The sequence below is a fragment of the Polynucleobacter sp. 78F-HAINBA genome, from assembly GCF_018882325.1.
In the GTDB taxonomy this organism is placed as follows: domain Bacteria; phylum Pseudomonadota; class Gammaproteobacteria; order Burkholderiales; family Burkholderiaceae; genus Polynucleobacter.
In genome coordinates, this window is sequence record NZ_JACVOQ010000009.1 from 1 (window position 1) to 55,347 (window position 55,347).

A 55,347-nucleotide genomic window follows, 5' to 3' on the forward strand; every position below is an offset into this window, starting at 1 on the left:
ACCCGTTTTTGACCGCCTGACTTTAAAAACTCCTTAACTACCTTTAGTTTGAACTGCTTGTTGTACTTGCTCATAAAACAAAACCCCCTTGGTTGGACATAGCGTCCAACTTTTGGGGGTCAGTTCACATGTGCGGGATTTTTTATTGCCAGGAATTTGAATACATTACACAATCTTTGTCCAAGCAGTCTTGCCGGCATACTTTTTAATCGCCGCCTCATCAAACTCAAAACCTAGTCCTGGAGTTTTGTGCAGAATCAAGTCGCCATTCTTAAAAGTAAGTTGCTTGTTAATTAATCTGCGGAAATTCAAGACCTGATCATCCAAGAAAAATTCTACGAAGCGAGCATTTGGCGTTGCTGCCACCAAGGGCGCATGCAAATCATGCATCCAGTGTGGGCAAACAATCACGCCCTTTAAATCGGCGTAAGCAGAAATACGACGCCACTCAGTGATACCACCACACACAGCTGCATCAGACTGCAAAATCGCTGCCCCACCAGCATCGATGAGCTCCCGGAAACGCCAGCGCCCCGCTTCCATCTCTCCGGTAGCCACATTAATCTTGGTTTGACGTGCCAGCGCCGCATGCAGATCAATGGCATCAGGCGAAAATGGCTCTTCAATCCAATAAGGGTTGTAAGCCTCAAAACGACGAATGTACTCCAGGGCGGTCGGCAGATCACGCCAAGCGTTATTAGCATCCAAGGTCAGTAAAACATCGTCACCAACGGCCTTACGGGCAGCCTTAACGCGTGCCTCCTCCTCTCTTGGGGAAAGGCGACCTACTTTCATTTTGACGGCCTTAAAGCCCTGTTTAACGTAGGACTCCATCTCCTTGCCCAACTTGGCAGGAGTTTTACCATCTAGATAGTAGCCACCACTGGCATAAGCCGGGACGCGGTCGTCTACGACTGATCCTAAATAATGGTGAAGGGGCAATTTTGCGGCACGGGCATTTAAATCCCAGAGCGCCGTGTCCAAAATCGAGATACCGCGCATCACTGCACCGGCGCGCCCTTGCAAAATGGACTCGTTATACATATCCATCCACAGACCTTCACTGCGATGGCTATTTTGACCAATCAGTTTTGGGGCCAGTAGTTGCTCTACTGCAATCTTGGCAATATCACCGCCTGCACTGCCGACATAGCAAAAGCCAATGCCCTCATTACCATCCTTACCGCGCACCTTGACTAGACAATAGTGGCGCTCTGAAACCGTTCGAGTGGAAAAGGAGGTGACCTTATCTAGAGGCACCGCTACAGCAGCAACTGATACTGACTCAATGATGGGCATGGGAGCTCCTATATTCAAAAAATTATTGTAGCCACAATTAAGAATGTATGACGACTTCCAAATAGGGAATAATGGGTCGCTTAGGAAGTAGCTTCATCTACGATTATTTGGAGGCATTATGAGCAAAGTTGTTGTCATGGGTACTGGGACTATGGGAGTAGGCATCGCAGCTAGCTTTCTGGCCTATGGCGCCGAAACAATTTTGCTAGGCAGGGACTGCAATAAGGCAGAGCTCAACCTTTCTAAGGTAGAGCTCTGCGCTGACACCATCAATCCCTCATGGCGAGATACTGGCGCCCAACTCATTGCAGGCAGAATCGCAGATTGGTCTGATTGGCAAAATACCGATCTCCTTATTGAAACCATTTCTGAGCGTCTTGATCTCAAAAAGGCTCTTTTTAGAGAGCTTGATCAGCGCGTGCCACCCAGCATTCCAATTGGCAGCAACAGCTCGGGCTTTCCTATTAGCGATATTACGCAAGGCCTAGCAACAAGCCATCGCATGTTTAATACCCATTACTTTATGCCCGCCCATATCGTTCCTTTGGTAGAGGTAGTGTTGGGTGAAAAATCTGATCCACAGATGGCTGAAGAGATTTGTAATCTCTATCGTAGCCATGGCAAAAAACCAGTCTTGGTCAAGCGAGATATTCCAGGGTTTTTAGCCAACCGAATTCAGCATGCCCTAATGCGTGAAGCGCTTTCTTTGGTGCAAGAAGGAATCGCTTCACCAGATGATGTTGATACTGCAGTGCGCTATAGCTTTGGCTTTCGTTATGCTGCAGTTGGCCCCATGACTCAAAAAGAAATCTCTGGCTGGGAAGGTATGGCACTAGCTGCGGAGGTCATCTACCCCTCCCTCTCGAATATCCAAGCACCCCCCGCTTGCGTTATGAATCTGGTCAAGTCTGGAAAAACAGGTATGGCTAAAGGCGCAGGTTTTAGAGAGTGGTCTCCAGAGGAGGGAGCTCAAATGAAGCAGATATATGAAGAACGACTCAAGGCGGCCTTCGAAGTACTAAAAATAGCACCTGAAGTAAATTAAATCGATATTGTTGCAACACAGCACAGCCCAAATTACCCGGATCTTTCGTAACAATATTGGATAATTGCCGGGTGAAGAAAAATGTCTGTGCGCGCCCCCTCTTGTTAAAAGGGGCAATTAACGTAATTGGATTCGCCCTAGCTGGCCTCATTCCACTACCAGGGATAGAGCTCGTCTCCAGCGCATTAGCGCAAACTACAAACCAAACTAGCAAGGTCAGCAAGGCTCCGCAAGTTAAACAAAAGATCGTCGTACAAAGCAACAAGCAAGCTGGACTTAAAGTCAAATCAGGCTCGCTAGATCAATCCTCTAAAAGCATGAGCTTAAATCCAGAATTATTTAAACGGATTGAGGGCCAGTACAGCAATGATGTTGGCTCGAATTTAGATTACCGCGTCCAACGTGGCTGCCTACGTCGCAGCTTTAATGAGGACAATCTCCCGGCCAACTTAGGTCTCAGCGATAACAACTTCAATGATTTCTTCCGATCCCAAACCAAAGGCTTTTTTGACCGAATGCGTGGTAATTGCATCCCTTATGCATTAGCTCTTGGAAGTCGAAACCGTTTTGACTCACTCAGCATCATGAACGGCCCCATACAAGACGCCAAGACGGAAATTTGGACCTTTACCCCTTCAGCAGCAGGCAGCTTCTTAATTCAACAGGACTACCTAAAAGACGAGTCGAAGCGTTTTACTGAAATTCAACTACCATTACGTGACGTTTTATACGACCCCAAAAAAGTAGGCGATAAATTGCCAGTGGAGCTCATTTGGGATTTGAACTCTGTCATTAAACAGATCTATCCCGAAGATAGCAGCGCATTAGAAAATACCAACAGCATTGTTCGCTTGATTGTGGACTTTGGTGATAAAGAGCGTTGGGCGCAAATATGGGCAGCTGAAATTATTGATCCAGTTTCAGGCGAAGTATTTTCTAGCGCATTTTGGGTGGAAAGAAGTGATATTCCAGGCGCCTTTTATGCTGCTAGTGGCGAGTCCATCGAGCGCACCTTCTGGACCAATCCCTTAAGTTATCGACGCATCTCGAGGGGCGTTGGAAGCGTGAGAGCATCTAGTAAAAAAGTTGCCCCATCTAAGAATGCCAATGCGACAGCGGCAGCACCAAAGCAACGATATCGAACCCACATGGGGATTGATTACTCAGCACCGATTGGGACGCCAATCTTTAGCGTAGCAACCGGCAAGGTAGTGCATTTGGGCTATAGCGGCGCCTTTGGCAATCTCATTATCCTTGAGCACCCCGGAAACTATCGCACCTACTATGCTCATTTAAGCAACTACAACACCGAGCTAGAAGTTGGGAATGAAGTGCGACGTGGTTTGGAGATCGGCTATGTTGGGTCAACCGGACGCTCTACCGGCCCTCACCTTCACTTTGAATTAAGGAAAGATGGTATCTACGTTGATCCATATGGCGCTAAAACAGAGTTAGATTTATGGAATATGCGCGATAGCGATAGCGGCTTACTCACCAGAGAAATTCTCTTACTGGGCACGCCCCCCAAGAATTAAGAAGCGCTTAATCACTGCAGCAATATTAAAGGGGCCTAATTGAGCTGACCCACAAAAGTTGGGCAGTTCAATTAGGCCCCTTTAATGTTTACGGCGTCGTGTATCAACCAAGAACTAATACTGGCAACTTAGCATGCACAATCACTTCATGCGTTTCGCTGCCCAATAAAACACTCTTAATGCCAGTGCGCTTATGTGAAGCCATCACGATCACATCCGCCTTGGCTTTCTTGGCGCCTTCCAAAATACCCTCAGATAAATTGCTATCTGCGATATGCAAGGCATTGACCTTAATGCCAGTACCTAATGCAACAGTTGCTTTTTTAAAGATATCCATAGCGAATGCCTCGCATACCTTCTTATGATCTTTTTGAGAAATGCCATAGCCCATCGTGCTATCGGAATAGACCATCGGCGGCATTGGATCGGAAACATAAACCAATGTCACAGCGGCTTTATCAGCTTTAGCAAGCGCGGCAACCTTTTTTAAGGACTTTTTACTTACATCTGAACCATCAACCGGTACTAATAAGTGCTTGAACATATCGACTCCTGTTAAATTAAACCCTAATGACTTTCATTCCATCATAATCCTTATTATTCATCTGTAAAAGCATGAAAGGGGCACTGAATTGCTCAAGTATTTAGCGGTCTATTTTTCATTTTTACTGTCATTAGTCGTCATTGATTTGATTTGGCTGCTCGGCATCGCCAAGAATCTCTACCGCGACGACATGGGCTCGCTCATGGCCAGCGAACCCAAATTGCTGGCTGGCCTCGGTTTTTATCTTCTATATGCGCTTGGTGCATCCATTTTTGTCATACTCCCAGCCATCTCTAGGCAGTCCTGGATATATGCAGTGCAATATGGCGCCCTATTTGGCTTCTTTTGTTACATGACTTACGACCTCACTAACTTAGCAGTAATTCGTGACTTTCCCATTCGATTGGCATTTATCGATATCGCTTGGGGATCTGCAGTAACAGCACTTTCCACAACTATTGCCTACTGGGTTGGTAGTCGCATAGCCTGAAGCCTTTTTACTAATGAATCTCTTTCACCCGAAACTACTCGATTCTTTTAAAGGCTATAACGGAGCCCTGCTCAGCAAAGATATTTTGGCGGGTATTACGGTTGGCGTAGTTGCACTGCCATTGGCAATGGCATTTGCGATTGCCAGCGGACTTAAGCCTGAAGCGGGCCTCTTTACAGCCATCATTGCTGGTGGTCTGATTTCAATACTAGGCGGTAGTCGCGTTCAAATTGGCGGGCCAGCTGGCGCCTTCATTGTGATTGTGTACGGCATTGTTGAGCACTATGGCGTTGCCAATTTACTCTTAGCGACCGCGATGTCTGGAGTATTTTTATTTCTGATGGGGCTCTTTCGGCTGGGCACTTTAATTCGCTTTATTCCAGTTGCCGTCATTATTGGATTTACCAATGGAATCGCCGTATTAATTGGCCTATCGCAAGTGAAAGAATTTTTTGGCTTGCAAATTACGAAGATGCCTGCTGAATTTTTTCAGGCAATTCAGACTTTATATGCAGCAGCCGATACAGTGAATCCAATTGCCCTCATGCTATCGATGGGTAGTCTGGCGCTGTTAATTTCTTGGCGGGCATTTCAAAAGCATCTCGGCTACCTAAGCCATATTCCAGGAACAGTCATTGCAATGGCTGTAGCTACCATAGTTACCGGCATATTTAATCTTCCCGTGGATACGATAGGTAGTCGCTTTGGAGGCATTCCCTCCGGACTACCCAGCTTTGAATGGATTCCCATTAGCTGGAGCACTGCACAGTTTGTGATTGCACCAGCAATTACTCTCGCCCTGCTTGGTGCGATTGAATCGCTACTATGCGCACGGATTGCCGATGGACTCATCCACGATCGCCATGAGTCGAATCAAGAGCTCATGGCTCAAGGTATCGCCAATGTAGTTAGTCCATTTTTTGGCGGCATGCCAGCAACAGGAACCATTGCAAGAACAGTCACCAATATACAAAGTGGTGCAAGCACTCCGATTGCTGGGATCGTTCACTCAATCACATTACTCGTGATTATTTTGTTTGGTGCTCCACTCGCTAAAGATATCCCTTTGGCCAGCTTAGCTGCCATCCTAATGTTTGTTGCTTGGAATATGGGTGAGTGGAGAAAATTTGCTGACCTAAAACAATTTCGTCTACCGTATCGCTTGACCATGTTGAGCGTCTTTTTTCTGACGATCATTTTGGATCTCACCGTTGCAATCCAAGTAGGCCTGCTGCTAGCATTTATTACCTTCATCTATCGCATCTCTAGCTTATCTCGATATGAATCGGCAAGTGCAGTTGATTTTCCAGAACTGCAGCAGTTCCAAGGAAGTATTTCCGTCTTCAGAATCTATGGCGCCATCTTTTTTGGTGCTGTAAAAATTCTGGAGAACATTGAAAATGAATTGCCTTCAAAAGTATTGGTACTTGATTTGAAGAACGTCATCTACATCGATGTTTCTGGAATGGATGCCCTGCTTGAGCTTGAAGAGGTTTGCAAAAATCGGGGTGTCAGACTCCTAATTTGCGGGCTGGTACATCAGCCATATGAAATGGCAGTGCGCGGAGGTCTCTTTGAGCGACTGTCTGATGACGGCATCTACCCAGACTTACAACATGGCATTGCCGCGGCAATTAGTCAGTCACATTAACTGATACAGAAACCACCTTTTAGCAAAGCTTCCGGCAAATACCAAGCCCGATAAAGGCCAAATATTCCTGCAGATATCAAAAGGCCAGCAGCGATATACCTCACCCAAATATATTGACCGAACTGCGTCAAGGCTGCTGAAAATTTAGAGATCAGCAAGAGGTTAGGTAAAGTGCCCAAGCCAAATGCCAGCATCATCGCTGCTCCGGTGAATACATCCCCCGATAAAAATGCGAGGGGTAAAACGCTATAAACCAAACCACAGGGAACCAAGCCCCACACCATTCCACTGAACCAACGGGATGAACGACCCGTAAAGCTTCCTAAGTATTTGGCCCAATAACTCGCCATCCGCGCACCCAGCCACTTTCCGACCAATAAGGGATTATTGGACCTCTGGCGCAAAAGACGTACTCCCATCAGCAATAAAACTAAAGACGTAAAAGCAAATAGGGGGCGCTGAATCGGCACTACGTTTTGCTGCCAAAGAATAGCTCCAGCCCAAGCAGCGAGAGCACCTAGGAGAACATAGGTCGTCAAGCGTCCTAAGTGCATAATTAGTTGAAGATAAAACAACTCAGACTTAGTCTGCAAGGGGGCGTAAGAAGCCGACGGGGCACTGCCCTGACGTTCAATTGCCGCCGCAATACCGCCACACATTAGGGCGCAGTGCCACCCACTAACTAGAGCGCCCAAGAATACGGCTAACAAAAGACTGGTAGTCAGCATTTAAGCATCCAGCCCTGCGGGGAAATATTAAAATTGCGCATTATCCGAGTAGAATAAACTCATCTGACATCTTGATCCAATATGAATTACACCAGCTCTGATGCCCCAAGTAGCAAATGCTCAGTATGCGTACTGGGTCAATTCTGCTTGCCAGTAGGGATCAGCTCAAGTGATATTGCCAAGATTGATACCCTCGTAAAAGAGCGGGTCCACTTACAAAAAGGTGAAAGCCTCTACCGTCATGGCGACCCACTTTCTGCGGTGTACAGCGTACGCTTTGGCACCCTAAAGACCGAGTACGGCCTCGAGGACGGACGTCAACAAGTGATTGGCTTTCATCTTCCAGGGGAAATCTTAGGTCTTGATGGCATCGGTGAAGGCAGCTACCAATCCGAGGCAATTGCCCTTGAAGAGAGTGAAGTCTGCATTATTCGCTACGAAGCATTTGAGGATTTGGCGCGCCAAATTCCAGTTCTACAAAAGCAGTTCCACCGCATTCTGAGCAGAGAACTCACACAAGACCAACGTCACCTGCTCTCATTGGGTAGCTTGCGCGCAGAAGAGCGTTTAGCGGCCTTCCTGCTGAATCTATCCCAACGCCTAGCTGCGCGTGGTTATCAAAACAATGAATTTGATTTACGCATGAGTCGCGTGGAAATTGGTAGTTACTTAGGCATTCAGATTGAAACTGTGAGCCGCATGCTGTCCCGCTTTGCTGAATCAGGACTAATTCAGATTAAACAGCGTCATATCAAGCTAATTGACATGGACGGACTTTATGAATTAGCCAGCATCCCTAACCCAGACCGCGCCGTTCAAATCAAACCAATCAACGCTTAAGCAAGACTGCTTTAAATCAAGCCGCGATCAGGGGCTTTGTCACCGTCCGCATCAATACCCGGCAGAATGTAGGCAGTCAAAGCACTCGAGAACGAGCAAAAAATCCAAATGACAAAAAATCCAATGGTGTAGATGCCTTCATCGGAAATATTTGGATGATAGCCAAAAAACAATAGCTCAGCAGGATGCACGATGCTAAAGAGCAAGCCTTCAGCCAGAATAGACACCAAAAACGATGGCCACATAATCCAAATGAATAAGCGGTACTTCATTTGCGATCCTGCTCTACCTTGAGCTGCTCAACTTTAAGTCCACGCTTCACGACGCCATCGCGAACCGGCTTATCCGAATATAGATTAACGGCCAAATAAATAGTAATTACACAACCAATGGCAGCAACTGCTGGGCCACTAATTAATAGCCATGGCCAAAGCTGCTTAAACCAGGGCTTATTTGTTTCGTGTTGTGACATATTCATCCTCTCCATCTTTCGCTACACAGCTTAGCGGGGAACAATAAAGCTTGATTTTTCATCGCGGGTTCTGGTGATCAATTCATTACCAGATATCTCATGGCCAATCACATCAAAATGAATCGGGTAATTACCAGGTTCATGCGCGCCTACGGTAGTGCTTACTTTAACCGGAATCAATAGATTACTGGCTGGACCTACTTCAATCTCTGTAACAACCTGTCCTTGTGAATTTAGGATTTTTAGGTCGTCTAAGCCCGTTGCTTTTACTTGAACATTCATATTATTTTCAGAAGCATTCATGATCTGAATACGATAGATGTTCTCGATACGCACACCATCTACCTCACGAGCCAATGCGCCACGATCTCGCATCACATCGACCCGCAATGGATTTCTGGTTACCAAAGAAATCAGGAAGGCACTTGTGAGAACCGTAATGAAAGCCATGTAAATCAAAACACGAGGTCGCAAGATATGGCGAATCGCGCTTTGATTGGTTTCTTTATCCTCAATGGCTCGCTCAGTCGTATACCGAATCAATCCTTTTGGATAATCCACCTTCTCCATAACCTGATCACAAGCGTCAATACACGCTCCGCAACCAATACACATGTATTGGAGGCCATCACGAATATCAATACCAGTTGGGCAAACTTGCACGCAAATACTGCAATCCACGCAATCGCCTAAACCTAACGTGGCATGATCAGCCGACTTGCTACGGCTACCACGTGGCTCGCCACGGACCTTATCGTAGGTAACCAGGAAAGTATCTTTATCGACCATCACGCTCTGGAAGCGAGCGTATGGACACATGTATTTGCAAACCTGCTCACGCATAAATCCTGCATTACCCCAGGTTGCGAAGCTATAGAAACACAACCAGAAGGTTTGCCATGGGCCGAGTGATAAATGCAGAATAGCTGCACTTAGAGTTTCAATTGGCGTGAAATAACCAATGAAAGTAAAGCCAGTCCAGAAGGCAATTAAGAGCCAAAGGAAATGCTTGGTGATTTTGAGGCGCCACTTACGAACACTCCAAGGCCACTCTTCCCCGTCCAAACGAATACGCGCGAATCGGTCACCCTCGACCTTACGCTCAATCCACATAAAGATTTCGGTGTAGACAGTTTGAGGACAGGCATAACCACAAAATAATCGGCCAGCAATAGCCGTAAAGAGGAACAACGCAAGTGCGGAAAGGATTAACAGGAGCGTGAGATAAATCACATCCTGTGGCCATAACACTACGCCAAAGATATAAAACTTACGCTGTATTAAGTCAAAGAGAACCGCTTGTCGGCCATTCCAACTAACCCATGGCAGGCCGTAAAATAATAATTGAGTGGCGATAACCAAAATGATGCGCCAGCGAGCAAAAATGCCGCTTACTGAACGCGGGTAAATCTTACGACGAATCTCATAGAGAGATTCGTCGATTACCTCTATCGGAATAACCTTACCTACAGAAGATTTATCTGACACTATTACTTAGCCTGCGCTGGTTTATTGTTTGATAAACCCCAAACATAAGCCGTCAAGAGATGAATCTTCTCAGGACTCAATACCTTATCTTGAGATGGCATCATCGCCATGCGGCCTTTAGTGACAGTTTCAATAATAGTTGCCTCTGAACCACCATACAACCAAGTCTTATCTGTCAAGTTAGGTGCGCCTAGAGCAATATTACCTTTGCCATCCGCGCCATGACATGCTGCGCAATTGGATTTAAATACTTCTGCGCCGCGCGCTGCCTTCAAATCATCCGCCGGTAAGCCAGAGAGGCTGCGTACATAGTTAGCAACATCAATAATTTGCTTGCTATCAAGCTGTGGGAACGGAGGCATCACACCAGCACGCCCATTAATCAATGTTGTCTTGATGTTTTCTGGAGAACCACCATAGAGCCAGTCACCATCAGTTAAATTTGGAAAGCCTTTAGAGCCGCCCGCATCTGAACCATGGCACTGAGCGCAAGAGTTCAAGAACAAACGTTGACCCATTTCACGCGCTTTTGGATCTGCAGCAACCTGCTCAATATCCATCTTTACGTACTTAGCGTACACAGGCTTTAACTCATCATTCGCTTCAGTCATGGAGCTCATCAATGCACCATCAGTGGTGTAACCCATCACACCAGGAAATGATCCTAAACCCGGGAACAAAACTAAATACACCAATGCAAATACACAAAATATCAGGTACATCCAAGCCCACCAACGTGGCAATGGATTATTTAGCTCTCGTAAGTTTCCATCCCATACGTGACCCGTATCAGCAACCGCACCATCAGGCGTATGAATTACTTTAGCTTTGCGCTGAGAAGCCAGCAACCAGACGCACCAAAAGATTCCGACCAATGCCACTAAAGCGACATAAATACTCCAACCACCATTAAAAAAGTCACTCATGATTTGTCCTTACTAAATTCATCCGGTAGATCAAATGGTAGTTCAGCAGATTCTTCATTTGCTTCCCTCCTACCTGGAGACCACGCCCACCAAACAATCCCAACAAAAACGACAAGTCCGATTACTGTTGAAAAGGCGGAGAGATAGGCTGTGATCTGTTCCATTTGATTTATGTAGTCTTTTAAATTAATAACCCTGGTGCTTATTTCGCTACAACTTCATCAACAATGATGTAGCGACGATTGACACCCAAACCTTGAAGATAGGCAATTAGCGCATCCTCTTCGGTCTTACCTTCCAACTCTTTAGGCGCCTCTGCAATCATTTCGTCGGTATAAGGGATACCTAAACGACGCATCGCAACCATATGAGACTGAATCGAGGAAGCATCGGCAGCATTCTTTTGCAACCAAGGATATCCAGGCATATTGGACTCAGGAACCACATCACGCGGATTGCGGAGGTGGATGCGATGCCAATCATCAGAATAGCGAGCACCAACACGAGCTAAATCAGGGCCAGTGCGTTTACTACCCCACAAAAATGGATGATCATATACAGACTCGCCAGCCAAAGAGTAGGGGCCATAACGCTCTACTTCTGAGCGTAATGTGCGAATCTGTTGTGAGTGGCAACCAACGCAACCTTCACGTTGATATACGTCGCGCCCAACCAATCGCAACGCTGTATAAGGCGCCACACCAGGACTAGGCTCTGTTGTTGTGTGCTGAAAGAACAGCGGAACAATTTGCACCAAACCAGCAATGGAGACCACCACGATGGTGGCAATAATTAACCAACCAACGTTCTTCTCAAGTGTTCCATGGGAAAAGAATTTATTTTCATTTGACATTTTTCTTCTCCTCTTAGTGTTCAGCCACGGCCAATGGAATTGGCGCGTTAACGAAAGTTTTACCTTGAACAGTCTTGAAGACGTTGTACGCCATCAAGAACATGCCACTGAGGTAGCAGAGGCCACCCAATAAACGGATTACATAGAACGGGAATGTTGCCTTTACAGATTCAACGAAGCTGTAAGTGAGGGTTCCATCCGGCTCAAATGCCCTCCACATTAAACCTTGCATTACTCCAGCAATCCACATTGCAGCGATATAAAGAACAACGCCAATTGTTGCAATCCAAAAATGCAACTCAATCCAACGGACGCTATACATTTCTTTCTGACCCACTAAACGTGGGATCAGGTAATAGAGTGAACCAATCGTAATCATGGCAACCCAACCAAGAGCGCCTGAGTGAACGTGACCAATAGTCCAGTCTGTATAGTGTGACAAGCTATTTACAGTCTTAATAGACATCATTGAGCCTTCAAACGTAGACATACCGTAGAAAGACAATGCCACCACTAAGAATTTGAGAATTGGATCTTGGCGTAATTTGTACCAAGCGCCAGATAAAGTCATGATACCGTTGATCATGCCACCCCATGATGGAGCCAACAAAATCAATGAGAAAACAGTGCCTAGTGACTGAGTCCAGTCAGGCAATGAAGTATGTTGCAAGTGGTGAGGACCTGCCCACATATAGGTAAAGTTCAAGGCCCAGAAGTGAACAATCGACAGACGATATGAATAAATCGGGCGATCAGCCTGCTTTGGAATGAAGTAGTACATCATGCCCAAGAAGCTGGTAGTCAAGAAGAAGCCAACCGCATTGTGACCATACCACCACTGAACCATCGCATCTTGTACGCCTGCATAAGCAGAATAAGACTTCCACATCGTTGCCGGCATCTCTAAATTATTAAAGATATGCAGAATGGCAATGGTAAGAATGTACGCGCCAAAGAACCAGTTAGAAACATAAATATGCTTCGTTTTGCGTTTCATGATGGTGCCAAAAAATACTACTGCATAGGCAACCCAAACCAAAGTAATGAGGATATCAATTGGCCACTCAAGTTCTGCGTACTCTTTTGAAGTTGAAAAGCCGAGAGGCAAAGTAACAGCAGCTAATACGATTACTAATTGCCAACCCCAAAAGGTAAATGCAGCTAGCTTGTCACAAAAGAGTCGAGCCTGACTCGTGCGCTGTACAACATAATAAGAAGTCGCAAACAATGCCGATCCACCGAAGGCAAAAATCACTGCATTGGTATGCAAGGGACGTAAGCGACCGTAACTCAACCATGGAATATTAAAAGTGATATCAGGCCAAATGAGCTGCGCAGCGAGGATAACCCCCACGAGCATGCCCACAATTCCCCAAAGTACCGTAACGATGGCAAATTGGCTGACAACCTTGTAATTGAAGGTATCTTGATTGTTCCCCACGGTAAGTCCCATGGTTTCTCCTTTTTTTGTGACCAAACAGCGACATAATCCAAATAGACTGGGACTATTATCAAAGTAAGCCTAAGAAGGTGTTTTGATCTATGTCAAAAAGGATGCGTGCATTTATGCTTATTACAACTCTGCTTTTTTGAGTGTATTAGCTAACTATTTAAAAAATATAGCTATTTTTGATAGTGTTCACTAACATCTTTAGACTGAGGTGTATCATCATCCATCAAAATGGCCTCACCAGGACCCTCTAAATCGTCAAACTGCCCCGCCTTCACTGACCAATAGAAAATCCAGGCCAAAAGTCCAATTAATAGCAAAGAAATGGGGATTAAGAGAAAAAGGCTTTCCATACCTCTAGTCTAGGCCTTTCTGAGACGCCAGGCATTCAATGTAACCGCCAAGGAGGAAAGTGACATGCCGATACCTGCAACCCAGGGGTTGACCCAGCCCATCATGGCGGCTGGAATCGCCAGCAAGTTGTAAACCAAGGCCCAGATCAAGTTTTCTTTAATAATCAGCTGGGTTTTATCAGCCAGCAACAAAGATTTGGCCAAGGGGGCCAAAGAGCTTGCCGTCAAAATCGCATCTGCGCCTGCTGTAGCAAGTGGCGCACCCGCACCAACAGCAATAGAGACATCAGCCCTAGCCAACAAAGGAGCATCGTTAATGCCGTCACCAATTGCCCAAACAAAACGGCCTTCATTTTGCAGGCCCTCAATGTAATGATATTTTTCCTCTGGAGAACAAGCCCCTTTGAAATTATCAATGCCAACTTGATGTGCCCACCACGCCACTGTAGCTGGGTCATCCCCAGAAACTAAATGCACAGTAATCTTGCGAGATTTTGCAGCAGCTAATAGTTTTTCAAGACCCGGCCTTGGCGTATCGAGAAATAGAAAGCTCGCAATTAATCCTGTGTCATCCGCCAAGTGGACTTGACCATACTGCCCTTCTTGCGCAATCTGTTGAGCGCCCACCCAAGCGGCGCTTCCCAATCGATAGACCCCCGAGCTAAGCCCTTTACCCAACTGATTGATGATTGGTTCGGGCAAGCTGAACAAGGGGCAATTTTCAGCATCTGCAGCGCGCAATAAAGAAAGTGCAAGAGGATGTTTTTGACCTCCCTCCATTGACGCAGCTAAGCTGAGAACATCTGTTCTCGAAAACTCTGGACGAGCAATCAGAATTTCTTTTAATTCTGGTTGACCCATAGTGAGCGTGCCAGTTTTATCGAGCACCAAGTCAGTAGATTTGACCAAACCTTCGAGTACGTGACCACGCACAATTAACAAGCCCAGTTTTGTGACAGCGCCTTGGGCTGCAGCCATCGCCGTTGGTACTGCAAGAGATAAAGCACAGGGACAACTAGCCACTAGTACAGAAACTAATACTGTCCAAGCTCTGCTAGGGTCGACGTACCACCAAATCGCCGAAGACAGAAAAGCAGCGATCAATAAAAAGCCGACAAAATATCCAGCCCACTTTTCTGCGAGACTTACCATCAAAGGCTTGGCCTGCAATGCCTGATCCAATAGCGAGGCAATACCTGCAATGCGGGTGGATTGCCCTACTGCATCGATTCTCATGAGCAGGGGATTCAAAATATTATGAGTGCCCGCATAAACGCGATCACCAATCCTCTTATCAATCGGCTTGGATTCACCTGTCAGCAGCGACTCATCTAGAGCGCTCTCATACTCGATCAAAATGCCATCAGCCGGAACAACATCTCCTGGTGAAATACGTAGAACCTCGCCAGGGTTGCAATTAATTACAGGAACAATTTCCACCTGCTGAGATGCGGGATAGTTTGGCACCCTCTCACAAGTGGCTGGCAACTGTTTTGCCAAAGCCTCTGCTCCACCCTGCGCATCTTGACGCGCCAATAACTCTACATAGCGAGCAGCCAAAATAAAGGCAACAAACATTGTGATTGAATCAAAGTATCCCTGCCCTGAACCAGTCGCGAGATTCACCGTACCAGCAGAGAATGCTAGAGCTAAAGCCAAGGCAATCGGAACGTCCATGCCCAACATATGCGTCTGACGAAATGATGCAATGCTGCGCCAGGCGGCCTGAAAAATAGGAGCAGCCGAATAGACCATCACCGGAACAGTGAGGGCCCAACTGGTCCAGCCTAATAAAAGATCATATTCGGCAGTGATGTCACTATCGCCGACGTAAGTTGGCCATGCATACATCATGACTTGCATCATGCCTAGCAGTGCAACTCCAAGCCGCGTGAGCAATTGACGGCGTTCTTTTTTGGACTTTTCAATTGAAAGGGAAGGCTCAAAAGGCCAAGCCTCATAACCAATGCGCTCCACCTCAAATAGCAAACGGGCTAAGCTAGTTTGCTCAGGTGAAAATTCTGCCTTTACTTTTTGGCTCACATAATTAATCTGCACATCCTTCACGCCCGGGATGCGTCGCAAATGCTGCTCACACAACCAGACACAAGCAGCACATCGAATCTTCTCGAGTCTTAAGGTTGTCTCTAGATTCCCCTCCTCACCACTGGATCGGGTGTAGCGACCAAGCAAAGAGGGGTCATCATAGGGAGCAAGGCTATCGGGAATTTCATTTGAGGCAAGGTAAGCTGCAGGCTTATCACTTGACTGGGCACGGCGTGCATAAAAGACCTCAAGCCCTTCGCCGTGAATGGTTTGTGCAATAGCCATACAACCAGCACAACAGAATTTTCTATTAATACCACTCAGCTCAAGCTCATATGAGTCACCCGGAAGAATGAAACTCCCACAGTGATAACAGCTATTGCTTGGCAAACTAGAGTTCATGAATAAATCATTAATTACGGGTTAGAGACTTGCTGACCCAACCATTACGTCGCTCGTAAAGAACAAACAGTACGCCCCAGACTACAACAGCGGCATAAGCACAAACCCAAGATATTTGCGAGGCGCGTGACCCAGTTAAATCGAGAACAAAACCAAAAATAGCTGGGCCCAGTAAGCCGCCTCCAAAACCCATTAAGGAGTGAAGACCCATTGCAGCACCTTTAATGTTTTCTTGGGCGCTCACCACCAAACCAGCTGTCAGAGTAGCAGAATCAGCCATGATAAAAATAGTGTGCCCTACTGCCAAAGCAACAATCAACCACCAAGATTGTCCGGTTGAAGAAGCCAGCGCCACTCCACATGCTGCGCTAGATAGCATGACAAAGAAAATCCATTTTTGACGCCCTATTCTTAAAGCAATCTCATTTCCAATGATGGATGCCGGAACGCCAAAAAAATTAATCACGCCAGCAAGGGTGGTGGCAGTCAACAGAAAAGGGTCGCCCGTCACGATTGCACAGAAACCAAAAAAAGCTACTATCCAACTACGAGAAGCAAACAACTCTATTGAGTGCACGGTGTAACCAAAAATAAAACCTGAAGCTGTTTTATCTTGCAAGACTAAGCGCCACTTATCAACTGGAAAAATATCGTGCAATCGAATCCGAATTGGGCCATGCCATTTTTCATGAGTGAGCGCGGGAATAAATAGAAGCACAATCATCAAAGCAGTGAATGGTCCTAAGGCAATGATTCCGAAAACATAGCGCCAACCTAAACCATCCAAGATCCAACCTGAGCAGAGGTAAGAGAAGCCGGTACCAATACCAAAAAAAGCCGTATAGAAGGCAATGTGGCGACTCAATTCACCTGTCTTAATGCGATCCGATAGAATTTTTAAGCCGGGCATATAAGTGCCAGCCAAACCAGCGCCATTTAGAGCCATAAAGATCAAGGCGGTCCAGAAGTTATAGGCAAAAAGACCCATACCTAGTAAGCCACAAGTCGCGGAAAGGCCACCTATAAGATAAACTTTTTTTGCATCAACGCGATCTGTGAGTGCCGTTGCTAATGGGACCATCAGCATATAACCAAAGAAGAAGGCGCTGGCAATTAAGCCTGATTGCAAGTTACTGAGATGCCACTCTTCCTGCAGGGTTGTCAGAACTACAGCGTAACAAGCAAAACCTAGCAGCGCACAAGTTTGCGCCATGAGCATAAAAGGTGTGTAGCCGGTAGGTTTAAAACGCATAAGGATTTACTGCTGACTACGATTAGGTGAATCCTGAAATCCATTTGAGCGGAAAGTCAGCACCAGAGTATCCCTAAAACCGTGAGGCCCTAAAGGCTGAATGGGGGTGGATTCATGAATCATTCTTTCATCATTCATGAGCAATAAAGACCAAGGCTCAGTGAGCGTAAACCGCAAACCAGCCGACCCACCCGCATCAAAAATACGAGTTTCCCCACCTTTGATGCCGACTCGATTAAGTAAAAATACAGCTACAAAATCTACGCCATCGCGATGCGCTCCCTCAGGAGTTGGTCGCCCAATTCCATCGGTTGTATCAATCCTAAATTGGTGCGCCTCAACAAACCAGGTATTGACTTGCTTGACACCATTGAGAACGTGGGCCAACCCCAGTAAAAGCGATTGCCAGGCAGGACTGGCGGTGAGTTGAGCCTGGGAAGGCTCAAACCAGCGCTCTATGCCACCATGTAATGCGTTGTAGTTCACAGACTGCCAATGGGCACGATGAGGCACCATGGTCAAAGACTCACCTTTGATCTCAAAACTAGAATGGCGGCGAAAACGGTAACGCCCACCATCCCTGAGATAAGGGTCACGCGGCAACTCTTCCCAAAACTGGGTGAGATCTTGTAATTTATCGAGATCGACATGCGCTATTTGCGCAACATCCCTCGCAGAGACGATCGCAAAACCATCGCCCCGAAGAGAATTTGCTAATTCCTTTAGGGGTGTAAGCGGCGGCGACAGGCTTGAGAGGGTCATGAGCTTATTTTAGGCGTTTACCAAAAATCAGGGGTGCAAATTCAAGCGGCCGCGCACTTCCCCTACGTGGCCCTTCAAGTCATAGAGCTCTTTAGCATCGAGCATGGAGACTTTGATGTTCCCCACCCTTCTCTCAATGTCAGCCAAATCCTTAAAGTTTGTTTCTTTTAATGCTGGGTTAGCTGCATTTCTTTCAATCACTTTCAGCTCTTCATATACCTGAGACAATTTAAGGCGCAATAGTAAATTCTTAGCTGCCGGAATATAGGTAAATAAGGGGATCAAGATTACCAATAATGGAATCACAATTTTGGCGAAGCGGCCAATCCAGACCGCAGTCCAGAACGGTAGGTGACGATGCAAGAAAGAAGGTCCATCTTTTAAGTAGATTTCAGCATCTACGTGCAAAGGAAAATCAAGCCCTGTGCCAGATGGGAACTCCCCCGGCTTTTGCAAATAAGAATAGGTTTTTAAAATGTCGTATGTCTCGCTAAGTAATAAAGTTACTAAAGCAGGACTCACATCATCCTTTCCCACCAAGGTTGCCGTAGCGGCCAATACCTGTATATCCTGACGCGGAAGATCGTACGCAATACTCACTACTCCACGAGGGACTGTGACCTTTGAGAGAAAAGGAAATAAATGGACATAAGCATCGGCCTGCTCGAAATTCATCAAGCGAATGCCAGGGGTTTCATAGAAGCTTCTAACCAAAGGAGCCTCCGCAGCGCTGACTAAGAACACAGCATCTAACTCACCTTTTTTGAACTTCTCTAATGCGTCGAGTGGCTTTAACTTTTGCGCACGTAAATCATTCAAACTGATTCCACTTGCTTCGAGCAGTTGCGAAGTCAAGGTTAATGTGCCACTCCCTTCATTGCCGATGGATACACGCTTACCTTTTAGTTGACTCAACAAGCCCAATCGCCCAGACTCATTCTGAAAGCTAGACTCTCGATACCAAACCCATACCGGCTCATAAAATACGCCAGCAATTGAAACAAAATTAGGGTGCTTGGATAAATCGGCAACACCACCCTGAACCATTGCAAAATCAACGCCAGACTCGGGGTTACTTAATAAAGCCAAGTTATCACTAGTGCCTCCCGTGGTTCGCAACTTCAGCGACACACCCTCCTGAGCCATTTCAGCTTGAAGTTTTTCTCCAAACTGCTGATAGAGGCCCGTAGGAAAGCCAGTAGCCAACTCAATTGATCTCGGTGGTGGTGGTACCAAAACCCACAAGGTAGCAAAAAGGATGGTGACCAGAATTAAAAAGGCAATGCCAACCACCAGGGGGTTATAGATATTTTTGCGTATGAAGTCCATAAGAATTCTTCTCGTTTTTGCCATTATGCCCCGAGCCTAGTGATCGAGAGCGGAATGAATTCATTCGAATGAATTTGAATAAATTCGGGATAAGATTAGGGCTTTCAAAGAACCATGAGGATCACAATGAACTCAAGCCCCAACAAGGTAGCTCTAGTCACAGGAGCTGGGACGGGTATCGGCAAGGCTGCGGCAAAAGCACTTTTGCATGGTGGATTTCGCGTCGTTCTAACTGGTAGAAATATTGAAAAGCTCAATAAAGCCATTCAAGGCATTGGTGGAAGCAAGCAAAATAGCCTGGCAGTTGCTTGCGATGTAGGCAAGCCAGAGGAAGTAAAGCGCTTGTTTTCAACAATCCAAAAAGAATTTGGTCGTATTGATGTACTTTTTAACAATGCCGGCATAGGCGCTCCAGCTATACCTATGGAGGAGCTAAGTTACGAGCAGTGGATAAATGTCGTTAATGCCAACCTCTGTGGCGCATTCCTGTGCTCACAAGAAGCCATCCGCATGATGAAGGCGCAATCACCTCAAGGTGGCCGCATTATCAACAACGGCTCCATTTCAGCGCATGCGCCCCGCCCTATGTCAGCGCCATATACAACTACCAAGCATGCAATTACCGGATTAACCAAATCTATTGCCTTGGACGGACGCCCATTCAATATTGCTTGCGGTCAAATTGATATTGGTAATGCGGGCACTGAAATGACTATCCCGATGGCAGCCGGAATTCTGCAACCCGATGGCTCAAAAAAGGTGGAGCCACTCATGGATGTAGATCATGTTGGGCAAGCTGTCCTACACATGGCTCAGCTGCCTCTAGAAAGCAATATCCTCTCGATGACCATCATGGCAACCAATATGCCATTTGTAGGTAGAGGCTAATTAAGGTCTGACTTGGTTGATCATGAGGCGAGCATTGGTCGTGCCCACCTTGACTGTTTGGGGTGCAGATATCAAGTCGCCTGATTCTGGCATGGCCATTCCTGTTTTGGAGATGCGCACCTCAACCAATACTTCAGGTAATTGAGAGATTAAGGCGTTGGGACTCATCGCCAGAGCATCATTCAAAACAAAGTTCATCGGGAATGCAGCAACCGCAGTTTTGAGCACCGCTACTGGCATACGCTCACCTGGCTTACGAGCAATCACCATCAAAGTATCGCCCGCTTTAACTTTAGATTGCAGTTCGGAAGAGATGCCAATCTGTCCGCTCACCCCTTGGTTGCTAATCACCGGAGCGCTAGCTGGCGGCAGCCCACCCTTGCTACGAGCTTCGGCAATTGAAGCAGTAATTGCGCGAGTCTCATCTGTATCGGGTGGGAGCTGTTTTGCCAACTTCTCCCAAGACTGTACCGCTGCCTTATAGTTTTGTGCATTAAAGGCTGCAGTGCCAGAAAGCCACAGTGCCAGTAAATTATTCGGATCTAGAGCTAATGCCTTGTTAATCAATTGTTGAGGCTTGCCCGCAAAATTGCCATCTGCATTTGCTGCCAATACATCGGCATAGTCTGCTAATAATTGCGGGTCAGAATCGACAAACGATCCGGCGCGAGCGTAGGCATTGGCAGCCTCAGCATTTCGGCCCAAAATTCGATAGGAGCGCGCCAGCATAGCCCAGCCCTTCAAATTGTCGGGCTCTTTTTCCATCTTCGCAGCAAACTCTGCAACCATCTTTTCAACTGACTCTTGGGTCATGGGCTTTTCAGAGTTCTTTTCGGCAATTCGAGAAGCATCACCAAGGTAGAAATAAAAACCTGCTGAAAGCAAAACTACAAAGAGACAGATCCCAATGATAGTTTTCTTTGGTGAACCCAGGACAGCGAGATCATCCGCCTCATCCGTATCCTGAAAAAGACGCTGACGCATTTCTGCGTGAGCCTGCTCATAACTATCCGCATCAACAGTTCCAGCCGTACGATCAGCCTCAAGCTTGTCGAGCTCTTCCTTGTAAATGGCGGCATTCATCTGACGACGTGAAGTTGCAGAGTCTTTTGCTGGAAAAAATAATGGTCGTAGCAATAGGATCAGAACCAAGATCAACAAAAGGAGAGCTGGTATTAAAAAACTAGTCATGTGCATTTTCTGTTGAGCTGGATTTTGCATCCTGAAGTAGCGCATCAATACGACGGTTATCCTCAGCGGATAGCGTAGTACTCGGCACACTTTGATTTCTGCGGCGTAGATAAATCATTAGACCAATAATGCCGGCAAGCAAAATAACAAAGGGGCCTATCCATAGGAGCCAAGTAATCGGCTTGACAGGCGGACGGTATAGGACGAAGTCACCGTAACGCTCCACCATAAAATTCCGAATTTGCTCATCGCTCTTACCCTCAACAATCAGGACGCGAATTTCTCGGCGCAAATCATTCGCCAAATCAGAGCGTGAACCTGCAAGAGATTCATTCTGGCAAACCAGACAACGCATTTCTTCTGAAATAGCAATGAGACGCTGCTCGGTGACCGGATCATCCGCAAGCGGAGCTGCATCTTTAGCAGAGGCAATATTCGCTGCGCAAGCAAGCACAATCGCTGACAGAATGAGGGGGAGAAACTTTTTCAAAATCACTTGAGCTCACCCATCAGCGGAATAATCTTCTTATTCAATAAGTCCATCGTGATTGGGCCGATATGCTTGAACCGGATCACACCAGCCTTATCAATCACATAGGTCTCTGGAACGCCATATACGCCGTAATCAATACCTACTCGACCATTGGCATCAAATGCCGATAAAACGTAAGGGTTGCCTTGGCGAGCGAGCATAGCCATCGCATCATCACGCTTATCTTTGTAATCCAAGCCAATAATCGGTGCAACCTGTAACTTACCTAGCTCAACTAAAACGGGATGCTCTTCACGGCAAGCAACGCACCATGAGGCCCATACATTCAAAATCCAGGGCTTGCCTTTCATGCTTTCGGGCGAAAAGGTTTTTTGAGGATCTGCCAATTGAGGCAATTCAAAAGCAGGAGCTTGCTTACCAATCAAGGGCGAAGGCACTTCATGGGGATCACGATTTAAGCCTACCGCTAGAAATCCAACCAAGATCACAAACAAGAGGAGTGGAATTAAAAACTTAGCCTTCATGCTGCGACTTTCTTCAACTTCATGCGATAGCGCTTATCCGACATTGCCAATACGCCACCCAATGCCATCAACAAACAACCACCCCAAATCCAATCAACAAAAGGCTTGTAATAGACACGAACAGCCCATGCCTTGTCTTCCAACTCTTCCCCTAATGAAACGTAGATGTCTCTAGTGAGACCCGCATCAATTGCCGCCTCAGTCATTGGCATAGTTGAAGAGAAGTAGCTGCGCTTTTCTGGGTACATTGTGGCTTCGAGTTTTCCATTACGGGTTAACAAGAAAGTGCCTTGCATTGCTTTGTAGTTTGGACCAGGAACAGCGCTGACACTCTTGAGCTGAATGTCATAACCACCAACACTGACGCTTTCACCTGCAAGCATACGTACATCTTTTTCTTCTTGGTAAGCACCCACCATCGTGACGCCAATCACGAACACAGCTATACCTAGGTGCGCTACTTGCATTCCAATAAATGAACGCGTTGGTTTACCCGCTTTTGCCTGGCGAATAATCTGCAGAACGCCTGAAGCAATCACCCAGAAGGCCAATAAGAAACCAAGACTGCTAAGCCAGGTAAATTCGCCCATCACGAATGGAATCAAAGCTGCGGCAATCACCGCCACCAATACTGCAATCCATAAGCGCTTGATCACATCCAATAGATTGGAGTTTTTCCAACTAGTCCAGGGTCCAATACCCATCAGCACCAACAATGGAATCATGATGGGCACAAAGACGCTATTGAAGTATGGGGGCCCTACTGAGATCTTTCCCAGATGCAAGGCGTCAATCAGCAAGGGATAGAGCGTACCCAACAGCACGGATGCCGCAGACACCACCAAGAAAACATTACCAAGCAAGATAAAGGTTTCGCGCGAAGTTAAGCTGAACTTACCGCCAAGCGTGCTTTTGGGAGCGCGCCAAGCATAGAGCGTTAATGAAGAGCCAACTACCAAGACCAAGAAAATCAAAATAAAGATACCGCGCCTTGGATCAGTCGCAAATGCATGAACTGAAGTCAGAACTCCCGAGCGAACCAAGAAGGTCCCCAGAAGTGACAGTGAGAAAGCAGTAATAGCTAGCAACACTGTCCAACTCTTGAATCCGCCGCGCTTCTCAGTTACAGCCAATGAATGAAGTAATGCGGTACCTACGAGCCATGGGATGAATGAGGCATTCTCAACGGGATCCCAGAACCACCAACCACCCCAACCCAATTCGTAATAAGCCCACCAGGAACCTAGTGCAATACCGAGCGTCAGAAATACCCAGGCAGCTGTTGTCCAAGGACGTGACCAGCGGGCCCAGGCAGCATCAAGGCGACCAGACAGCAAAGAAGCGATGGCAAAGGCGAATGCTACTGAGAAACCAACATAGCCCATGTAGAGCATTGGCGGATGAAACACCAAGCCCGGATCCTGCAGAAGCGGATTTAACGAGCGACCATCTTGCGCAGCTGGCAAGAGTCTTTCAAAAGGATTGGATGTGGTGAGCACAAATAAGAGTAGGCCTGTGGTTACCAAACCCAAAACACCAATCACGCGAGCAACCATAAACTCATCGAGCGATTTAGAAAGTTGAGCAACTAAGAATGTCCAAGTAGATAACAGGAAGATCCAAAGCAATAAAGAACCTTCATGACCACCCCATACCGCGCCTAGGCGATAGATGACAGGCATCTGCGAGTTTGAATGTTCTGCTACATAGAGGACAGAAAAATCATTTGAGTAAAAACTCCAGGCCAAAATCACAAATGCAATGGCGAGCAAAAGGAAAACTGTTTGCGCAGCTGGCCTAGCCAACAAAATCCATTCGCGACGACCCTGATGTGCACCAACCAATGGAAGTATTCCTTGAATAATGGCGATGCATAAAGCGAGGATTAATGCGTAATGCCCAAACTCAGGAATCATTATTTATTTCCGTTTTTTTGAGCTTGCTCTAAAGCATGCTTAGCCTCTGGAGGCATATAGTTCTCGTCATGCTTAGCCAATACTTCGCTAGCAACAAATTGTCCATCTGGATTAAGGCGACCTTGAATGACCGCGCCCTTACCCTCTTTAAATAAATCCGGAAGGATGCCGGTGTAGGCCACAGGAATATCCTTCACCATATCGGTAATGACAAAGTGCACCGTTAAACCATCTCGCTTAACGGATCCATCTTTGACCATGCCACCAATTCGGAAAACTTGACCAGCAGGTGATTTGCCCGCAGCCACCTCACTTGGAGTGACATACAAAGCGATATTGCTATTAAGGGCATTCAAAATAAGAACTGCTGCAATGCCGATAGCAATGAGTGCGCCAACAATAATGGCTGCCCGTTTATGTCTTGGCTTCACTTGCTACCCTTTTGATCAAACTGCTCCGCCATTACTTCACGCTGAAGTCTACGAACGATCGCTTTATGGCGTGCGCGGACAGCTAGAGGCTCTAAAAAGAGCACTAAGGCGCAAACGCCAAAGCTGCACCATACATATAGTGCGTAACCACCCATCGCAAAGAATTCAGCTGGACTATTCCACATTAAGGCTTCACCTCGTTTAATTGCTTAACCCAGTCAGTATGGGCCTCGCGCTCCAAAATGATGGCGCGGACACGCATTAACCCTACTGCGATTGAGTACATCCAGAAGCATAAAGCCATCAAGAGCATTCCCCAAAGCATGGTCTGAGCCATAGCCGGGGCCTTTGTTAATGAAACGGAGGCGCCTTGATGCAAGGTATTCCACCATTTCACTGAAAAATAAATGATAGGTACGTTCACCACGCCAACCAAAGCCAAGATGGCACCAGCTTTATCTGCACGGCGAGCGTTATCTATAGAAGCTTGCAAGGCGATAAATCCAAGATACAAAAAGAGCAGAATTAATTCAGAAGTTAAACGCGCATCCCATACCCACCAGGCACCCCACATCGGCTTACCCCAGAAGGCACCAGTCCAAAGAGATAGGAATGCCATCCAAGCCCCAATCGGAGCCAAGGCCTGCGCCATCATGGCGGATAGACGGGTATTAAATACCAAGCCCAAGCCCGCCCAAGCGGCCATGACTAAATAGATGAACATGGACATCCAAGAAGCAGGAACATGGATAAAAATAATACGGTAACCCTGACCCTGGACTGCATCTACTGGGGCCACAAAGAAACTCACCCACAAGCCGGCAACTCCAAAAATAACAGTGAGTGCCCAGAACCAGGGAATCATTTTCCCAGCCAGCGGATAAAAAGTGCTCGGGCTCGAGAACTTAAACCAGTTCATCACGCGACTAGAAGATAAATTATTTACATTACTCATTCGATAGCAATCTTGACTGCATTAGCACTAACCCAAGGCACAAATGCTAATGCCAAAATGAATAAAGCGCCTAATAGTGAAAAATGTCCTGTGATATCAAGCCCTACACTGCTAGCGTAGACGGCACCAGCGCCAAAAATTAATACGGGGATATAGAGCGGCAAGATCAGAAGACTCATCAATACACTGCCGCCCCTCACCCCTAGAGTTAGGGCTGCACCAATAGAACCCAGTAGAGATAAAACAGGCGTTCCTAACAATAAGGCTGCCATCAATACCTTTAAAGACTGAGCATCCAAATCAAACTGAATACCAATTACCGGCGCCAGCAAGACTAGAGGCAGTCCGCATACCAGCCAATGGGCAACCACCTTACCAAACACTAATGCCGTAAACGAATTCGGGGAAAGAACCAATTGTTCCAAGGTGCCATCCGCATAATCAGCTGCAAACATCCGCTGCAAACCCAGTAATGTAGAAAGTAAAGCAGCAACCCAAATCACGCCAGGCGCAATCTTTCTCAGTAAAGCAGTATCAGCACCAATGCCCAGCGGAAAGAGGCTAGTCACAATCACAAAGAAAAATAATGCGGTCAACACCTCGCTCTTGCGACGCATTACCAACAATAGATCGCGATGGACGATGGTAATAAAGGCGTTCAAAGATCTAGCACTCGCAGACCAGGAATGGCTAAGGGCTGATGACTTGTCAGCACTGCCAGCCCACCACTCTCAAGATGCTCTGCTATTAAGCCCTGCAACTCCAGCACTGCATGAGTATCTAGAGCATTAAAAGGCTCATCCAAAATCCAAACTTGTGCGCGTCGTGTCACCATCCGTGCCATCAAGACGCGTTTTTTCTGGCCAGCAGATAAACAATTGACAGGCAGATCTTCGCGCCCTTTGAGACCAAATCGCCACAAGGAAGTAAAGGCATCCTGCTCGGAGAGAGTGATGCCATCAATTGCAGCGTACATGCGCAAATTTTCTAGGGAACTGAGATCTTCTTTCAAGGCATCGCGATGCCCTAAAAACAAAAGCTGACTGTGATAATCCGATGCTTCTTTTTTGATGGAGTCGCCACTCCAAAGAACCTCCCCAGACTCTGGGAAAGTCAGACCGGTGAGCAAGCGCAATAGGCTCGTTTTTCCAACGCCGTTCTCACCACGGATATGGAGGCATTGGCCAGGTAATACCTGCAGGCTCAGCCCAGAAAATAGCTCTCGCTCACCCCGCACGCAGGTGATCTCACGAGCCTCAAGGGTCGCGACTGCTGATGGTGGAAAGGAGGAATTAGTGGCTGTCATCGAAAGAAATGGCCTGAATCAAGCCACCTCAGGCATTGTCCAAGACCCACTTAGGGCTGTCAAACGACCTAAAACAGCATTTATAGAATAAATTTCTTTGAATTCAAGCGCTTAGCTGATTATAGAGGCTATTCAAGCAAACTCAGCAGACTCTACTACCCAGGATTACCTGTAACAAGAGTCTTATTTCCAAAAAATAGCCAGTTTTTGAGGTGCAGAAGCCTGAATGCTGACAGATCTCTTCTGGATTACCCCTTGGTAAGAAGCCTCAATCTGATATTGACCAGCATTCAAATTAATCAAAATATAAGGGCCATCTGCTTGCGCATCAAATATCACTTGATTCTGGGAATTCACAATTTTGATCTTTGCCCCAAAAATCCAAACTCCGCGACCATTTTCTAATTGCGACAACTCCAGCAGCAAGGGCCACTGCTTTGCCTCCGCCAAAATCGATTGCGACTCTTCTTCGCCTACCCCGCCAGAGATATAAGAAATTCCTTGTGAATATTGCGTATCGGGAATTTGAGCAAGCACCACCGAAGAAGTAACAATGCAGACCGCAGACAGAATGGATTTGATGTAGAAGTTCATGTGAGCCTCTTTTGATTAGCGTGAGTACTTCCACTTCATTCTACAGTTAAGCCAATCAGTTTAGTAGCTTGAGGAAAAAGCAAAAAGCCCCACTGCATCAGCGGGGCTTTTAAGCAAACAATACTAGTTAGTTATATATTCAACTACCTAAATTAAGGTGTAATCACAATCACACCTGAAACTTTTCTACCCTCAGCTGCCTTATGTGCTTCAGCAGATTGCTCAAGAGTGAACTTAGCACCGATCTGTACCTTTACACGGCCTTGCGCAATCGCATCAAATACTGCGCGAGCATTTTCTTGAAGCAACTCTGGAGTAGCGTTATGTGGGAACACAGAAGGTCTTGTTAAGAAGAGGCAGCCCTTCTTATTGAGAATCTCTGGATGAATTTCTGGTGCCGGGCCAGAGGCGGCACCAAACAAAGCCACCGTGCCAAATGGTGCAGCACAATCTAGCGATCCCAAGAAAGTGGTCTTAGCAACTGAGTCATAAACCACATTTGCTTTGCGCCCACCTGTTGCCTTAATGACTTCCTCAACCCAATTGGGTTTTGAGTAATCGACCACAGCATCGCATCCCGCTTCTTTCGCTGCGGCAAACTTGGCTTCAGACCCTACGGTGCCCACTACAAAAGCACCTAATGATTTTGCCCAGCCTGCTAGGATTTGGCCAACACCGCCAGCGGCAGCATGCACAAGCACAACGTCACCAGCTTTAACTTTATAGGTCTTTTGAATTAAGTATTGCGCAGTCATTGCTTTAAAAAATACAGCGGCAGCAACTTCATCAGACACATTGTCTGGAACCGACACGAGCTTATTCACCGCAACATTGCGTGCACTGGCATAAGCACCGATACCAGCGTTCATGTACATCACGCGATCGCCCACCTTAAATCGAGTGACACCTTCACCAAGCGCCTCAACCACACCAACTGCTTCGTGACCAAGGCCCGTTGGTAATTCAAGTGGATATACACCCGAGCGCTGATACACATCGATAAAGTTAAAGCCGATTGCAGTTTGACGAAGTTGTACTTCGCCTTTTCCGGGAGCTGGCAGTTCTTTATCGATTAATTTAATTACGTCGGCGTTACCGAGTTCTGAGAGACTAACAATTCGAGCAGTTGTCACAAGTCACCTTATTATTTTTATTTAGAAAAATTATCTTACCGTAACAGCAGAAGATGGGATCTCTTCATCTTCAACGATAGCCCAGGTACTATCACCGAGCTTTTTAACTGCCATGACATAGGTCCAAGAATCAGGAATACCGCAACTCCATTGATCGGGGCCATTTTGGATCAACACATTTGTACCAATGCGGCTATCGAAATACAAGTGATAAGTTTTGCCGTGCAGAGGATTAAAACCAAATTTAGCGCTGTGCACCATTTCTGTTGCGTCCAATCTTGCTTGAAGAGCGCGTGCCTGCTTCATGAGTACTTCAGCCTGCTCCATAATGCGGTCATATTCAAGCTTGGCATTTTGGCGCGCTACATTAACTGCCTTGTCTTTCTCTTCCAAGACTTTGATTGGCGCAAATACGGGCGCACCCACCTCCATGGGATATTCAATGCCAGCATGCCGTGCTGGATCGGTGTCTTCTATTCGCATTGCAGTCTTTAAGCTATTGATTTAATTGGTCAAAGTGTGACACAAAACCCAGAACCTTGCCGCCCCTGCTTACAGCGCGTTCAGATTGCCCAAAATGGTCTTAGCATGCCCCTGAATAGACTCTTGATCTGCATCGCTAATGCGGGATAAATTAGCCGTCATCAAACGGGTACGCGGGCTTGCCTCAAACTGCTTGCGATGGTTAATGAGAAAGTTCCAGTAAAGGGTGGTCATTGGGCAAGCGCTCTCCCCAAATCGGACATCGGGCTTGTATTGGCAAGAGTCGCAATAGTTGCTCATTCTCTTGATGTAAGCGCCACTTGCAACATAAGGTTTGCTCGTGAAACGACCACCGCTGGCGAACAAGGCCATACCAGCAGTATTGGGCAACTCCACCCACTCGATCGCATCGATATAAATAGCCAGATACCAATCGCACACTTCCTTGGGCAAAATTTCTGCGAGTAAGGCGAAGTTACCAGTAACCATCAACCGCTGAATATGATGGGCATAGCCGTACTGCAGAGTTTGCCCAATGGACTCCTGCATACATTTCATCTTGGTATCGCCGGTCCAATACCAGCCCGGCAAAGAGTTCTGGTGCTCGTAAAAATTGTCTTCGGCCATTTGCGGCATGTCAAGGTAGTACATGCCACGCACAAATTCTCGCCACCCCAAGATCTGACGAATAAATCCCTCTACGGTCGCTAACTCTAGGTCATATTTTTTCCAGGCAAGCAAAACGGCATCGATGACTTCTCTGGGATTAAGTAATTTCAGATTGAGTGAACTTGACAGCAGCGAGTGCCAACCAAAAGGCGTATCCGTCCACATCGCATCTTCATAAATCCCAAAGGTCGCCAAACGGTGCTCAACAAACCCCTCAAGAGCTTGAAGTGCCTGTTGACGAGTCACCGGCCATTGAAAGTGGGCTAGTGAGCCAGGGTGATCCGGATAGCTCTCCTCCACCTCAGCCAGAACAGTTTGTGTGATGGTGTCTGGTTCGAATAATTCAGGTGGGGGGATTAAACCAGGGCCTTTCTTTGGAAAGGGCTTGCGATTGTCTCGATCAAAGTTCCACTGGCCACCTTCAGGGCTCCCTTCTTTATCGACCAAAATATTGTGAGTCTTACGCATCAGTCTATAGAAATACTCCAGACGCAATTCTTTCTTACCAGCAACCCAATTAGAAAATTCCTGACGGGAGCAATAGAAATGTGGATCCTCCTGCATTTCTAATTCAATGTTCAATTCAGAAGCCAATGCTTCAATCTCACACTTGAGTCGATATTCCCCGGGCTCAAGACAAACTAAATGAGTACATTTTTCTTTTTTAATAATTGCTCGTAGCGTTTCGCCAATGGATTTAGGAGACTGCTTGATATATTGCAGCGGTATACCAAGCTCTTCTAGCTCTTTAGCAAAGTGGCGCATTGCGGATAAAAACAAAGCAATTTTTGCCTTATGAGACCAAACATACTTGGCCTCATCCGCAGACTCAATCATGATGATCTGATCGGCCTTGGGGTTGAGTTTTTTTATTACCGGGCTATTGATATCTAGCTGATCACCCAGAACCAGAACAAGCTTCTTCAAATATTTATCCTCACTAATTGCCAGACTTAGCGCTTGTAAAAGCTCAGGGTAACCTCGCCAAGATCAATACCAAATTTACTCATCTTGGCTTTATTCAGCATCACCTTAGGCGTTACAAGGTACATCCAATCATTGAATTGCACGTGATAAATAGTGCCATCTACCGGCAATTCCAAGGTGTAAGCCCAGGTGAGCGCATTACCCGCTGACTCACCTAGGGCATCCCCAACTACATCATCCGCCCTACCAATATATTTGCCGGGGGCAGTTTCAGTCAAAGTCCAAATGCGCTTTTGCTTAGCACCATCGGAGTATTCGAAGCTCTCATCGAGAGTACCCACTTTTTTACCGTCAATGACTTTCCACTGGGCAACCAAGAGAACGGTAAATCGTTTCTTAACCTCACCACTACGGTCAGTAAAGATTCCATAGGCATCTATCGTACCGTTGAAGTATTCACTAAGGTCTAAATTGGGTTTCTCATTTGCATACTGCGTTACTGATGGTGAGGAGCAGCCAAATAAAGCGAATGCAATCAAGCAAACGCTCAACAACTTTGAAAAGAAATGGATATTGCGCATTAACATGCTCCCGAAATAAGGGGTGGTGGGCAACCTTGCCCTAATAATTCTGTCCTGAGTTTTGGCGCACTCGTTTTTGAATCTAACCAAATACCAAAAAAGGCTTTTGCAAAATCAGCACCCTGAATTTGCGATATCTTCTTGCCTTCATAAAAGAAGCTGGTGCCCTGCTTAGGGATATAGACAGCTGCAATAGTCTGGCCAGGCTCCACATTAGGAAGAATGCCGGCTAACTCCTTGCCCCAAGCTGTTGCCTGGGAATCGGAGACGCCTAAATTTTTCATCTCTTCGGAAGTACGGTTGGCAATTGCTTCGCCGGTGAATGACCTCTGATATTTCAGCTCGAGAGCGAATTCTTGAGAATCCTTGGCGGTACCACGATATAGATTGGCATCGTAAACATGAAAGCCCCAAAAGTTGAGTCTGCCCAAGCCCTGCAATTGGACTTGACCCATCATGCTCTTAATATGTGGCGGCTCCTTAGCGAAACTACTTGGAGTAAGTACACCGAGAGCTAAAGTAATTACCAATGCACAGGAGAGCTTCATATCTTTACCCTTTTCTATTTACTAGCCGTAAAGCAAGGGGCCCAAACAAGGCTGAGATCGCATGGCGATGCTTTGCGAAAAATCGATAGCCGACATTCCAAAAAGGTTTGAGTGCTGGTCTAGAAAAAATCCATGCCAATTTAGGCAGATTAGCTCGACTATAGGCTGCTGAAAATACCTCAACCCCTTGGATCAGCTCACCATCCTCATATTGCGCACACATCGAAGCCAAAGCTTGGTCGCAAGAGGCGCCGACACGATCAGGAATATATAGATCCGAATTGATATCGACAAAGCTGAGTAAGCCTGCTTGATTACGCCCAGAGAGAAACTGAATCTCTGCCTGACATAAAGGACAAAGGCCGTCATAGAACATCGTCAGCTTTTTCATGATGCTTATTTTTGCTTGTACTGAGTTGCGCAGTAAGCGCGGTTAATCAATTTACTGCGAAGAGCCACATGCTTAGTTGCTCTGCCAGTTACCCGCTTACGCCACAATTCAAATGAGTTACGTTTAAGTTGTTTTCTCATCAAAGCAATCACTTGGGGCTCCGAATACCCAAAAGTAGCCTCAATAGCATCGAAAGGCGTGCGATCTTCCCAGGCCATCTCAATTAACCTCGAGAGATCCGCTTCTGAAAGCGTTTGGGGTAGTCGTGTCGTCATCGAGCAAGTTTAAGACTTATTCAATAAACTGGCTGAACCCCTATTCATTCGTCCCATTCATGTCATTAATTCCCAATTCTTTCCGCGCACTCGTGATTGGCTCCTCAGGAACCATCGGCTCTGCCTTTGTGGAATTACTAGAAAATGATCCGGCATGCTTAGGGGTAATGGGAATTCATCGAAACTCTACCAGCCCAATTGATTATCAAGATCTGAGCACCATTGAATCTGCGGCGAAGGCCCTCTCAGATGAAGCGCCCTTTCAGCTCATCATCAATACCATCGGCATATTGCACTCTGCAGATTGGATGCCAGAAAAGAGGCTGGACGATCTCAATGCCGAACAATTGCAGATGTTGATGCAAATTAATGCCATCGGACCTGGATTGACTATCAAACACTTTTCCAAGTTGCTCGACCCCGCTAACTCTGTCATGGCAACACTCTCCGCCAAGGTCGGGAGCATTGAAGATAATCGTCTCGGCGGGTGGTACAGCTACCGCGCTTCTAAGGCAGCATTAAATATGCTGATCAAGACAGCATCGATTGAATTTGCAAGAACCAAACCCAACACTGCTTTGGTGGCAGTACATCCAGGGACAGTCAACTCTCACCTATCAAAGCCTTTCAAGGGCGAGCAAATTGGCAGACCTCCTTTGGATGCTGCGCAAGATATGCTTAATGTCTTACTCTCACTAAACAAAGAAGATTCAGGGACGTTTATTAGCTATTCCGGCGAACAACTCCCTTGGTAAATACAGAAAGTTTCTATGCAATATGACATCACCCTTAATGTTTTAGGGCAACCACTAGTTCCCTGCTCCTTTGATCCTTTAACTGGATTTTTTAGGGATGGCTGCTGCAAGACCAATGAGCAAGATGCGGGGAGTCATTTGGTATGCGCAATAGTCAGTAATGACTTTTTGCAATTTAGCCTGAAGCGTGGCAACGATCTAATTACCCCAAGGCCCGAGTACCAGTTTCCAGGACTGATTGCAGGTGATCAATGGTGTCTATGTCTTAATCGCTGGATCGAGGCTCTAGAAGCTAACTGTGCGCCAATGATTAAGCTGGAAAGCACTCACATCAAAGCTTTGGAGAAAGTCTCTCTAGAGGTGCTTGAACAATACGCAGCAGTTGAACAGCTATAAAACTCTACTAAGACGAGAGCCAAAGCTTGCGGTAGATTTCTTTAGGATCGTGATCTTGAGTTTGCTTGGCCACATTGAAGGGTCTACCTCCCCTAGGGTCAGTGCCACGTCCAGCGATATACAGCCAATTACCCTGATTGCTGTAAACGTCATAGTCTATTAACTGGGATTCAAACCAAGCTGCGCCAGCACGCCAGTCGCCCTTCATATCGTATATCCAGTAACTTGCCACAATCTGACGCATCCGATTGGAGAGATAACCGCTTTGGTGTAATTCCCGCATACCCGCATCCACTAGTTCAGTGCCGGTATTGCCGGTGCGCCATTGCTCAAAGCTGGGTGCGTAAGATGGTTTTACCGGCACACCGGTTAAGCCACTAGCGCGATACAACTTCTGACCATACTTAAAGTGAATAAAGCGGAAATAGTCACGCCATAGTAATTCAAACCAAAGCCAATAAGTACCATCATTGGCGCCATGACAATTCTCATACTCATTCAGTTGCGCAGCAATGTCGCGTGCTGTGATGCAGCCTAGGGCAAGCCATGCTGAAAACTTACTAGAGTAATCCATGCCAATGAGCTGATTACGAGTCTCTTTATAACTATCAGGCAAACGCCGCTCTAGGTATTGCTTCAAGTGAGCGCGCGCATGGCTGGCTCCCCCTAGTAAATAGGGATGTGAAACTGCCTGAGTTCTTGAAGGCAATGTTGAACCCGGAGGCAAAGCTGCCGGTAGCGATGGAATTTTCTTAGGGACATTGATGGGCTGGGCGAACTTGAGCTGTGCTTTCTCAACCTCCTGACGAAATGCAGTAAATACATCAGGCATTTTTTCCAACTCAAATGGAAGGCTTTGCGGATCTAACATGCTGGATTGCCAATACTCTTTTACATCAGCGCCCTGCTGTTGCAAAATTCGCACTTGCTCAATTTCTTCGGGCGCTTCGATTTGTTCGCAATATATTGCTTGTGCAGATGTATCTTTGAGTAAGCGCAGTAGCACCTGTGCTGACTTGCCAGAAAACTCCAACAAGTCTGAACCCTGTGCACGTAACTGAGACCTCAAGTCATCCAGGGATTCCCTCAAGAAAGCCTGCCGATGTGGCCCTTGTCGCTCAAAACCATAAACCGTTTCTTGCTCCTTTGAGTCATGCACATACACTGGCAGAAGATGATCGGCGTTTAAACAGGCCTGCGTAAATGCTGGGTTATCCGCCAAACGTAAATCATTTCGAAACCAGTAAATCAATGTCCGCATAGATTAAGCCTCAGTCTTGCTGCTAGACTTTTTAGAGCGACAGGCATCAGAGCAATACTTGACCTCATCCCAGTTTTTAGCCCAAGACTTACGCCAGGTCATCTCTTTGCCGCAGACGAGGCAAGTCTTGCTAGGCAAAAATGATTTATTCCCCTTAAAACCTGCTTTTTCAGATCGAGACATACTTACCTATAGAAAAACGAATAGACTCTTGTGCATACCGCATAAGTGAGATAGCCCTTGAAAGCTTTTTATACCGACCACTATGTTTTACCACTTCCACCGGGACACCGCTTTCCGATGGAAAAGTACAGTCGGCTACGAGACCTAGTCACCAATCTAGAGGGGGTCGAACTTGTCGAGGCGCCAGCCGCTACCGATACACAGATTCTCTATGCCCATGACCCTCACTATCTAATTAAAGTCATTTCAGGAGGTCTTAGTCCAAAAGAGCAGCAGGAAATTGGTTTCCCTTGGAGTCAATTGATGGTGGAGCGCTCTAGGCGCTCAGCTGGCGCTACTGTCGTAGCTGCCAAAGCCGCCTTAAATGAAGGCTTAGCAGCAAATCTTGCAGGTGGTACACACCACGCCTATCGCAATATGGGTAGTGGCTTCTGCGTGTTTAATGATTCCGCAATTGCAGCAAGAGTATTGCAAAAAGAAATTCATCCAAAACTCAAGGTAGCCATTGTGGATTTAGATGTGCACCAAGGTAATGGCACAGCATCCATTCTGCAAAATGATGCTTCTATATTTACCCTCTCCATCCATGGTGAAAATAATTTCCCATTCACCAAAGAGCAGAGTGATTTAGATATTGGGCTACCCAATGGATGTGAAGATAGCGATTACCTGAGCGCTCTTAATCAAGGCTTGGAAACGCTCAATAGATTCAAGCCGGATTTCATTATTTACCTGGCTGGGGCTGATCCACATGAAGGAGACCGCCTAGGCAAACTCAGTATTAGCAAAGATGGCATGCGCCAAAGAGATGAGTGCGTCTTTCAATATGGTGCAGACCGCCAAATTCCAATTGCCTTCTCAATGGCTGGCGGGTATGGAAAAGAGATTTGCACTACTGTAGACATTCATCTCCAGACCATTCAAACTGCGCTCAAATTTACTGCCGCTTCTTAAGTAAATTATTGAGTGTCTTGGCATCATTGAGTTGTTGATCAACTAGATACAGCGTTCCGCCATAGTTAGCCTGCAAATCGTAGCCTTTAAGCCCAACCGTATAAATAGTGATGTAAGAATTAAATGAGCGGATAGTGCCGCCAGAACCCGCAGAGAAATTTGCGTCAACGTCTATGCCACCACGCTGTCCATCAATTGAAGTTAATAAGAACTGATCAATGGCATCCGTATTTTTAAAGATGATGACTTGGTACTGCTGCTGATATCCAGCACCAATACCTTCACCGGTTTTCATCGTCTCCATAAAGACCAGCTCAGGACGACGTTTATCAATGAGTACACCCTCACCCCTAGCAAGCACCAGCAATACAACATTCACATTAGTTGTATTGAAGACAGCATATCCAGAAGCAGCTTCGATCTCTTTTTTAATAGCTGGACTTTCCTCAATTAAAGAAGCTAAGCCCGTCTTCGACATCGCTAGAGTAGCCTGTCGTTTCTGCAGAATTTCTTGCTCGGTCAAGGGCTTTCCATCACTGCCAGTTGACTGACAGCCCGCCAGAATCAATGCACAAAGAACAGCCAACAACCTTAAGAGCAGCAAAATAAAGCCTTAAATGAGAAAAATTAAAGTCCACAAAACTTATAGAGAATATGGAATTAAACATAAAAACCATATTTTATATGGTTTAGAGAATCAATATTGGTAGGCGATGATCGTAAATACCGACCAAAATCATCGCCTTTATAGCAAGCACTAGCTAAAATACGAGCGCTATGTATTTCGTTCGAGCCACCCTTCTTTTATGCACCCTTTTCACGTCATTTATGACGTGGGCAGTCGACTTGCAACCCAACGATATTGTTGCCCCACTGCCTAATAAAAATTATGTAACAGTCAGTTACCTGAATACTGGAAACTCCACGCTATATAAAAATGGGGCGGCACAAGCCGGCAACCCAGTCATTGATACGCAGAGTGCAATTTTTCGTGGGACCAGAACATACGATCTTGGCAGCCTGCCAGCAGTCAGCTTTATTCAAATGCCTTACGGATCCATCCAACCTGCGGGCTCACTAGCAAGCCAAGCAAGCGCTACCGGGGTTGGTGACCTCACTATTGCAACGGCCATATGGCCGTATCACAACAGAGCCACCAGAACCTACCTTGGCTTAGCGGGATATCTAATCAGCCCAACCGGCAGCTATTCCAGTCAGCGCGCTTTTAATGTTAGTGAGAATCGTTTTCGCACGGACTTGCAGATGGGTTTTCAAACGCCGATCACTTCTAGCATAGATGGAATGATTGCAGTCGACACTATGTGGTTTGGGGGCAATAGCCAATGTGCAGCCACCTGCAATTCGTTAACCAATGTATCGCTAAACCAAAAGCCTCTAACCACTACACAGCTTGGCCCCATTTATCGTATTAATGAAATTTTCACCGTAGGGGCGTCATACTTTTATGTAGCAGGCGGTGCGACTTCAATCAACAATAACTATATGAATAACGTTGCAAACACACAAAGATTTTTATTAAGCGGGCAAGCGCACACGCCAATCGGTAGATTCTCACTGCAGTACGGACGTGATACGGAAATTAAAAATGGCTTCGTTCAAAACCGCTTGCTTGCCATTCGACTCATGAAAGAGTTTTAAAAAATAAGTCCGGCTTATTTATATTGCTTAGTCTGAGTATTTTTGTAAGTGGTCCAGTATTTCTGCATCTCAATGAACAAAAAGGAAGCAGACCAGGTAATCAAGATGAAGCCTGTCAGCGCCTCCACCCCAGTGAGATACCTCAAATAGCCCTGCGCCACGATCTCCCCATACCCCAAAGTGGTAAAGGTAACGAAGGATAGATAAGCGCAATCGAGCAACATGCCATGTCCTGAGAGATTGCCAACAAGACCTCCCATCACAGGAAATTGCAAAGTAAAGAAATAACCTAAGGCAAAAAGCCAGATTTCAAGGACGTGGGCAATAAAGATAGAGCCGACGCCTACGAGAACTCTAAAACGCGGTGCAATATGAGCCAACTTAGGTAGCAATCTATCTAGCTGAAAAAGCGCCTCGTAATGAAGCAAAATCGCTAGGAGCGCTAGAGAAGCATTGACGATGAGGGCAACAATGAGCAACATAGATAAATTATCCCCCATTTGCAGGGGGATAAAAAAATCAACCGGTAATGATAGTGTCGCCCTTTAAAGCATCAACCCTGGCAAAGTATTTTTTAGCATAAGCCAGCAACTGACCATCACTTGGATGATCAACAGTCTCAATGCCAACTACTTTTTCAGCAATACCATGATCATGCTTAGTAGCATGCTTCATTAAATCCAATTTTGCAGATCCTGGACCCACAATCAAAATCTCTTTAGATTCCATAACCGCTTGAATGACTTCATGCAAATAATGTTGATCGGGTTCAGCACGTGCACCACTGACTGAACCACTTTTGTGATGCACATTTTTATGGGTAGACCGAGTCTTAATAACTTCACTCTCACTTGCGGTGGGATTGAAATAAATAACGTGGGCTTCTTGATGATCAATCCAAATAACTGAGTGATTAAATGACATATTTTCTCTTTCTAAATAAAAAACGGGGTACTACAACAATAAAAAATAATTAATCCAAGATCAGATCATGGCTAAATAAGTGAACAGCGCCATCAATGGCATGACCATTCAAAATCTTTTGCTCTGCTATGGAGAGCAACTTTAATTGATGGGTCTTAAACAATTGCAAGGCATTTGTCTCAACACCATCAGGATCTAAATCTTGTAGGGCCTCATAACTAAAGCTGCACTTCAGAGGCTTACCTTCAAGGATTGCTGGATAAGAGACATCGCCGTTTTCTAAAACGGCTGCAGGACCAACAAATTCAAGCTTCATGGGGGCTCACTTTATTAAAAATAATCAAATAACTCTAATATTTTGAACCTAATAGGAAGAGTGTACTTGATACACATCAACTTAATCACCCTTAACTAGCGTGCATCCAGCTTTCGTTGGGTTAAAAAGTTCTGAGCAGTTCTGGCGAGATGAATATCGTGAGCTTTACTTAAGCTTGCAGATCGCTTCAGGAGATCCTCTGATGGAGTGCTGAGACTCAAGTCTTTACATACGAATAGAATTTGATTCATTCGATCATCTTCCACCACCAAGACGGATGGATACTCAAAAACCCGATCAATTCGCTCTTGGTACACCTGATTGAGCCCTGCTGCGCCAGAGAAATTAATTACCAAGACACCGTTGGGATTTAAACATGCTAGGCAACTAGCATAAAAATCCTCGCTGCATAGTTGGACTGCCTGCCCCAACTTGGTATAACCATCAACAAGCAGTACATCAAATTTCTCTTCAGTGTCCCGCAAATACGCTGCACCATCAGCTTCCAACACCTTAAAGTGAGCGCTATTTACTGGGACATGAAACTTATTTTTGAGAGCAATTACTTTGGAGTTATTTTCCAAAACTAAGATAGAAGCGCCCGGCAAATAATGATGGCAGTATTTGGCGAGTGATCCACCCCCCAAGCCGATCATCGCAATACTCTTGGGATTTTCATGGAACAGCAAAAAGCCCATCATGGTCTCGGTATAACTTACCACCAAGCGAATAGGGGCCTGCATATCCATCAGACTTTGAGTAGACTCGCTATCAAAATAGAGCGCTTTGAACTTCTTACTCTCGACGATATAGGGCTCGCCGTCAGTACCGTCAAACCTTTCTTTTAATTTAGAGAGGCTCTCTTTAAGGCTTTGGATTCCTGCTGATGGGATGAGAGACATCCCCAATCATAAAGCCCCTAACCCCTCCCCCACTTTAGATGACATAGTTCGCCATTATTTAAAGTGAGGAAAACACCCGCAGCAGCAGGTGTTTAAACAAAACCTACTGTAGTGAACCAGGATTACTTTAAGCTCACCTGCTTGCCGTCAATCCAAGTTCCGCTCACCTTGATATTGCGAATTTCTGCTGGCGGAGTCTTGCGGGGATTCCTTTCAAGCACAACCAAGTCGGCCTGCTTACCCACTTCTAAGCTACCTACGATATTGTCAGCAAAGATTTGATACGCAGCGTCGATAGTAATCGCACGAATGGCATCATCAACAGAAACCGCTTGAGTTGGCCCAAGGACCTTTTGTGGAGGCAGTTGCCATAGGCGTGTTACCTCTTCACTGACATAGTTCAAAGGCCCGACATTGGAAACTGGCGAGTCACTATGCAGCGTAAATTTACCGCCCGCACGCTTAAAGTCTCCGGCTGGATCAATTCGTTCGGCACGCTCAGACCCAATGATGTGGTTACTAAAGGCTGCACCCCAGTAATCAACGTGGCCAATAGTAAAGCTTGGTATTACGCCCAATGTGACTGCCTTTTTAACGTGCTCTGGATGATTAACCGTGAAATGCTCAATACGCAAACGACGTTCCTGCGGCTTAGGATTACCCGCCAATAACTTGGAATAGCTATTTAAAGCTTGATCAATCGCTTTATCACCATTTGAATGTGAAGAAATTTGCCAGCCTTGATCAAAATACGACTTCATAGAAGCATAAATATCTGCATCTTTAAAGTTGAGTGAACCACTCCATTTGCTATCTTTGGGATAGCTATATGGCTGATTGAGCGCGGCGGTTAAACCTTGAGTAGATCCATCAGTAATGTATTTAACGCCAATGAAGCGCAGCTTATCATCGCCATCATTGGGCTTAATAGCTTTATATCCAACAGGTAAAGTCTCGCTAAATAAGTATCCGCGCACCCGAATAGGTGATGCATTCTTCGCAAAAATACCCTTATAAATTGCGATCTCTTTATCAACACCAAAATTACCACCCACACTCATATCAGATGCTGTTGTTACTCCGGTGGATGCCATTTTCTTCATGGTGCCCTCAATAGCAGCAAATAATTGCTCTTCCGTTGGGTTTGGCATTTTGGCCATAAATGGCAAATAAGTCGGTGGCTCCACCAGCTTGCCAGTGAGCCGACCCTTTGCATCCTTCACATAAATGCCGCCGCCAGCAGGATTTGGAGTTTTATTGGTAACGCCTGCAATCTCCAAAGCCTTGTGATTGACGTAGCCGATATGGCCGGATTGGTTCACGATAAAAATAGGAACGGTGGTTGATACCTTATCTAAATCGTCAGCAGTGAGTTCTGCCATAAATGGGGTTGTACGTGATGGATCAACACCAAAGCCAAATAACCAACCACCAGCAGGCACATTCTTCAATCCTGCTTTCATTTTCTGAATTAAAGTTTCTTTAGTGTCATAAGGCAAAGTAAAGTTACTTAAATTTAATCCTAAGCCTTCAAAGACTGCAGTCACCATGATGTGCACGTGTGGCTCTACAAATCCTGGCATCAGTGTTTGACCCTGAAGATCAATTATCTTGGTAGCGCTAGCCTGCCACTCCTTGGTGACCGCATCTTTAGTGCCAACGGCAACAATCTTGCCGTTTTGGACTGCTAATGCTTGCACTTCTTCATTTTTGGCATTTACCGTAACAATCGGGCCGCCAAAAAAGATGGTGTCAGCATTGCCTTTTGCAAAAGTGGCTGCGCATTGTGTCATCAGCAGTGCGGTCAATAACTTGGGTGCGAATTTCATATTTACTTCCTAAATGTGAGCAGCGATTATTTGAGACTTACTTAAAACTTAAATGTCACAGCCACTTGCGGGCCCAACATAGTAGTTTTTTGCAAAACGCCACCGTCTTTCATATCGTAGTAAAGCGCGCGGTAAGTTAATGAGGCATCAATCAAGCTACCAAACGTCTTGCCCACGCCAGCCATTGCCTGCCATGTGAGATTGGTGGTACCACCACCGCTACCGATATCGCCATAGAACGGCACATACCAAGTGGAATCTGAGATGCGATAGCGACCTTTTACGCCAACGATTGGGTCAACAGTGGAGGTAGTTTTTGATACAGTTCCAACACCGCCTACATTTAATGTTGCCGTTGCATAAATTGCGCGCGCACCAAATAAGGCGTCTACATAGACATCTTTAGTGTTGGCAACTGTATAGGTTGCGACGCCAGTAAGAATTGTTTGCTGAACAGTAACTTTATCGCCAAGTGATCCGCCTTCAACTGGAATGGCTCCAGTTTTTTGTAGGGTAGCGGAGATCACATCACCCATGAGACCCCAGCTCCCCTTATGAGCCTCAGCAGAAATCATGCCGCCCGACTTAAGGGCACCCAATACATTGCTTGTCGTAAAGTCTGCCGACTTAGCAAGCCCACTATCAAGACCAAGAGTTCCTTTAATGCCTGTAGCCCATAGATAGGGGGTTACTTCAAAGCGCCATTCAGTTGAAATCTTTGGGATAGGAGATGACTCCTCAGCAGCATGCGAATGGGTGGCGAGCAAAGCTAAGGCAAAGATCCCTACAAGAATCTTAATGAGAGTATTTTTCATAATGGGCAAATGAATCAAGCTGAATTAAAAAGATGCTAAAAATTACAATGGCTATTTTAAAGGGCTTTGTACCTTAGACGGCATATTACAAACCCCAATAACCCACTCAATCTGCAAAAAATCTGACCCTACACTACACTGAGCTCAGTGCCCACATACACTGTAAAAGGAAAAAAATGAGTCTAATAGATAAACTGCAGTGGCGCTATGCTACTAAAAAAATGGATGCATCAAAACATGTCCCGGAAGATAAAATTGATCTCATCCTTGAAGCCATTAGATTGACTGCAAGCTCAAGTGGACTTCAGCCTTATGAGGTAATTGTTATTACGAATAAAGGCATTCGCCAGAAGATTAGAGCAGCCGCTAATGATCAATCTCAAATAGCTGATTGCTCCCATTTACTTGTTTTTGCAGCGTGGGATAACTACACTGCAGAACGCATCAACGCTGCATTTGATATGACTGAGTCCATCCGCAACTTTACGAGCGAGTCTGGCACTGCATATCGCCAAATGCTTCTCAAAGTATATCCGGCTCGAGATGCCGAAACAAACTTCACCCACGCAGCTAAGCAAGCCTACATTGGCCTGGGCACAGCCTTGATTGCTGCCGCCTATGAACAAGTTGACTGCACTCCCATGGAAGGCTTTAATCCAAGCGCAGTAGATGACATTCTGGATCTACCGGCCAAGGGTTTACGCAGTGTGATCTTACTTCCCCTGGGATATCGGAATGCCGATGAAGATTGGCTCGTCAAGCTCAAAAAGGTACGAAGAGCTAAAGATCAATTTATATCTTGGATTAAATAAAGCGATATCAGCTTGCATTCAACCTATATAAGGTGCCCAGTCTTAACAAAGATTGTGCAACCTTCTTTGCTAAAGGGTTGATGCAAGCTCATGTGGGGGCTCCTAATCCATGAGCCCGCAGGATAGCGCCCATGCTCATCCTCGAACACACCCTCCACAACAAAAATTTCCTCGCCACCATAATGCTTATGTGGATTGAAATAGGTTTGAGGTGCCCATCTCACCAATGTAGACCCTGTACCCTGCCTCATGAGCGGCATTACCGTTAAACCGGGCACCATCCCCTGAAACCATGGCGCAACATGCGTATCCACAACCTCACGCTCAGTCTGCTCAGCCCCAATATGCCTCAACTTGACGAAAAGAGTACAGCCACCCTCACTAAAAGGGGTATGAGATGATCCCGGGGGATTCATGATGTAGGTGCCAGCTGGATAGCTACCAGTCTCATCACTAAACACCCCCTCTAAAACCAAGATCTCTTCTCCAAATTCATGGGTATGGCTTGGAAAATTCGCTCCAGCTTCGTATCGAACGATCGAGGTAGCTCTTGCCACCTCATCGCCCTGGCGATCAAGCATGCGTCTCTCAACACCCATTGTGGGGCTTGAGGCCCACGGCAGATCATGATGATTAAGCACTACACGCTTACTGTAGTCAGAATGAATATCCATAAGAATCTTTGCGCTAATTAACTGTTAGCTATAAGAATAACAATGGAACAGAATTGCTGCTCAAAAGAGAAAAGCCACCCGAAGGCGGCTTTCCCGGTGAAGAAAATTACTTTCCTTAATTTTGAGGGCATGCATTCGCCAATGGCTTTCCAGCAATGCGGTCTTTGACCCACTCTAGATACATGGGTGCTGAAACACCAGGTGTTGAAAAGTGCGTTTGCTCTCCTGGAAGCTGAACTCTGCCGATATTTGCCCCCATGGCACACATCTGCTTTTGATAGAGCTCATGCATAACCGGAGGAACCGCGGTATCTTTTGTGCCCCAGTAAATCACAACTGGCGCCGTTGGTTTTACTGGCTTGACACTACCATCAACAAATGCCTTCACCCATGCCAAAGAGTTGCTTGGCTCAGTCTTTAATAATGATTTGTATTGATCTCCATAAGCATAGCTAAAAGTATCAGCTAGTACATGCATACATTTATTTCTGGATAGCTTGTCAACAACCTTTGCACCTTCATCAGTCAACACATCACTTAGCTGTAGATTGGGATATGCAGCTTGAGCACCCCAAAGCCCCATTACATAATGAGCAAATAAAAATACATTCGGGACATTGGCTTGCGTAAACTCATTCATGAGCTTCTTCGCCCCGGCTTCATCACTTGGAACCACTGAAAGCATGGCTGCAACATCATCCGGCGCCAAAGCAACATAACCAAGATACTGCAGATCATCGGCGGCGGTACCTTTAAGAGCCTGATAGCCCAGTAAGCTTGCAGCAGCAATAGTCGCTCCACCACCCTGTGACCAACCATACACAACTGTCTTTTTACCAGCTGCCACCTCTTTCATGGAGCTAGCTGCCCTTGCAGCATTAATAACATCCCTGCCATTTGTCCCGGCCACGGCATATTGATGCTTGCCCCCACCACCTAAACCCTGGTAGTCAGTAGCAACAATCACATAACCCTCTTTAATAAATTGCTCCACATTGGGAATACCGTAATCCGTCCAAGAGTTGCCATCCATCAAAAAATATTCATTCAGAGGTGCCGTTGGATCAATCACCTGAGAAGGTCCGCAATTTTGAGCTGAGCCGGTTGTGCCATGAGCCCAGGACATAATAGGCCTACCCTCTTTGGGAGCGACTCCATTTGGAGTAATGATGACTCCAGTGGCAATTGTCTTGCGCTCACCAACATCAGACGAGATGTAGGCAATTCTCCAAGCCTGCGCGCCTTTAACGGAAGTATCAATCTTCTCCTTCTTAATTACTTGCCCCAACTTACCATCAGGGGCCATTTTCATCACAGCAGAGTAAAAAGGCGGCATTGGTGGATCAGCAAAAACTGAAGGTGAGACGATGCAGATAGAAGCTGAAACTAGGAGGCGGAAAAATTTGTTCATAAGATCGATTTTTTACACAATACAAAAAAAATAATACACCTAGAAAGGGGTATGGCCTTAAGCAAAGCTTAAAAAAAATACCAACCCAAAGGCTGGTATTTTCATTTATGGTGGGCCCTCCAGGACTTGAACCTGGGGCCAAAGGATGATGAGAGCAGAAACCCAAAGAATACCGTTAGGATTTCAAGAGGCTACAGCGCCAGATTATCGATATATGAGCTTTTGTGTGACCAGATTAGCAGGCTCACAATAAGAACTATTTCACTCCTTGGTTTTAAAAACCAAAGGAATATTGAAGATTGATAAGCGTTACTTAAAGTAACGCTTATCTATTACTTACTTAAGAAAACTTTAGACTTGCTGGCGAACTAAGCTTTTTGGCTGTTTCACCATACTGAATTACATCACCAATCATTTCAGCGGTGCAGGCTGACAAGGTCCAACCTAAATGGCCATGTCCAGTGTTGTAATACACATTCGGTTTACTACCCCCACCTACTTTTGGCATCATTGTTGGCATCATCGGGCGCAAACCGGCCCAGGGGACTACTGAGCGAGTGCTGACTTCAGGGAAGCACTGATTAACCCAGTCAATCAAAGGCTTAATGCGATCAGCGCGGATATCCCGATTGATGCCGTTAAATTCTGCCGTACCAGCAACGCGAAAGCGATCTACTCCAAGACGACTAGTAACGAGCTTAGTTTCATCATCTAAGAGGCTCACATTAGGGGCGCCCTCTTGGCTGGCTTTATCAGTCAAATTAACCGTTATTGAGTAACCTTTAACCGGATAGACATTGACGCGATCACCTAATTGAGAAGCAAGATCACGACTTCCAACACCAGCACACACAACAACATTATCAAAAACAAGCTGACTCGCTTGCCCATCTTTGCTCAGAGTTAAGTTCACACGATTGCCATCGGACTGAACAGCAAGCACTTCATGCTCATAAATGGTTTTCACACCCAATTTGGCAGCAGCCTCTGACAATCCATGAGTGAACTTATGGATATCGCCTGTGGAATCACTTTCTGTGTAATAACCACCGTAATACTTACCAGCCAAGGTAGGTTCGATTTCCTTCATCTCTTGAGGTGTAACGGCAGTTCGTCCCAACCCGCCTTCAGCAAGCATCTTAGAGACTTTGCCTGCATGTTCAAAGCCTGCCTGATCACGATAGATATGCAAGATGCCTTCACGCTTTAAATCAAAATCGATGCCCTCTTGCTTTGCCCATGCAAAGAGATGTTTTCTGGCTTCAATCGCCATATGCGCAGTCTGAACTGTATTGCTTTTGTAGTTTGGAATCGAGGCAATGAACTCTGCGAACCAAGAAATCTTGTGCCAGTCAGGCTTTAAGTTAATTAATAGTGGGGCATCTTTTTTAAAGACCCACTTCATGCCCTTCATGATCGTTGACCAGTGGTTCCAGACCTCTGCATTAGATGCAGAGAGCTGGCCACCATTGGCGAAAGAGGTTTCCATCCCAGCGTAACGATGACGCTCAATCAACGTGACATCGTAGCCACGCTTAGCTAAGACGTAAGCAGTTGTAACGCCAGTAATACCACCGCCAATAATTACAAATGATTTCATTTTAAAGTCCAAAAAACGTCGAGGGTTACCCATTGCAAATGCTCAAGGGGCCCCCTCTGTTCTGGACCTGAGAGATTCGCAAATAGGTGATATTTGCTTGCTCCTTCGGTGTTATTGGGTGACGAATACCCAATATCTCTTCAGAGTTTAAAAAATCATTTCGGTTCTTTTGCCTGAGAGTTTCCGGGGCGGTTGCTCCTTCGGCGTTGCTGTAAAAGCAATCTCTCCCGAGAATGATTAAATACTTTTGATACTATACCTTCAAATACTATAACTTTAAATATTGCTTAACCAATTCGCACCAAAATGTTGCGCCAATCGCTATATTTCCATCATTAAAGTCGTAGGCAGGGTTATGCACCATACAAGTTCCTGGTGTATCGCCATTACCAATAAAAAGATAAGAGCCAGGGATTTTCTCGAGCATAAATGCAAAATCTTCGCTGCCTGATAATGCTGGTCCTTGGCGCGTAATAACTGCTTCGCCAAAGAGATCAGCCGCCACATTCCGCGCAAACTCTGTTTCCGCCGCTGAATTTACTAAGACTGCATAACCTGCTCGCCAATCGATCTTAGCACTTACCCCAAAGCTTTCGGCTTGCGCTTTAACAAGATCTTTAATTCTTTTTTCAATATCTATCGACCGTAGAAGCAGAATTAATTCACCTTAGCCCAAAAGAAAAAGCAGTTGCTACCCATTGGGTCACTATCGTTAGATATTTCTCTAAGCAAGCGCATCCACTTACTAAACAAATCAATCTATTTAAAAAGCTAGCGAATGAGCCGGAAGATCCGTACAACCATCACTGGTATAAAAACCCAAAAACATACGCTGGAATAGAAAAAGATGTAAAAGACGACTCAAGCTATTACTAATCTGTAGCTCGAATTCGCATTCGTTAGCGTTGTCTGCGCTTTAAATCAAAAATATACAGCAATACGTTTGAAACGATTTTCAACGTGCGATATCTGCTTTTAGCTTTAATTCAGTGACTTAAGAAACTGTATAGCTCGTTTGACCGCTTCATCATAGTTTGGCTTGTAATTTAAAACATCAATTTCATTGAACTGAGTTTTTAAGACTGTCGCCCTACTCTCAATTTGATGAATAAATGGCTCGGCATTCTTTTTTAAGAACTTCGCTGCTTTAATCAGCGCCTCTGGCTCTTTCTCAATTACCAGAGATAAATCAAATAGATCACGAGCTGTTGCCCGATCTCCACGATGCCATAATTTTTTCGCCACAATCTCAGCGGCAGTTTCCACTCTAATATGTTGGCCATCAATATTCCATATCTCAAATGGCGCCTCGGTTAGATTTGGAGAGGCAACAAAGTCAATTTCCCCTTCTGGGCGCATTAACTTCACGTAAGAACTCTGATCTTCAACGTAGTCTGTACTAACGGCTGCCGCGACGTCACTTAAGCGAGGCGTGACAAAACCTAAATACTGTGGATCTGGAACAAAGATGTCTATATCTTTACTAAGTCGATGCTGATAGCGAAACATCAATACCGTGCCGCCACCAAAAGTCCAAAATGGGTCAGCTGTTCCATGATTCTTAATATCTTCAATGATCGAAAGCGCATGGGGTAGCAAATCCCTCCATACGCCTTCAGGTAGCTCACGTTCAATAATGTGATTCATAAATTAAGCCCAAGCTGACCTTGGTGAATGCATTTCATGCACCCACCGATCAATATTTTTCCAAATGACTTTCGGTGCCACGTGATTAGTCTTCGCCGCCTCCTCAACCGCAGACACAATAATTTCTAATGGAGCTTCATCTAATAAAGTAGCAACGTGGGGATAAATCCTCTCAGGCAACTCACCACACACCAATGAATGAGATAAATCACTGCTTTGTAGCTTTGTCTTATAACTCACGCTGGCTGTTCTACTGGCCATATCCAAACCATGACGCTTTTTACTCTGCTCTTGCGTAATGACATCCAAGCCCAATAGCGATAGCAAGGATAGCAATTTGGCAGCCCCTAGATCATTCAGAGTCCCTTTCTCCAGATGATGAATGGTTGACCTTGAAAGACCGCAAAGCTTTGCTAACCGATCCTGGGATAAGCCCAGATCAGTACGGCGCTGCCCAACTTTGAGTCCGATTTCGCGTAAGTTCATAAGTGCATTATAGCATAAATTGTGTAATATATTACACATTATTTAATTAAAAAGTCTTTTTAATCACAACGAATCGAACTAGACTAGTTCCAAAAATGGACTAAATTAGCTCTGAAATGAACAAATAAATTCTCGCTTATTTTTTTATAGAATTTAAAGAAATTCTTGAGTCCAGAATTTTTTTAAGTGCTTCATTTTTTCTTGTAACCCCATAAATGTAACTAGCTGCACTATTAGCCACATCATAATTACCCTTCAAAAGAGCCCGGTCAATTATTAAATCAAAAGCATCATTTTTAGCTGTAACTCCATAAATCTTGTCAGCAGCATTAATAGCTAAATTAAATTTTCCGGCATGAAGAGAATATTTAACGACCTTAAGAAACTCACTATTTCTAGAATCGACGCCATAGGCTTTGTCAGCTATTTGCATTAATTCAAGAATTTCCCTCTCTTGATTATCTATTTCGCTTTCTATTGATGATCTATTATTCTTGATGACCTTATCTGGAGTCTGAACTTTTTTTTGAGATATTAATTTTTCAGTCTGTGGTGGTTTAGGCGACGTATCGGCAAAGAAATTTACTTCAATGATTTTTAAAACTACTCCCCCAATAATAGTAACAATCAAGCTAGCAATAAAAGTTTTCATGATTGGCATCATAAATCATAGAAACATGTTTCAAACGAATTAAGCAGCATAGTAAATACTATTTGCCGCTTAACTTTGTAAGCCACTCCATTGCAGTAGGAGGCAAGCCCTCGTCCTTCACTATGCCATCACCCGTTGGCCTAAAAAGAGCAGCAAGAATTGTCCCAATATTATCTTTACCCTCAAATGAACCATCACGTATTAAAGCAAGATACGTTTTAGCCATGGTGACACGTTCTGCCGCATCATTCTCAAGGTGAATATGACTGAGGAAAATTCGGACAAGCAAGCGAATAAACCAAAACGCTAAGGTCACAAGAAGAATGTAGGCTCCAATCTTCCACGTTGCCAAGACATCAAGTAATGGCGACAACGCACTAGAAGTGGGCGCTGTTGCAACTGCGCTGCCTAGCTTTGCATTGGTTGTAGTTGAAGCAACAGCAGCAATTCTTGTGTCTTCAATCATTTGCGCTACACCACGCAACTCCCAAAACAGTACACCTCCAAATGCAACCATACAAAGTGTCAACGCGATGAATGACCACTTAGCCCAATTGCCATGTTTCTTTTGCTTCTCCTCCCAATAACTAACTGGAGCTGCCAACGCCATGTACGCATCGTATGTAGCATTCAGTTGTTTAAGCTCTTCTGCTGTTGCTGTTAGTTGAGTTGTCCATTGCGAATCACGTTCAGTTTGAGCCTGTTCAAAGCTCTCACCTTGTGCCGCAACTTGATTCGAGACATCTAAATTTAATGCAGTGAATTCAGCAACTTGGGCGGCCTTTAACTGCTTATGCTCATCCAATAACGTAGACATATCACCAACAAGCTTTTTTAGAGCGGAACTTTCAGATTTCACGCGATCCTTGATACCACGAGAAAAGAGTTCAAACTCAACAAGGGCTGGGATAACTTTAGAAAGTGGCGCACCGTTTAAATCTTGGTATAGAAGACCCTCTTCTTACCGCTATTGGGATCACGCAGCAAATTATGTTCATCCAAAAAGCGATCAAACATATGGTGCGATGTACCCAGCTTGCCACCACTGCGGGTTCTAAAGACATAACCGGGATCATTGCTCTCAGTCAGCTTCTTCAAGGTGGTTTTACCATCTGGGTAATTACGAGCCACGATCTCTTTTAGCACCTTGAAGGTTTCATCAAAGCCATTGGCGTCCCGATCCTTGGTCTTGCCATATACCGATAAGGTCACCGTAGGCTGCCACTCAATTTGCTCAATGAGATTGCCCTCTTCGTCATATTCTTCAATGGGCTTTTGGGATGATTCATCTTCAGCTAAGAAACCTTCTGCATTGGTCTCTTGGGGCTGCATATCCACAATCTTGGTCTTGTACTTGATGTTTTTCCATTGCAAATTCAGCAGCTCTTTACCTGGCCTAGCCCCTGTATCAATCAAGATGCGGACATAGTCATAAAGGAGTTCACGCTGCTCACGCTTGGCTTCAGATCTGCCCCGTAGAATCCACGCCGGGAAGTTGGCCAAGATGGCATTGACCTCTTTAATGCTAAAGGTTGCGTAGTTTTCACCCTTGCGCCCTGTGGTCTCTAGCTCGGGCTTCATGGCTCTGGTCATAAAGCCACGAATAATGGCCTCTTCAAAGATGTAGTTCAGGGTAACGTTATGTTTTCGTACTGTGCTGTAGGCAGGCTCTTTACCCATTAGCTCAGCACGATCAAGCTCATATTGCTTGAGTGCTGCGTAATCAATCTTGTCGATGTTCTTGTTGCCCAAGCAAGGGATTAAGAAATCATCAATGATGCGCTTGTACACACTGTAGGAAACGGGAGCCTCACCCTTTTTAGCTTTGTCATCCATGCGCTGCTTAGTTAAGCGAGCGATATCTCTAAATTTCTTGGTGACAACAGAAGATTGGCTTCTTTTTTAAGCTCAGCGATGCGCTTGAGATCTTTTGCTTTTTCAATCGCCTTGGCTTGATCACGCAATTTGGTGGAAGCAATTAGCCATTTGCCATCTACCTTATAACGACACTGCCAAACAGTACTTGATGGGCGCTTGTATAGAATCAGTTCGCGTGGGTAGATTTCGTAAGTGCTGTCGAGCTTTTCAGGCATCACAACACTTTAAATTTTTATAACGTTTACGTCAACGGATTTTGTAGAAGTAATTTTTATCAGGTTTTAAGACAACAAACTGAATTTAATTGCGCCGCTCATACTGCATATCTACCTGCATACCTAAAAGCTTTCCTGATGGCGCATTATCTTTTAGTTCTAGAACTATGTTGCCATCGATGATTGAGGCCATCTCTTCGACACTAAATTCACCGGCCATACCAGAAATTGAATCAGGATTCAAAGTCGCAATGTATTGAAAACCATTTTCCCTGCAAACTTCATCGGCAACTCTGAAAAGAGTTGCACGTTGTCTCACGTCCATATTTGAGTAAAGCCGACTATCATGAAATATAAATTTAATTTTATGATTCATACGCAATGTTAGAAGTGTTAGGTCGTAGCAAAATATACGCACTTCATTTATGCCATCGGAGCTATCATTTTCAACCCGAACATCTAATTTAAATCTAGTTTGATTATTTCCACAATCGTTGTTTAACGATATTCCAGCTGCGGAATTTGGATAGAATTTGGATACGTAATTAGTGAACACTGAAAAATTTTCACCCCTAAATGTTTTAGTGTCCTCAAGATATGAATTTGTTTTAATAATTTCAGAGCTGAGTTGACCCTCCAATTCAGCTGTTTTATTGCTGTACTGAAGTTGAATTTGCTTATAGTCACGAAGCTTGTTCAACTCGGCAGTTAAAGATGCAACCTCATTAACAACTGCGGTGTATTGATCAAGCGCCGTAGACTCACCTAAAATTTTTAGAAGATCATCCAAAGATTTTTGCTTGACCTTAAGGCTTGACTCCATCTCAGCTAATGTCTGCATCAGCCTTAATTTTTCACCACTCAATCGTGCAACTCTATTTGTTAATAATTTCTCATGAAACTCACTAACATCATCAAGCCTCTTCAGAATATTTTCCCGGAATACTGCTTCCATCTCCGAATATAAAGCCTTGAATTTAGTGAGCTCAAGAACCGGTCTCTCACGAAGGCTGAGATCGATATTGGCGATAGCACTTCTATTAAGGAATACTTTATTTTTATCGCTCTCAATTTCAGATGCTATTAATTTGGCTGAAGTTTGTAGCTCATAATAGTTTTCTGCTACTCTAAATTCCTCCCTGGCTTTATTCAGTCTCTCAATTTTTTGCTCAAGCTGTTTTACATGTATATCCGCATCTCGGCCGCCAGAAAAGTACTCCTTGATTAAAGGATCATCCTTAAAGTTGCGTTGTAATGTTTTTAGATTTTTAATTTCTGATTTTAGTTTTGACTTGATCTGAATTAAGCTAGTCTCAATGCCCAACAAAAAACAGCTTCTCAGCAAAACATCATAGTCAGAATGCTCATTTGTCCTGCAGGCGTCCACATACTCGCCCTGCCCTCTTCGCAGAAATTTAGTGATTAACGCCCTAAAACTCAATCCACCAATATCAGACGGCAGCGAAAATGAATTTGAACCCATAAATTCAAGAAAATCAGATAGCTTCTTCTCTTCGTTATCTAAATAAACAATATTTTGCTTCGAAGTATTTCTGGCAACAGTGTGCACTTTTCCAGATAACTCAAATTTAAGCTGGAATTCCCAATTTGGTATCTTCGACTCAAATTCCGAATTTTTATTGGCGCCAAGACAAAAGTGGATCAACTCCACAATCAATGATTTTCCAACTCCGTTATAAGTTGCCCCATTATTAGAGCGGGACCCAACCACGAGCGTTAATCCAGTCTCATTAAATTTAACAGACTTGAAGCCTGGTTGATTTGAGGTTAATTCAATCAAACGCATTTTTTAAGAACCCCACTTTTGGAATCCACTTCGACAGCATTGATCGCGTATAAAACATCGATTGCAAATACAAGATGCTCAAACGTATGATCCACTGGATATCCACCCTTTTTATAATTTTGTCTAAATGAGCTCCATAATTGATCTATCACCTGCGGACGCTCCAACAATTCCACAACGTATGCGCTTAGTCCTAGAATCGACTCTCCGAGCTTAATGTGCTTATCTGGCATTAACATTTTGGCTCCTCGAAGATATCGCATGCCTCAAAAAAATAAGCCAGGATTACTATCGCCGCCTCCTGTATTTCCTTTTGCTGTCTCTGGGATAAATTTTTATTCCCCGGGGTAATTTGATCAAGAATCCAGAAAAACATGCGGTCTTCCGCAGTTGCATCACCTTCATCTATATACTGATGCGCTCCCCTAATATCACAATACATTGCATGAAGTTTGTCACGAACATCTTGCCTAGCAAAATTGCTATTAGCTGAGAAATACTCTTCAATACTTCCCGATCGGTAATCGGCAGATCTAAGCAACTTCGCAGCAACCTTCAAGTTATTAAAAGTAATTTTCTTTTCAAATTGGGGGTTTGATAAATTAGACTCAAGAGATTGCGGCGCAAAGTTTTCAATAATATGGCCAATGATTTCTGAAATTAAGTCAAATCTGATAGTCTCAATATCTGCAGGGTCTGGAGGGAATCCAACAACGGCAATTATCTGATCTGCACTAAGATTCATTAGCTTATCTTCTAGATCCTTTGCAAGAAATGGCCTGCATACATCTAACATATATTTTTGACGTAGCAGCTCAAGCTTTGCATAAGTTGTAGGATATGCTCCCGGCTTAATTCGATAGGCATCATTTATGACAAAATAGAATTCCTTAATACCTACTGGGTAAACCTTCCCATCGCCCCATTTTTTAATAAGGCCAGAAAAATCATCTTCAATTTTTTTAATAGCCTTAGCCTCATCAAATGACTCTGGTGCATAAACTTGATAGTAACGCCCCGCATTTGGTTCATGCCCATCGTTTTTCCAGTCTCCCTGAGGGCCCTGCGGCTTTACAGGATAAAAGTCAGCAGATGAATAGGACATTATCTTTGTAAAGATACCCTCAAACTCATCGCCCATACTCTTTGCGAGCATGTTCTGAAATAGTATTCTTGCCAGGGCTTTTTCTGCGTTATTCATCTGCTTATTTTCAATCATCACTCTGAAAGATATAAACTAACATTTAATTTCATAATTAAAAACCCCAGCTATCTTGAACTGACCCACAAAAGTTGGACAGTTTAGTTAGGTTACCAGAAGGGATTGAGTTCGGTATTGCACTGGGCTCAATCCCTTTAGTTTTTGTTTGATCCGATCATGGTTGTAGTAGTGGATATATT

At 45.2% G+C, this 55,347-nt stretch carries 66 protein-coding genes and 1 riboswitch; of the genes, 11 read left to right on the forward strand and 55 right to left on the reverse strand.

Annotated elements, in window-relative coordinates:
- Positions 1-165: 165 nt before the first annotated feature.
- On the reverse strand, positions 166-1,299 hold the full coding sequence (locus tag ICN11_RS08935; protein WP_216230081.1) for a mandelate racemase/muconate lactonizing enzyme family protein: 1,134 nt from the start codon (positions 1,297-1,299) through the stop codon (positions 166-168).
- A 118-nt stretch (positions 1,300-1,417) separates the two neighbouring features.
- Here ICN11_RS08935 and ICN11_RS08940 point away from each other — a divergent pair, with 118 nt between their 5' ends.
- Both ICN11_RS08940 and ICN11_RS08945 read left to right on the forward strand, forming a co-directional pair.
- Positions 1,418-2,344 (forward strand): 3-hydroxyacyl-CoA dehydrogenase NAD-binding domain-containing protein, encoded by a 927-nt coding sequence (locus tag ICN11_RS08940; RefSeq protein WP_216230082.1) that lies wholly within the window; start codon positions 1,418-1,420, stop codon positions 2,342-2,344.
- Between the two features lie 71 nt (positions 2,345-2,415).
- A complete protein-coding gene (locus ICN11_RS08945) occupies positions 2,416-3,879 on the forward strand; it encodes a M23 family metallopeptidase (RefSeq protein ID WP_370623622.1) in 1,464 nt (487 codons plus the stop codon).
- A gap of 103 nt (positions 3,880-3,982) precedes the next feature.
- Here ICN11_RS08945 and ICN11_RS08950 read toward each other — a convergent pair whose 3' ends face one another.
- Positions 3,983-4,423, reverse strand: coding sequence for a universal stress protein (locus tag ICN11_RS08950; RefSeq protein WP_216230083.1), 441 nt, complete (start codon positions 4,421-4,423; stop codon positions 3,983-3,985).
- 88 nt (positions 4,424-4,511) lie between these two features.
- Here ICN11_RS08950 and ICN11_RS08955 point away from each other — a divergent pair, with 88 nt between their 5' ends.
- Positions 4,512-4,913 (forward strand): DUF2177 family protein, encoded by a 402-nt coding sequence (locus ICN11_RS08955; RefSeq protein WP_216230084.1) that lies wholly within the window; start codon positions 4,512-4,514, stop codon positions 4,911-4,913.
- Positions 4,914-4,926: 13 nt separating this feature from the next.
- Complete coding sequence (locus ICN11_RS08960; protein ID WP_216230085.1) at positions 4,927-6,564, forward strand: SulP family inorganic anion transporter; 1,638 nt, start codon at positions 4,927-4,929, stop codon at positions 6,562-6,564.
- Here the strand turns inward: ICN11_RS08960 and ICN11_RS08965 are convergent.
- Positions 6,561-7,292, reverse strand: a complete 732-nt coding sequence (locus tag ICN11_RS08965) for a sulfite exporter TauE/SafE family protein (RefSeq protein ID WP_216230086.1) — start codon at positions 7,290-7,292, stop codon at positions 6,561-6,563. The genes ICN11_RS08960 and ICN11_RS08965 overlap by 4 nt on opposite strands.
- Positions 7,293-7,373: 81 nt before the next feature.
- Here ICN11_RS08965 and ICN11_RS08970 point away from each other — a divergent pair, with 81 nt between their 5' ends.
- On the forward strand, positions 7,374-8,132 hold the full coding sequence (locus tag ICN11_RS08970; protein ID WP_216230087.1) for a helix-turn-helix domain-containing protein: 759 nt from the start codon (positions 7,374-7,376) through the stop codon (positions 8,130-8,132).
- An 11-nt stretch (positions 8,133-8,143) separates the two neighbouring features.
- Here ICN11_RS08970 and ICN11_RS08975 read toward each other — a convergent pair whose 3' ends face one another.
- The 12 genes from ICN11_RS08975 to ICN11_RS09030 form a co-directional block, all read right to left on the reverse strand.
- Entirely contained in the window at positions 8,144-8,404 is a 261-nt protein-coding gene (locus ICN11_RS08975) for a hypothetical protein (RefSeq protein ID WP_216230088.1), read from the reverse strand.
- Positions 8,401-8,604 carry a FixH family protein gene (locus tag ICN11_RS08980; protein ID WP_255533204.1) on the reverse strand — a complete coding sequence of 68 codons (204 nt, stop codon included), beginning with the start codon at positions 8,602-8,604 and terminating at the stop codon, positions 8,401-8,403. The genes ICN11_RS08975 and ICN11_RS08980 overlap by 4 nt, the downstream gene beginning before the upstream one ends.
- 30 nt (positions 8,605-8,634) lie before the next feature.
- Complete coding sequence (gene ccoG / locus ICN11_RS08985) at positions 8,635-10,092, reverse strand: cytochrome c oxidase accessory protein CcoG (protein ID WP_216230090.1); 1,458 nt, start codon at positions 10,090-10,092, stop codon at positions 8,635-8,637.
- Positions 10,093-10,094: 2 nt separating this feature from the next.
- Positions 10,095-11,018, reverse strand: a complete 924-nt coding sequence (gene ccoP / locus ICN11_RS08990; RefSeq protein WP_216230091.1) for a cytochrome-c oxidase, cbb3-type subunit III — start codon at positions 11,016-11,018, stop codon at positions 10,095-10,097.
- Entirely contained in the window at positions 11,015-11,182 is a 168-nt protein-coding gene (locus ICN11_RS08995; RefSeq protein WP_216230092.1) for a cbb3-type cytochrome c oxidase subunit 3, read from the reverse strand. The genes ccoP and ICN11_RS08995 overlap by 4 nt, the downstream gene beginning before the upstream one ends.
- A gap of 38 nt (positions 11,183-11,220) precedes the next feature.
- Positions 11,221-11,871 carry a cytochrome-c oxidase, cbb3-type subunit II gene (gene ccoO, locus ICN11_RS09000; RefSeq protein WP_216230093.1) on the reverse strand — a complete coding sequence of 217 codons (651 nt, stop codon included), beginning with the start codon at positions 11,869-11,871 and terminating at the stop codon, positions 11,221-11,223.
- Positions 11,872-11,884: 13 nt separating this feature from the next.
- A complete protein-coding gene (gene ccoN, locus ICN11_RS09005) occupies positions 11,885-13,324 on the reverse strand; it encodes a cytochrome-c oxidase, cbb3-type subunit I (protein WP_216230094.1) in 1,440 nt (479 codons plus the stop codon).
- Positions 13,325-13,494: 170 nt separating this feature from the next.
- Positions 13,495-13,674, reverse strand: a complete 180-nt coding sequence (ccoS, locus tag ICN11_RS09010) for a cbb3-type cytochrome oxidase assembly protein CcoS (protein WP_216230095.1) — start codon at positions 13,672-13,674, stop codon at positions 13,495-13,497.
- Positions 13,675-13,683: 9 nt separating this feature from the next.
- On the reverse strand, positions 13,684-16,122 hold the full coding sequence (locus tag ICN11_RS09015; protein ID WP_216230096.1) for a heavy metal translocating P-type ATPase: 2,439 nt from the start codon (positions 16,120-16,122) through the stop codon (positions 13,684-13,686).
- Between the two features lie 10 nt (positions 16,123-16,132).
- On the reverse strand, positions 16,133-17,374 hold the full coding sequence (locus ICN11_RS09020; protein ID WP_216230097.1) for a nitrate/nitrite transporter: 1,242 nt from the start codon (positions 17,372-17,374) through the stop codon (positions 16,133-16,135).
- A gap of 6 nt (positions 17,375-17,380) precedes the next feature.
- Positions 17,381-18,136: a 2OG-Fe dioxygenase family protein gene (locus ICN11_RS09025; RefSeq protein WP_216230098.1), complete on the reverse strand. Its 756-nt coding sequence runs from the start codon at positions 18,134-18,136 to the stop codon at positions 17,381-17,383.
- A 27-nt stretch (positions 18,137-18,163) separates the two neighbouring features.
- Positions 18,164-19,465, reverse strand: a complete 1,302-nt coding sequence (locus ICN11_RS09030) for a TAXI family TRAP transporter solute-binding subunit (protein ID WP_216230099.1) — start codon at positions 19,463-19,465, stop codon at positions 18,164-18,166.
- 114 nt (positions 19,466-19,579) lie between these two features.
- Between ICN11_RS09030 and ICN11_RS09035 the strand changes: the two genes are divergently transcribed.
- Positions 19,580-20,353, forward strand: coding sequence for an SDR family oxidoreductase (locus tag ICN11_RS09035; RefSeq protein WP_216230100.1), 774 nt, complete (start codon positions 19,580-19,582; stop codon positions 20,351-20,353).
- Here the strand turns inward: ICN11_RS09035 and ccmI are convergent, their stop codons facing one another.
- From ccmI to ICN11_RS09120, 17 genes are all read right to left on the reverse strand, one after another.
- Positions 20,354-21,544, reverse strand: a complete 1,191-nt coding sequence (gene ccmI / locus ICN11_RS09040) for a c-type cytochrome biogenesis protein CcmI (RefSeq protein WP_216230101.1) — start codon at positions 21,542-21,544, stop codon at positions 20,354-20,356.
- Complete coding sequence (locus ICN11_RS09045; RefSeq protein ID WP_216230102.1) at positions 21,537-22,034, reverse strand: cytochrome c-type biogenesis protein; 498 nt, start codon at positions 22,032-22,034, stop codon at positions 21,537-21,539. The genes ccmI and ICN11_RS09045 overlap by 8 nt, the downstream gene beginning before the upstream one ends.
- 2 nt (positions 22,035-22,036) lie before the next feature.
- Complete coding sequence (locus ICN11_RS09050) at positions 22,037-22,561, reverse strand: DsbE family thiol:disulfide interchange protein (RefSeq protein WP_216230103.1); 525 nt, start codon at positions 22,559-22,561, stop codon at positions 22,037-22,039.
- On the reverse strand, positions 22,558-24,477 hold the full coding sequence (locus tag ICN11_RS09055) for a heme lyase CcmF/NrfE family subunit (RefSeq protein WP_216230104.1): 1,920 nt from the start codon (positions 24,475-24,477) through the stop codon (positions 22,558-22,560). The genes ICN11_RS09050 and ICN11_RS09055 overlap by 4 nt, the downstream gene beginning before the upstream one ends.
- Positions 24,477-24,908 carry a cytochrome c maturation protein CcmE gene (gene ccmE / locus ICN11_RS09060; protein ID WP_216179990.1) on the reverse strand — a complete coding sequence of 144 codons (432 nt, stop codon included), beginning with the start codon at positions 24,906-24,908 and terminating at the stop codon, positions 24,477-24,479. The genes ICN11_RS09055 and ccmE overlap by 1 nt, the downstream gene beginning before the upstream one ends.
- On the reverse strand, positions 24,905-25,093 hold the full coding sequence (ccmD, locus tag ICN11_RS09065; protein ID WP_216230105.1) for a heme exporter protein CcmD: 189 nt from the start codon (positions 25,091-25,093) through the stop codon (positions 24,905-24,907). Before ccmD ends, ccmE begins: the two co-directional genes overlap by 4 nt.
- The gene (gene ccmC / locus ICN11_RS09070) at positions 25,093-25,863 is read right to left on the reverse strand and encodes a heme ABC transporter permease CcmC (protein WP_216179984.1); all 771 of its coding nucleotides are present in this window, start codon (positions 25,861-25,863) and stop codon (positions 25,093-25,095) included. The genes ccmD and ccmC overlap by 1 nt, the downstream gene beginning before the upstream one ends.
- Positions 25,860-26,525 carry a heme exporter protein CcmB gene (ccmB, locus tag ICN11_RS09075; protein ID WP_216230106.1) on the reverse strand — a complete coding sequence of 222 codons (666 nt, stop codon included), beginning with the start codon at positions 26,523-26,525 and terminating at the stop codon, positions 25,860-25,862. Before ccmB ends, ccmC begins: the two co-directional genes overlap by 4 nt.
- Entirely contained in the window at positions 26,522-27,169 is a 648-nt protein-coding gene (gene ccmA / locus ICN11_RS09080; protein WP_216230107.1) for a cytochrome c biogenesis heme-transporting ATPase CcmA, read from the reverse strand. The genes ccmB and ccmA overlap by 4 nt, the downstream gene beginning before the upstream one ends.
- Before the next feature lie 183 nt (positions 27,170-27,352).
- Positions 27,353-27,763, reverse strand: coding sequence for a carboxypeptidase-like regulatory domain-containing protein (locus ICN11_RS09085; protein ID WP_216230108.1), 411 nt, complete (start codon positions 27,761-27,763; stop codon positions 27,353-27,355).
- 152 nt (positions 27,764-27,915) lie between these two features.
- Complete coding sequence (locus ICN11_RS09090) at positions 27,916-28,896, reverse strand: zinc-binding dehydrogenase (protein ID WP_216230109.1); 981 nt, start codon at positions 28,894-28,896, stop codon at positions 27,916-27,918.
- A 30-nt stretch (positions 28,897-28,926) separates the two neighbouring features.
- A complete protein-coding gene (locus ICN11_RS09095) occupies positions 28,927-29,379 on the reverse strand; it encodes a DUF2452 domain-containing protein (protein ID WP_216230110.1) in 453 nt (150 codons plus the stop codon).
- A gap of 69 nt (positions 29,380-29,448) precedes the next feature.
- Positions 29,449-30,975 carry a cryptochrome/photolyase family protein gene (locus ICN11_RS09100; protein ID WP_216863179.1) on the reverse strand — a complete coding sequence of 509 codons (1,527 nt, stop codon included), beginning with the start codon at positions 30,973-30,975 and terminating at the stop codon, positions 29,449-29,451.
- A gap of 26 nt (positions 30,976-31,001) precedes the next feature.
- Positions 31,002-31,556: a DUF3833 domain-containing protein gene (locus ICN11_RS09105; protein ID WP_216230111.1), complete on the reverse strand. Its 555-nt coding sequence runs from the start codon at positions 31,554-31,556 to the stop codon at positions 31,002-31,004.
- Positions 31,556-32,104: a chalcone isomerase family protein gene (locus ICN11_RS09110; RefSeq protein ID WP_216230112.1), complete on the reverse strand. Its 549-nt coding sequence runs from the start codon at positions 32,102-32,104 to the stop codon at positions 31,556-31,558. The genes ICN11_RS09105 and ICN11_RS09110 overlap by 1 nt, the downstream gene beginning before the upstream one ends.
- 4 nt (positions 32,105-32,108) lie before the next feature.
- A complete protein-coding gene (locus ICN11_RS09115; RefSeq protein ID WP_216230113.1) occupies positions 32,109-32,495 on the reverse strand; it encodes a thiol-disulfide oxidoreductase DCC family protein in 387 nt (128 codons plus the stop codon).
- 5 nt (positions 32,496-32,500) lie between these two features.
- Positions 32,501-32,770: a TIGR03643 family protein gene (locus ICN11_RS09120; RefSeq protein ID WP_216230114.1), complete on the reverse strand. Its 270-nt coding sequence runs from the start codon at positions 32,768-32,770 to the stop codon at positions 32,501-32,503.
- Between the two features lie 59 nt (positions 32,771-32,829).
- Here ICN11_RS09120 and ICN11_RS09125 point away from each other — a divergent pair, with 59 nt between their 5' ends.
- Entirely contained in the window at positions 32,830-33,525 is a 696-nt protein-coding gene (locus ICN11_RS09125; protein WP_216230115.1) for an SDR family NAD(P)-dependent oxidoreductase, read from the forward strand.
- 15 nt (positions 33,526-33,540) lie between these two features.
- Positions 33,541-33,921: a DUF2237 family protein gene (locus ICN11_RS09130; protein WP_216230116.1), complete on the forward strand. Its 381-nt coding sequence runs from the start codon at positions 33,541-33,543 to the stop codon at positions 33,919-33,921.
- A gap of 7 nt (positions 33,922-33,928) precedes the next feature.
- Here ICN11_RS09130 and ICN11_RS09135 read toward each other — a convergent pair whose 3' ends face one another.
- Both ICN11_RS09135 and ICN11_RS10805 read right to left on the reverse strand, forming a co-directional pair.
- Positions 33,929-35,182, reverse strand: a complete 1,254-nt coding sequence (locus ICN11_RS09135) for a DASH family cryptochrome (protein ID WP_216230117.1) — start codon at positions 35,180-35,182, stop codon at positions 33,929-33,931.
- 3 nt (positions 35,183-35,185) lie between these two features.
- Complete coding sequence (locus ICN11_RS10805; RefSeq protein ID WP_216230118.1) at positions 35,186-35,365, reverse strand: DUF2256 domain-containing protein; 180 nt, start codon at positions 35,363-35,365, stop codon at positions 35,186-35,188.
- 57 nt (positions 35,366-35,422) lie between these two features.
- Between ICN11_RS10805 and ICN11_RS09145 the strand changes: the two genes are divergently transcribed.
- The gene (locus ICN11_RS09145) at positions 35,423-36,319 is read left to right on the forward strand and encodes a histone deacetylase (protein ID WP_216230119.1); all 897 of its coding nucleotides are present in this window, start codon (positions 35,423-35,425) and stop codon (positions 36,317-36,319) included.
- Here the strand turns inward: ICN11_RS09145 and ICN11_RS09150 are convergent.
- Entirely contained in the window at positions 36,303-36,923 is a 621-nt protein-coding gene (locus ICN11_RS09150; protein ID WP_216863180.1) for a hypothetical protein, read from the reverse strand. The genes ICN11_RS09145 and ICN11_RS09150 overlap by 17 nt on opposite strands.
- A gap of 224 nt (positions 36,924-37,147) precedes the next feature.
- Here ICN11_RS09150 and ICN11_RS09155 point away from each other — a divergent pair, with 224 nt between their 5' ends.
- Positions 37,148-37,978 carry a transporter gene (locus tag ICN11_RS09155; RefSeq protein ID WP_216230120.1) on the forward strand — a complete coding sequence of 277 codons (831 nt, stop codon included), beginning with the start codon at positions 37,148-37,150 and terminating at the stop codon, positions 37,976-37,978.
- 14 nt (positions 37,979-37,992) lie between these two features.
- On the opposite strand, the gene ICN11_RS09160 is transcribed toward ICN11_RS09155, so the two are convergent.
- The 6 genes from ICN11_RS09160 to ICN11_RS09185 form a co-directional block, all read right to left on the reverse strand.
- Positions 37,993-38,460: a potassium channel family protein gene (locus tag ICN11_RS09160; RefSeq protein WP_216230121.1), complete on the reverse strand. Its 468-nt coding sequence runs from the start codon at positions 38,458-38,460 to the stop codon at positions 37,993-37,995.
- A 37-nt stretch (positions 38,461-38,497) separates the two neighbouring features.
- On the reverse strand, positions 38,498-38,902 hold the full coding sequence (locus tag ICN11_RS09165; protein ID WP_216230122.1) for a translational machinery protein: 405 nt from the start codon (positions 38,900-38,902) through the stop codon (positions 38,498-38,500).
- A gap of 49 nt (positions 38,903-38,951) precedes the next feature.
- Entirely contained in the window at positions 38,952-39,218 is a 267-nt protein-coding gene (locus ICN11_RS09170) for a DUF1488 family protein (protein ID WP_216230123.1), read from the reverse strand.
- Positions 39,219-39,313: 95 nt separating this feature from the next.
- Positions 39,314-40,120 (reverse strand): spermidine synthase, encoded by an 807-nt coding sequence (locus ICN11_RS09175; protein ID WP_216230124.1) that lies wholly within the window; start codon positions 40,118-40,120, stop codon positions 39,314-39,316.
- A gap of 122 nt (positions 40,121-40,242) precedes the next feature.
- On the reverse strand, positions 40,243-41,949 hold the full coding sequence (locus ICN11_RS09180; protein WP_216230125.1) for an amidohydrolase: 1,707 nt from the start codon (positions 41,947-41,949) through the stop codon (positions 40,243-40,245).
- Positions 41,950-41,990: 41 nt separating this feature from the next.
- Positions 41,991-42,764 carry a hypothetical protein gene (locus ICN11_RS09185; protein ID WP_216230126.1) on the reverse strand — a complete coding sequence of 258 codons (774 nt, stop codon included), beginning with the start codon at positions 42,762-42,764 and terminating at the stop codon, positions 41,991-41,993.
- A 176-nt stretch (positions 42,765-42,940) separates the two neighbouring features.
- Here ICN11_RS09185 and ICN11_RS09190 point away from each other — a divergent pair, with 176 nt between their 5' ends.
- Entirely contained in the window at positions 42,941-43,576 is a 636-nt protein-coding gene (locus tag ICN11_RS09190) for an NAD(P)H-dependent oxidoreductase (RefSeq protein ID WP_216230127.1), read from the forward strand.
- Between the two features lie 23 nt (positions 43,577-43,599).
- Here ICN11_RS09190 and ICN11_RS09195 read toward each other — a convergent pair whose 3' ends face one another.
- The 14 genes from ICN11_RS09195 to ICN11_RS09260 form a co-directional block, all read right to left on the reverse strand.
- The gene (locus ICN11_RS09195) at positions 43,600-44,250 is read right to left on the reverse strand and encodes a cupin domain-containing protein (protein WP_216230128.1); all 651 of its coding nucleotides are present in this window, start codon (positions 44,248-44,250) and stop codon (positions 43,600-43,602) included.
- A 115-nt stretch (positions 44,251-44,365) separates the two neighbouring features.
- Positions 44,366-45,661 carry a lipase family protein gene (locus tag ICN11_RS09200; protein ID WP_216230129.1) on the reverse strand — a complete coding sequence of 432 codons (1,296 nt, stop codon included), beginning with the start codon at positions 45,659-45,661 and terminating at the stop codon, positions 44,366-44,368.
- Between the two features lie 340 nt (positions 45,662-46,001).
- A complete protein-coding gene (locus tag ICN11_RS09205) occupies positions 46,002-47,261 on the reverse strand; it encodes a D-amino acid dehydrogenase (protein WP_216230130.1) in 1,260 nt (419 codons plus the stop codon).
- Positions 47,262-47,412: 151 nt separating this feature from the next.
- A riboswitch (glycine riboswitch) is annotated at positions 47,413-47,502 on the reverse strand.
- Between the two features lie 27 nt (positions 47,503-47,529).
- Positions 47,530-47,919 carry a M20/M25/M40 family metallo-hydrolase gene (locus tag ICN11_RS09210; protein WP_216230143.1) on the reverse strand — a complete coding sequence of 130 codons (390 nt, stop codon included), beginning with the start codon at positions 47,917-47,919 and terminating at the stop codon, positions 47,530-47,532.
- Positions 47,920-48,242: 323 nt separating this feature from the next.
- Positions 48,243-48,908 (reverse strand): nucleotidyl transferase AbiEii/AbiGii toxin family protein, encoded by a 666-nt coding sequence (locus ICN11_RS09215; protein WP_216230131.1) that lies wholly within the window; start codon positions 48,906-48,908, stop codon positions 48,243-48,245.
- 3 nt (positions 48,909-48,911) lie between these two features.
- Positions 48,912-49,394: a helix-turn-helix transcriptional regulator gene (locus ICN11_RS09220; protein ID WP_216230132.1), complete on the reverse strand. Its 483-nt coding sequence runs from the start codon at positions 49,392-49,394 to the stop codon at positions 48,912-48,914.
- 136 nt (positions 49,395-49,530) lie between these two features.
- Positions 49,531-50,046: a hypothetical protein gene (locus ICN11_RS09225; RefSeq protein WP_216230133.1), complete on the reverse strand. Its 516-nt coding sequence runs from the start codon at positions 50,044-50,046 to the stop codon at positions 49,531-49,533.
- Positions 50,047-50,104: 58 nt separating this feature from the next.
- Positions 50,105-50,863 carry a DUF6161 domain-containing protein gene (locus ICN11_RS09230; protein WP_216230134.1) on the reverse strand — a complete coding sequence of 253 codons (759 nt, stop codon included), beginning with the start codon at positions 50,861-50,863 and terminating at the stop codon, positions 50,105-50,107.
- Positions 50,864-50,979: 116 nt separating this feature from the next.
- Positions 50,980-51,882 carry a hypothetical protein gene (locus ICN11_RS09235; RefSeq protein WP_216230135.1) on the reverse strand — a complete coding sequence of 301 codons (903 nt, stop codon included), beginning with the start codon at positions 51,880-51,882 and terminating at the stop codon, positions 50,980-50,982.
- A gap of 11 nt (positions 51,883-51,893) precedes the next feature.
- Positions 51,894-52,139, reverse strand: coding sequence for a hypothetical protein (locus tag ICN11_RS09240; RefSeq protein WP_216230136.1), 246 nt, complete (start codon positions 52,137-52,139; stop codon positions 51,894-51,896).
- 85 nt (positions 52,140-52,224) lie between these two features.
- The gene (locus ICN11_RS09245) at positions 52,225-53,946 is read right to left on the reverse strand and encodes a DUF2326 domain-containing protein (protein WP_216230137.1); all 1,722 of its coding nucleotides are present in this window, start codon (positions 53,944-53,946) and stop codon (positions 52,225-52,227) included.
- Complete coding sequence (locus ICN11_RS09250; protein ID WP_216230138.1) at positions 53,937-54,185, reverse strand: ABC-three component system middle component 6; 249 nt, start codon at positions 54,183-54,185, stop codon at positions 53,937-53,939. Before ICN11_RS09250 ends, ICN11_RS09245 begins: the two co-directional genes overlap by 10 nt.
- Positions 54,179-55,147, reverse strand: a complete 969-nt coding sequence (locus tag ICN11_RS09255) for an ABC-three component system protein (protein WP_216230139.1) — start codon at positions 55,145-55,147, stop codon at positions 54,179-54,181. Before ICN11_RS09255 ends, ICN11_RS09250 begins: the two co-directional genes overlap by 7 nt.
- Positions 55,148-55,252: 105 nt before the next feature.
- A partial coding sequence (locus ICN11_RS09260; RefSeq protein WP_216217838.1) for an IS3 family transposase occupies positions 55,253-55,347 on the reverse strand: 95 nt, incomplete at its 5' end.

Excerpts from the sequence above, each read along its gene's own strand:
- ICN11_RS09235 (WP_216230135.1), bottom strand. The coding sequence starts at position 51,882 with ATGGATGACAAAGCTAAAAAGGGTGAGGCTCCCGTTTCCTACAGTGTG.
- ICN11_RS09085 (WP_216230108.1), bottom strand. The coding sequence starts at position 27,763 with ATGAACTTCTACATCAAATCCATTCTGTCTGCGGTCTGCATTGTTACT.
- ICN11_RS09055 (WP_216230104.1), bottom strand. The coding sequence starts at position 24,477 with ATGATTCCTGAGTTTGGGCATTACGCATTAATCCTCGCTTTATGCATC.
- ICN11_RS09205 (WP_216230130.1), bottom strand. The coding sequence starts at position 47,261 with ATGAAATCATTTGTAATTATTGGCGGTGGTATTACTGGCGTTACAACT.
- ICN11_RS09170 (WP_216230123.1), bottom strand. The coding sequence starts at position 39,218 with ATGAAGCTTGAATTTGTTGGTCCTGCAGCCGTTTTAGAAAACGGCGAT.
- ICN11_RS08965 (WP_216230086.1), bottom strand. The coding sequence starts at position 7,292 with ATGCTGACTACCAGTCTTTTGTTAGCCGTATTCTTGGGCGCTCTAGTT.
- ICN11_RS09215 (WP_216230131.1), bottom strand. The coding sequence starts at position 48,908 with ATGAATCACATTATTGAACGTGAGCTACCTGAAGGCGTATGGAGGGAT.
- ICN11_RS10805 (WP_216230118.1), bottom strand. The coding sequence starts at position 35,365 with ATGTCTCGATCTGAAAAAGCAGGTTTTAAGGGGAATAAATCATTTTTG.
- ICN11_RS09245 (WP_216230137.1), bottom strand. The coding sequence starts at position 53,946 with ATGCGTTTGATTGAATTAACCTCAAATCAACCAGGCTTCAAGTCTGTT.
- ICN11_RS09230 (WP_216230134.1), bottom strand. The coding sequence starts at position 50,863 with ATGTCTACGTTATTGGATGAGCATAAGCAGTTAAAGGCCGCCCAAGTT.
- ICN11_RS08970 (WP_216230087.1), top strand. The coding sequence starts at position 7,374 with ATGAATTACACCAGCTCTGATGCCCCAAGTAGCAAATGCTCAGTATGC.
- ICN11_RS09180 (WP_216230125.1), bottom strand. The coding sequence starts at position 41,949 with ATGAAATTCGCACCCAAGTTATTGACCGCACTGCTGATGACACAATGC.
- ccoO (WP_216230093.1), bottom strand. The coding sequence starts at position 11,871 with ATGTCAAATGAAAATAAATTCTTTTCCCATGGAACACTTGAGAAGAAC.
- ICN11_RS08975 (WP_216230088.1), bottom strand. The coding sequence starts at position 8,404 with ATGAAGTACCGCTTATTCATTTGGATTATGTGGCCATCGTTTTTGGTG.
- ICN11_RS09105 (WP_216230111.1), bottom strand. The coding sequence starts at position 31,556 with ATGCGCAATATCCATTTCTTTTCAAAGTTGTTGAGCGTTTGCTTGATT.
- ICN11_RS09165 (WP_216230122.1), bottom strand. The coding sequence starts at position 38,902 with ATGTCATTTAATCACTCAGTTATTTGGATTGATCATCAAGAAGCCCAC.
- ICN11_RS09160 (WP_216230121.1), bottom strand. The coding sequence starts at position 38,460 with ATGTTGCTCATTGTTGCCCTCATCGTCAATGCTTCTCTAGCGCTCCTA.
- ICN11_RS09030 (WP_216230099.1), bottom strand. The coding sequence starts at position 19,465 with ATGGACTTCATACGCAAAAATATCTATAACCCCCTGGTGGTTGGCATT.
- ICN11_RS09130 (WP_216230116.1), top strand. The coding sequence starts at position 33,541 with ATGCAATATGACATCACCCTTAATGTTTTAGGGCAACCACTAGTTCCC.
- ICN11_RS09200 (WP_216230129.1), bottom strand. The coding sequence starts at position 45,661 with ATGAACAAATTTTTCCGCCTCCTAGTTTCAGCTTCTATCTGCATCGTC.
- ccmI (WP_216230101.1), bottom strand. The coding sequence starts at position 21,544 with ATGACTAGTTTTTTAATACCAGCTCTCCTTTTGTTGATCTTGGTTCTG.
- ICN11_RS08950 (WP_216230083.1), bottom strand. The coding sequence starts at position 4,423 with ATGTTCAAGCACTTATTAGTACCGGTTGATGGTTCAGATGTAAGTAAA.
- ICN11_RS08940 (WP_216230082.1), top strand. The coding sequence starts at position 1,418 with ATGAGCAAAGTTGTTGTCATGGGTACTGGGACTATGGGAGTAGGCATC.
- ICN11_RS09025 (WP_216230098.1), bottom strand. The coding sequence starts at position 18,136 with ATGACCCTCTCAAGCCTGTCGCCGCCGCTTACACCCCTAAAGGAATTA.
- ICN11_RS09135 (WP_216230117.1), bottom strand. The coding sequence starts at position 35,182 with ATGCGGACATTGATTTACTGGTTTCGAAATGATTTACGTTTGGCGGAT.
- ICN11_RS09195 (WP_216230128.1), bottom strand. The coding sequence starts at position 44,250 with ATGGATATTCATTCTGACTACAGTAAGCGTGTAGTGCTTAATCATCAT.
- ICN11_RS09120 (WP_216230114.1), bottom strand. The coding sequence starts at position 32,770 with ATGACGACACGACTACCCCAAACGCTTTCAGAAGCGGATCTCTCGAGG.
- ICN11_RS09190 (WP_216230127.1), top strand. The coding sequence starts at position 42,941 with ATGAGTCTAATAGATAAACTGCAGTGGCGCTATGCTACTAAAAAAATG.
- ICN11_RS09095 (WP_216230110.1), bottom strand. The coding sequence starts at position 29,379 with ATGCGAATAGAAGACACCGATCCAGCACGGCATGCTGGCATTGAATAT.
- ICN11_RS09250 (WP_216230138.1), bottom strand. The coding sequence starts at position 54,185 with ATGTTAATGCCAGATAAGCACATTAAGCTCGGAGAGTCGATTCTAGGA.
- ICN11_RS08995 (WP_216230092.1), bottom strand. The coding sequence starts at position 11,182 with ATGGAACAGATCACAGCCTATCTCTCCGCCTTTTCAACAGTAATCGGA.
- ICN11_RS08935 (WP_216230081.1), bottom strand. The coding sequence starts at position 1,299 with ATGCCCATCATTGAGTCAGTATCAGTTGCTGCTGTAGCGGTGCCTCTA.
- ICN11_RS09115 (WP_216230113.1), bottom strand. The coding sequence starts at position 32,495 with ATGAAAAAGCTGACGATGTTCTATGACGGCCTTTGTCCTTTATGTCAG.
- ICN11_RS09240 (WP_216230136.1), bottom strand. The coding sequence starts at position 52,139 with ATGCCTGAAAAGCTCGACAGCACTTACGAAATCTACCCACGCGAACTG.
- ICN11_RS09225 (WP_216230133.1), bottom strand. The coding sequence starts at position 50,046 with ATGAAAACTTTTATTGCTAGCTTGATTGTTACTATTATTGGGGGAGTA.
- ICN11_RS09175 (WP_216230124.1), bottom strand. The coding sequence starts at position 40,120 with ATGTCTCTCATCCCATCAGCAGGAATCCAAAGCCTTAAAGAGAGCCTC.
- ICN11_RS09155 (WP_216230120.1), top strand. The coding sequence starts at position 37,148 with ATGACGTGGGCAGTCGACTTGCAACCCAACGATATTGTTGCCCCACTG.
- ccoS (WP_216230095.1), bottom strand. The coding sequence starts at position 13,674 with ATGGAAAGCCTTTTTCTCTTAATCCCCATTTCTTTGCTATTAATTGGA.
- ICN11_RS09185 (WP_216230126.1), bottom strand. The coding sequence starts at position 42,764 with ATGAAAAATACTCTCATTAAGATTCTTGTAGGGATCTTTGCCTTAGCT.
- ccmA (WP_216230107.1), bottom strand. The coding sequence starts at position 27,169 with ATGACAGCCACTAATTCCTCCTTTCCACCATCAGCAGTCGCGACCCTT.
- ICN11_RS09035 (WP_216230100.1), top strand. The coding sequence starts at position 19,580 with ATGAGGATCACAATGAACTCAAGCCCCAACAAGGTAGCTCTAGTCACA.
- ccoN (WP_216230094.1), bottom strand. The coding sequence starts at position 13,324 with ATGGGACTTACCGTGGGGAACAATCAAGATACCTTCAATTACAAGGTT.
- ICN11_RS08960 (WP_216230085.1), top strand. The coding sequence starts at position 4,927 with ATGAATCTCTTTCACCCGAAACTACTCGATTCTTTTAAAGGCTATAAC.
- ICN11_RS09125 (WP_216230115.1), top strand. The coding sequence starts at position 32,830 with ATGTCATTAATTCCCAATTCTTTCCGCGCACTCGTGATTGGCTCCTCA.
- ICN11_RS09255 (WP_216230139.1), bottom strand. The coding sequence starts at position 55,147 with ATGAATAACGCAGAAAAAGCCCTGGCAAGAATACTATTTCAGAACATG.
- ccoP (WP_216230091.1), bottom strand. The coding sequence starts at position 11,018 with ATGAGTGACTTTTTTAATGGTGGTTGGAGTATTTATGTCGCTTTAGTG.
- ICN11_RS09015 (WP_216230096.1), bottom strand. The coding sequence starts at position 16,122 with ATGAACTCTAGTTTGCCAAGCAATAGCTGTTATCACTGTGGGAGTTTC.
- ccmD (WP_216230105.1), bottom strand. The coding sequence starts at position 25,093 with ATGTGGAATAGTCCAGCTGAATTCTTTGCGATGGGTGGTTACGCACTA.
- ccmC (WP_216179984.1), bottom strand. The coding sequence starts at position 25,863 with ATGAGTAATGTAAATAATTTATCTTCTAGTCGCGTGATGAACTGGTTT.
- ICN11_RS09020 (WP_216230097.1), bottom strand. The coding sequence starts at position 17,374 with ATGCGTTTTAAACCTACCGGCTACACACCTTTTATGCTCATGGCGCAA.
- ICN11_RS09050 (WP_216230103.1), bottom strand. The coding sequence starts at position 22,561 with ATGAAGGCTAAGTTTTTAATTCCACTCCTCTTGTTTGTGATCTTGGTT.
- ICN11_RS09220 (WP_216230132.1), bottom strand. The coding sequence starts at position 49,394 with ATGAACTTACGCGAAATCGGACTCAAAGTTGGGCAGCGCCGTACTGAT.
- ICN11_RS09110 (WP_216230112.1), bottom strand. The coding sequence starts at position 32,104 with ATGAAGCTCTCCTGTGCATTGGTAATTACTTTAGCTCTCGGTGTACTT.
- ICN11_RS08980 (WP_255533204.1), bottom strand. The coding sequence starts at position 8,604 with ATGTCACAACACGAAACAAATAAGCCCTGGTTTAAGCAGCTTTGGCCA.